52 protein-coding genes and 1 other RNA gene (1 of these 53 only partly in view) are annotated in these 57,145 nt (G+C 59.6%); 37 read left to right on the top strand and 16 right to left on the bottom strand.

What is annotated here, in order from left to right:
• From BTN45_RS09365 to BTN45_RS09350, 4 genes are all read right to left on the bottom strand, one after another.
• A protein-coding gene (locus BTN45_RS09365) for a DUF3419 family protein (RefSeq protein ID WP_142184881.1) crosses the window boundary here: on the bottom strand, window positions 1-960 show its 5' portion. 291 nt of this gene lie to the left of the window's left edge; only the first 960 of its 1,251 coding nucleotides appear in the window; it begins with the start codon at window positions 958-960; its stop codon lies beyond the left edge, outside the window.
• 333 nt (window positions 961-1,293) lie between these two features.
• Window positions 1,294-2,373: a lytic transglycosylase domain-containing protein gene (locus BTN45_RS09360; protein WP_207589713.1), complete on the bottom strand. Its 1,080-nt coding sequence runs from the start codon at window positions 2,371-2,373 to the stop codon at window positions 1,294-1,296.
• Between the two features lie 123 nt (window positions 2,374-2,496).
• Complete coding sequence (locus BTN45_RS09355) at window positions 2,497-3,132, bottom strand: LysE family translocator (protein ID WP_022556608.1); 636 nt, start codon at window positions 3,130-3,132, stop codon at window positions 2,497-2,499.
• Window positions 3,133-3,184: 52 nt separating this feature from the next.
• A complete protein-coding gene (locus BTN45_RS09350) occupies window positions 3,185-4,396 on the bottom strand; it encodes a pyrophosphate--fructose-6-phosphate 1-phosphotransferase (protein WP_004442813.1) in 1,212 nt (403 codons plus the stop codon).
• Between the two features lie 327 nt (window positions 4,397-4,723).
• Here BTN45_RS09350 and BTN45_RS09345 point away from each other — a divergent pair, with 327 nt between their 5' ends.
• From BTN45_RS09345 to BTN45_RS09255, 19 genes are all read left to right on the top strand, one after another.
• Window positions 4,724-5,464 (top strand): DnaJ family molecular chaperone, encoded by a 741-nt coding sequence (locus BTN45_RS09345; RefSeq protein WP_034498855.1) that lies wholly within the window; start codon window positions 4,724-4,726, stop codon window positions 5,462-5,464.
• Entirely contained in the window at window positions 5,461-6,240 is a 780-nt protein-coding gene (locus tag BTN45_RS09340) for an N-acetylmuramoyl-L-alanine amidase (protein ID WP_072494644.1), read from the top strand. Before BTN45_RS09345 ends, BTN45_RS09340 begins: the two co-directional genes overlap by 4 nt.
• A gap of 248 nt (window positions 6,241-6,488) precedes the next feature.
• On the top strand, window positions 6,489-7,028 hold the full coding sequence (locus tag BTN45_RS09335) for a transglycosylase SLT domain-containing protein (RefSeq protein WP_004442810.1): 540 nt from the start codon (window positions 6,489-6,491) through the stop codon (window positions 7,026-7,028).
• 88 nt (window positions 7,029-7,116) lie between these two features.
• Complete coding sequence (locus tag BTN45_RS09330) at window positions 7,117-8,304, top strand: FAD-dependent oxidoreductase (protein ID WP_207587389.1); 1,188 nt, start codon at window positions 7,117-7,119, stop codon at window positions 8,302-8,304.
• 60 nt (window positions 8,305-8,364) lie between these two features.
• Window positions 8,365-9,555, top strand: coding sequence for an FAD-binding oxidoreductase (locus BTN45_RS09325; protein ID WP_207587386.1), 1,191 nt, complete (start codon window positions 8,365-8,367; stop codon window positions 9,553-9,555).
• A 56-nt stretch (window positions 9,556-9,611) separates the two neighbouring features.
• Window positions 9,612-10,013, top strand: an RNA gene (gene rnpB / locus BTN45_RS09320) — RNase P RNA component class A.
• 401 nt (window positions 10,014-10,414) lie between these two features.
• A complete protein-coding gene (gene mraZ, locus BTN45_RS09315) occupies window positions 10,415-10,855 on the top strand; it encodes a division/cell wall cluster transcriptional repressor MraZ (RefSeq protein ID WP_035209666.1) in 441 nt (146 codons plus the stop codon).
• Window positions 10,856-10,869: 14 nt separating this feature from the next.
• Window positions 10,870-11,895, top strand: a complete 1,026-nt coding sequence (rsmH, locus tag BTN45_RS09310) for a 16S rRNA (cytosine(1402)-N(4))-methyltransferase RsmH (RefSeq protein ID WP_022556601.1) — start codon at window positions 10,870-10,872, stop codon at window positions 11,893-11,895.
• Between the two features lies 1 nt (window position 11,896).
• On the top strand, window positions 11,897-12,454 hold the full coding sequence (locus BTN45_RS09305; protein ID WP_004442805.1) for a hypothetical protein: 558 nt from the start codon (window positions 11,897-11,899) through the stop codon (window positions 12,452-12,454).
• Window positions 12,454-14,196, top strand: coding sequence for a penicillin-binding protein 2 (locus BTN45_RS09300; protein ID WP_112766570.1), 1,743 nt, complete (start codon window positions 12,454-12,456; stop codon window positions 14,194-14,196). Before BTN45_RS09305 ends, BTN45_RS09300 begins: the two co-directional genes overlap by 1 nt.
• A gap of 57 nt (window positions 14,197-14,253) precedes the next feature.
• Window positions 14,254-15,723, top strand: a complete 1,470-nt coding sequence (locus BTN45_RS09295) for a UDP-N-acetylmuramoyl-L-alanyl-D-glutamate--2,6-diaminopimelate ligase (RefSeq protein ID WP_108081445.1) — start codon at window positions 14,254-14,256, stop codon at window positions 15,721-15,723.
• The gene (locus tag BTN45_RS09290; RefSeq protein ID WP_004442800.1) at window positions 15,720-17,153 is read left to right on the top strand and encodes a UDP-N-acetylmuramoylalanyl-D-glutamyl-2,6-diaminopimelate--D-alanyl-D-alanine ligase; all 1,434 of its coding nucleotides are present in this window, start codon (window positions 15,720-15,722) and stop codon (window positions 17,151-17,153) included. Before BTN45_RS09295 ends, BTN45_RS09290 begins: the two co-directional genes overlap by 4 nt.
• A 23-nt stretch (window positions 17,154-17,176) precedes the next feature.
• Complete coding sequence (gene mraY / locus BTN45_RS09285; protein ID WP_003522196.1) at window positions 17,177-18,277, top strand: phospho-N-acetylmuramoyl-pentapeptide-transferase; 1,101 nt, start codon at window positions 17,177-17,179, stop codon at window positions 18,275-18,277.
• A gap of 3 nt (window positions 18,278-18,280) precedes the next feature.
• Window positions 18,281-19,690, top strand: coding sequence for a UDP-N-acetylmuramoyl-L-alanine--D-glutamate ligase (murD, locus tag BTN45_RS09280; RefSeq protein WP_207587384.1), 1,410 nt, complete (start codon window positions 18,281-18,283; stop codon window positions 19,688-19,690).
• 5 nt (window positions 19,691-19,695) lie between these two features.
• Window positions 19,696-20,850 (top strand): putative lipid II flippase FtsW, encoded by a 1,155-nt coding sequence (gene ftsW, locus BTN45_RS09275; RefSeq protein ID WP_004442795.1) that lies wholly within the window; start codon window positions 19,696-19,698, stop codon window positions 20,848-20,850.
• Between the two features lie 6 nt (window positions 20,851-20,856).
• A complete protein-coding gene (gene murG / locus BTN45_RS09270; RefSeq protein ID WP_207587376.1) occupies window positions 20,857-21,993 on the top strand; it encodes an undecaprenyldiphospho-muramoylpentapeptide beta-N-acetylglucosaminyltransferase in 1,137 nt (378 codons plus the stop codon).
• Window positions 21,990-23,405, top strand: coding sequence for a UDP-N-acetylmuramate--L-alanine ligase (murC, locus tag BTN45_RS09265; protein WP_004442790.1), 1,416 nt, complete (start codon window positions 21,990-21,992; stop codon window positions 23,403-23,405). The genes murG and murC overlap by 4 nt, the downstream gene beginning before the upstream one ends.
• The gene (murB, locus tag BTN45_RS09260) at window positions 23,402-24,367 is read left to right on the top strand and encodes a UDP-N-acetylmuramate dehydrogenase (protein ID WP_004442789.1); all 966 of its coding nucleotides are present in this window, start codon (window positions 23,402-23,404) and stop codon (window positions 24,365-24,367) included. The genes murC and murB overlap by 4 nt, the downstream gene beginning before the upstream one ends.
• 194 nt (window positions 24,368-24,561) lie before the next feature.
• Window positions 24,562-25,371 (top strand): GGDEF domain-containing protein, encoded by an 810-nt coding sequence (locus BTN45_RS09255; RefSeq protein WP_207587374.1) that lies wholly within the window; start codon window positions 24,562-24,564, stop codon window positions 25,369-25,371.
• A gap of 90 nt (window positions 25,372-25,461) precedes the next feature.
• Here the strand turns inward: BTN45_RS09255 and BTN45_RS09250 are convergent, their stop codons facing one another.
• The gene (locus tag BTN45_RS09250) at window positions 25,462-26,766 is read right to left on the bottom strand and encodes an MFS transporter (RefSeq protein WP_207587372.1); all 1,305 of its coding nucleotides are present in this window, start codon (window positions 26,764-26,766) and stop codon (window positions 25,462-25,464) included.
• A gap of 542 nt (window positions 26,767-27,308) precedes the next feature.
• Here BTN45_RS09250 and BTN45_RS09245 point away from each other — a divergent pair.
• From BTN45_RS09245 to BTN45_RS09205, 9 genes are all read left to right on the top strand, one after another.
• Window positions 27,309-28,235, top strand: coding sequence for a D-alanine--D-alanine ligase (locus BTN45_RS09245; RefSeq protein WP_207587370.1), 927 nt, complete (start codon window positions 27,309-27,311; stop codon window positions 28,233-28,235).
• The gene (locus BTN45_RS09240; RefSeq protein ID WP_246751688.1) at window positions 28,232-29,155 is read left to right on the top strand and encodes a cell division protein FtsQ/DivIB; all 924 of its coding nucleotides are present in this window, start codon (window positions 28,232-28,234) and stop codon (window positions 29,153-29,155) included. Before BTN45_RS09245 ends, BTN45_RS09240 begins: the two co-directional genes overlap by 4 nt.
• Window positions 29,152-30,483 (top strand): cell division protein FtsA, encoded by a 1,332-nt coding sequence (gene ftsA / locus BTN45_RS09235; protein ID WP_004442783.1) that lies wholly within the window; start codon window positions 29,152-29,154, stop codon window positions 30,481-30,483. The genes BTN45_RS09240 and ftsA overlap by 4 nt, the downstream gene beginning before the upstream one ends.
• A gap of 91 nt (window positions 30,484-30,574) precedes the next feature.
• Window positions 30,575-32,329, top strand: a complete 1,755-nt coding sequence (gene ftsZ, locus BTN45_RS09230) for a cell division protein FtsZ (RefSeq protein ID WP_004442782.1) — start codon at window positions 30,575-30,577, stop codon at window positions 32,327-32,329.
• A 271-nt stretch (window positions 32,330-32,600) separates the two neighbouring features.
• Window positions 32,601-33,560, top strand: coding sequence for a UDP-3-O-acyl-N-acetylglucosamine deacetylase (gene lpxC, locus BTN45_RS09225; protein ID WP_004442781.1), 960 nt, complete (start codon window positions 32,601-32,603; stop codon window positions 33,558-33,560).
• 233 nt (window positions 33,561-33,793) lie between these two features.
• Window positions 33,794-34,660 (top strand): outer membrane protein assembly factor BamD, encoded by an 867-nt coding sequence (locus tag BTN45_RS09220; RefSeq protein WP_207587360.1) that lies wholly within the window; start codon window positions 33,794-33,796, stop codon window positions 34,658-34,660.
• 15 nt (window positions 34,661-34,675) lie between these two features.
• On the top strand, window positions 34,676-36,349 hold the full coding sequence (gene recN, locus BTN45_RS09215) for a DNA repair protein RecN (protein ID WP_004442779.1): 1,674 nt from the start codon (window positions 34,676-34,678) through the stop codon (window positions 36,347-36,349).
• Window positions 36,350-36,465: 116 nt separating this feature from the next.
• Window positions 36,466-38,640: an NAD-dependent DNA ligase LigA gene (ligA, locus tag BTN45_RS09210; protein ID WP_207587358.1), complete on the top strand. Its 2,175-nt coding sequence runs from the start codon at window positions 36,466-36,468 to the stop codon at window positions 38,638-38,640.
• Between the two features lie 64 nt (window positions 38,641-38,704).
• Window positions 38,705-39,598 carry an aminoglycoside phosphotransferase family protein gene (locus BTN45_RS09205; protein WP_207587356.1) on the top strand — a complete coding sequence of 298 codons (894 nt, stop codon included), beginning with the start codon at window positions 38,705-38,707 and terminating at the stop codon, window positions 39,596-39,598.
• Between the two features lie 4 nt (window positions 39,599-39,602).
• Here the strand turns inward: BTN45_RS09205 and BTN45_RS09200 are convergent, their stop codons facing one another.
• Entirely contained in the window at window positions 39,603-40,136 is a 534-nt protein-coding gene (locus BTN45_RS09200; protein ID WP_035209694.1) for a GNAT family N-acetyltransferase, read from the bottom strand.
• A 179-nt stretch (window positions 40,137-40,315) separates the two neighbouring features.
• Complete coding sequence (locus BTN45_RS09195; RefSeq protein WP_045531911.1) at window positions 40,316-41,245, bottom strand: DMT family transporter; 930 nt, start codon at window positions 41,243-41,245, stop codon at window positions 40,316-40,318.
• Window positions 41,246-41,443: 198 nt separating this feature from the next.
• On the opposite strand from BTN45_RS09195, the gene gcvA reads away from it, so the two are divergent.
• From gcvA to BTN45_RS09180, 3 genes are read left to right on the top strand one after another with little or no spacing between them, the layout of a single operon-like run.
• Complete coding sequence (gene gcvA / locus BTN45_RS09190) at window positions 41,444-42,346, top strand: transcriptional regulator GcvA (RefSeq protein WP_107339247.1); 903 nt, start codon at window positions 41,444-41,446, stop codon at window positions 42,344-42,346.
• A 42-nt stretch (window positions 42,347-42,388) separates the two neighbouring features.
• Window positions 42,389-42,997, top strand: coding sequence for a 3'-5' exonuclease (locus BTN45_RS09185; RefSeq protein ID WP_107339248.1), 609 nt, complete (start codon window positions 42,389-42,391; stop codon window positions 42,995-42,997).
• A gap of 46 nt (window positions 42,998-43,043) precedes the next feature.
• Entirely contained in the window at window positions 43,044-43,535 is a 492-nt protein-coding gene (locus BTN45_RS09180; RefSeq protein WP_004442768.1) for a CreA family protein, read from the top strand.
• 36 nt (window positions 43,536-43,571) lie between these two features.
• Here BTN45_RS09180 and BTN45_RS09175 read toward each other — a convergent pair whose 3' ends face one another.
• The gene (locus tag BTN45_RS09175; RefSeq protein WP_003522339.1) at window positions 43,572-44,039 is read right to left on the bottom strand and encodes a chemotaxis protein CheW; all 468 of its coding nucleotides are present in this window, start codon (window positions 44,037-44,039) and stop codon (window positions 43,572-43,574) included.
• Between the two features lie 226 nt (window positions 44,040-44,265).
• On the opposite strand from BTN45_RS09175, the gene BTN45_RS09170 reads away from it, so the two are divergent.
• The 3 genes from BTN45_RS09170 to BTN45_RS09160 all read left to right on the top strand — a co-directional run bounded on the left by BTN45_RS09170 (window position 44,266) and on the right by BTN45_RS09160 (window position 46,133).
• Window positions 44,266-44,424, top strand: coding sequence for a hypothetical protein (locus BTN45_RS09170; protein ID WP_006697769.1), 159 nt, complete (start codon window positions 44,266-44,268; stop codon window positions 44,422-44,424).
• A gap of 141 nt (window positions 44,425-44,565) precedes the next feature.
• Window positions 44,566-45,174, top strand: coding sequence for a cytochrome oxidase assembly protein Sco (gene sco, locus BTN45_RS09165; RefSeq protein WP_153776174.1), 609 nt, complete (start codon window positions 44,566-44,568; stop codon window positions 45,172-45,174).
• Window positions 45,175-45,254: 80 nt separating this feature from the next.
• Entirely contained in the window at window positions 45,255-46,133 is an 879-nt protein-coding gene (locus BTN45_RS09160; protein WP_207587354.1) for a 50S ribosomal protein L11 methyltransferase, read from the top strand.
• Window positions 46,134-46,280: 147 nt separating this feature from the next.
• Here BTN45_RS09160 and BTN45_RS09155 read toward each other — a convergent pair whose 3' ends face one another.
• On the bottom strand, window positions 46,281-46,454 hold the full coding sequence (locus BTN45_RS09155; RefSeq protein WP_003522343.1) for a hypothetical protein: 174 nt from the start codon (window positions 46,452-46,454) through the stop codon (window positions 46,281-46,283).
• 293 nt (window positions 46,455-46,747) lie between these two features.
• On the opposite strand from BTN45_RS09155, the gene BTN45_RS09150 reads away from it, so the two are divergent.
• A complete protein-coding gene (locus tag BTN45_RS09150; RefSeq protein ID WP_207587352.1) occupies window positions 46,748-48,589 on the top strand; it encodes an aminopeptidase P family protein in 1,842 nt (613 codons plus the stop codon).
• On the opposite strand, the gene BTN45_RS09145 is transcribed toward BTN45_RS09150, so the two are convergent.
• The gene (locus BTN45_RS09145) at window positions 48,586-48,900 is read right to left on the bottom strand and encodes an AzlD family protein (RefSeq protein WP_006697773.1); all 315 of its coding nucleotides are present in this window, start codon (window positions 48,898-48,900) and stop codon (window positions 48,586-48,588) included. The genes BTN45_RS09150 and BTN45_RS09145 overlap by 4 nt on opposite strands.
• A complete protein-coding gene (locus BTN45_RS09140) occupies window positions 48,897-49,616 on the bottom strand; it encodes an AzlC family ABC transporter permease (protein ID WP_207587350.1) in 720 nt (239 codons plus the stop codon). The genes BTN45_RS09145 and BTN45_RS09140 overlap by 4 nt, the downstream gene beginning before the upstream one ends.
• A 167-nt stretch (window positions 49,617-49,783) precedes the next feature.
• Here BTN45_RS09140 and BTN45_RS09135 point away from each other — a divergent pair, with 167 nt between their 5' ends.
• Complete coding sequence (locus BTN45_RS09135; protein WP_006697775.1) at window positions 49,784-50,020, top strand: DUF2164 domain-containing protein; 237 nt, start codon at window positions 49,784-49,786, stop codon at window positions 50,018-50,020.
• 81 nt (window positions 50,021-50,101) lie between these two features.
• Here the strand turns inward: BTN45_RS09135 and pncA are convergent, their stop codons facing one another.
• Window positions 50,102-50,728 carry a bifunctional nicotinamidase/pyrazinamidase gene (gene pncA, locus BTN45_RS09130; RefSeq protein ID WP_022556586.1) on the bottom strand — a complete coding sequence of 209 codons (627 nt, stop codon included), beginning with the start codon at window positions 50,726-50,728 and terminating at the stop codon, window positions 50,102-50,104.
• 451 nt (window positions 50,729-51,179) lie between these two features.
• Here pncA and BTN45_RS09125 point away from each other — a divergent pair, with 451 nt between their 5' ends.
• Entirely contained in the window at window positions 51,180-52,466 is a 1,287-nt protein-coding gene (locus BTN45_RS09125; protein ID WP_035209702.1) for a DUF2778 domain-containing protein, read from the top strand.
• Between the two features lie 12 nt (window positions 52,467-52,478).
• Here BTN45_RS09125 and BTN45_RS09120 read toward each other — a convergent pair whose 3' ends face one another.
• The 4 genes from BTN45_RS09120 to BTN45_RS09105 form a co-directional block, all read right to left on the bottom strand.
• On the bottom strand, window positions 52,479-52,904 hold the full coding sequence (locus tag BTN45_RS09120; RefSeq protein WP_022556583.1) for a DMT family transporter: 426 nt from the start codon (window positions 52,902-52,904) through the stop codon (window positions 52,479-52,481).
• Window positions 52,901-53,383 carry a DMT family transporter gene (locus BTN45_RS09115; protein WP_004442751.1) on the bottom strand — a complete coding sequence of 161 codons (483 nt, stop codon included), beginning with the start codon at window positions 53,381-53,383 and terminating at the stop codon, window positions 52,901-52,903. The genes BTN45_RS09120 and BTN45_RS09115 overlap by 4 nt, the downstream gene beginning before the upstream one ends.
• Window positions 53,384-53,655: 272 nt before the next feature.
• A complete protein-coding gene (locus BTN45_RS09110) occupies window positions 53,656-54,468 on the bottom strand; it encodes a glycosyltransferase family 25 protein (protein ID WP_034498809.1) in 813 nt (270 codons plus the stop codon).
• Window positions 54,469-54,572: 104 nt separating this feature from the next.
• The gene (locus BTN45_RS09105) at window positions 54,573-57,047 is read right to left on the bottom strand and encodes a UvrD-helicase domain-containing protein (RefSeq protein WP_207587348.1); all 2,475 of its coding nucleotides are present in this window, start codon (window positions 57,045-57,047) and stop codon (window positions 54,573-54,575) included.
• Between the last annotated feature and the right edge of the window lie 98 nt (window positions 57,048-57,145).

The following is a 57,145-nucleotide window of genomic DNA, read 5'->3' as shown; positions in this document are numbered from 1 at the left end:
AAGCTCGGTGTAGGTGGCGTGATGCACGGCGACGCGTGCCGTATTGTTGCGGATTGTCTCGTAATATTCCGACTTGAGATAGGCGGGCAAAGAGCCTTCATGCGGCTCCGGATAACGGCGTGCAAAGGCCTGCCAGGCAAAATAATTGTCGCTCAGCGGAAAGTTGCAGGCGAGTTTCTCCAGCCGCTGCTTCAGAACCGAGGCAACCGTGCCGTCATCGGAAAGGCTTGCCAGTTCGTCATATTGGCGGGGCGGAATGCCGAGACCGAAGAGGGAGCTTTTGCGTTTCGTCAACCAGCGGACCACCTTCTTGTCGAAGAGCGGCGCGACCTTGCTGTCGAAAAACTGGCGCTGTTCTTCGAGCGTCCGGGTCCTGGCCATTTCGGTGAGCTTCACACCGTGCAGCCTGGCCATGAGATGGCCTGCGCCGATGAAGCGTCCGAGCAGGCCGGTGTGATAGATGTTCCTGTCAAACACCGAAATGCGACGACGGCCGGAAAGGGTGCGCTTCGACCAGTAAGCCTTGGTCGTGGCATCGAGATGTTCGGCGATGAAGCGATCATAACCGTGGCTATTGCTGCGCATATTGGCGCGGCCGAAGTGACGCACCACGTCCTGATGGGCGGGCAGATGGCGGAAGGCGGCGAGCTTCAGCTTGTTCAGCGCAATGTGATGCGGATTGAGGTCAACCACGTCGATGCTGGCCGGGTTGCGCGAGAGATAGGCCAGCATGTTGCAACCGCCGGAACCGATGGTGACGATACGGTGACCTTCGCCCAGCTCCATCGCCTCCATGTCGATCTCGGGATCTTCCCAGATTTGCGGATAGACGAGACCGGAGAAGAGAACGCCGAAGAACCGTTCGGAGAGGCCGCTTTTCGAGAGAGCCTTGTGCTGGAGCAATGCGGACTTCAGTTTCGTGTTCTTGCTGAAGCCGGTCTTGGGTGCCGCACTCGTCATTTGTTCACCTCTCAGTCGATTGAGAGGCGTCTACAGCCGTGACGCTACAGTTTGATGACAGGGGCTGTGGGCGAAGGTGGGGAATGATGGAGACGCTGGAAAACCAGACGGGGCCGGCACTGCGGGACACAAAGAACCGCCCCAGCGACGGATGGGGAGGCAACTGGCGCCGCTACGGATACGTCGCCTCGGGCTCGTCCCGAGGATCTGCACGTCCTGATATTTGCGAGGTTTTCAAATCCTTGGGACAAAACCAGGGATGGCGAATGGAAAATGCTCGACGCTCAAGGAAGGCAAACGGCTGCACCGCGCTCAGAGCGACGCCAAAGGCGATCACTTGCGCAGAACGTGCAGCATGCCCTTGCGTTTTGCATCGTAATAATAACCGCGCGCGTAAAGCCTGACGGCGTTGTCGCGGTCGTTGCCCGCTACCACCCATGCGCCGCGTAAATATTTTACGGCGTATTTGAGATTGGTTTCGGCGTCGAACAGGCCCGAGGCGGGGCCATCGAAGCCCATGGAGCGTGCCGTAGCGTGCCTGATCTGCATCAGGCCGAAGTTACCGCTGTTATATGCGCCGGGATTATACCGGCTTTCGCGCTGCACCACGCGATGAACCAGGTCTTCCGGTACATCATACATGCTGGCGTATTTGGAAATCAGCCCGCTCAATTTTTCGCGTCCGGCAGGTGGCGTATTAAGCGGCGCAGTCATCGCTTCATTCTGCCGGATGGCGGCAAGGGCGGCGTTGGTCGGCCCGGCGGCATAGGCGAGAACGGTGCTGTCCGGCTTGGGCAGCGGAATGACTTTGCGTTCGGCCGTCAGTTCGGTGCCGATGGAGGGTGAGCCGGGTGGCGGCGGTGCCGGCGGGAAGCTGCCCTTGACGGCAACCACCTGCGGCAGATCGGCCGCGGCATTATGGGAGGCAGGTTTGGCCGTCGCAGCCGCCGTTTCGATGGCTGCCGCCGCGGGAGCGGCGCTTGCCGGTGCGAGTGCTGCGGCCGCGGTGGGTGCAGATGCCGCCACGGCGGCTTGGGCGACCTCGGTCTGCTGCGGCTGCATCTGGGCAGTGATCGCAGCGGCGGCAGCTATTTCGGAAGCCGGCGGCAGCGCCACGCGTCCGCCCTTGACGGCGACGGCTGTGGGAAGTGCTGCTGCCTGAGAAGAGGCTGCGGTTTCGGCGGTCTGAACCGATGCGGCTGTCGGGGTTGCTGCTGCGGCCTCGGTCGCTGCCGGCTGCGCGGATGCCGACGCAGGAGTGGTCGCGGGGTTTATCGTTGCGATTTTAGGGCCGTTCGGCCCGTCCTTCGCGGTATATTCGACGCTGGTGCATGCGCTCAATGCCAGTGCCAGACCCACGGTGGAAGACAGAAGAAGTGTCCTTCTTCCGCGGAATTTGCCCGAATTTCGCATGTTGCCGCCTTCGTTATGCCTGTCTTTCGATACCCCCGCGTCGAGCGAAGCAGGCAGTGTCCCGTCGAGCTTCATTAACCTATTGTAAGGAAAGCGGCAAGCCGGGAGGCGACTTGCAGTGTTTCAGGCCGCGATGCGTCTGTATCCGGCGCTGACCGCGCGGCCGGAAATGAAGTGCGTGCGGTACTTCTGGCGGATTTTCTTGTCGCCAGACATGCGCCGCACCAGTGCCAGAGTCGATTCGGGAAACAGCCCCTGCACGATGAGAATGGCCAGAGCCAGTAGCAGGACTGCGGCCTGCGCCACGGCAAACGTCTCTACCGCATTGCCGGTGGTGGAGATGAATTGCGGCAACAGCGCCAGGAAGAAGGTGAAATAGCGCGGTCTCAGGGCGGCGGTTGCGTAACAATCGCGGAACGTTCCGCTCCCGGACTTGCCAGCCAGATTGTCATTATCGGCATTGGCCGCCTGGGCGGCGGGAGTGGCGAAAGTCCACAGGAAAAACAGCATCAGCCAACCGAGCCCGGCCCATTGCACGATTTCCACGAAAGACTGCGGCATATAGGCAAAGCCGGCCACAGGAATGGCTGAAATCGTCATGGCGGTGACGATACCGAGAGCGCCGCCGCTGACGGAAGCCAAAAGCGTCTTTTTGCCGCGGATGGCGGCATAAGAGGCGACAGAAAATACAAGGGGAGAGGGGAGTGCGAACACCACGGCACATGCTGCGCAAAAAATCAGCCAGGCCTGTCCAGACATTCTCTTCCTCCTTGCCCTCCCTGTCGCCGTCTTATTTTAGCCTACCGTAAAATCAGGCCGCTGTGAACGGCTGACCGACATGTTCCATCACTTCGGTAAACCATTTGGCAGAAAGGTCGAAATGCTTTCCGCCCTTGATACGCGGAAATTCGATGGTCCGCAATTTGCCATTCTGGTCTTCGTCGTGGCCGGTGACACCGGAGACCTTGTTGAGCGCGCTTTCCACGGCGAGATCGACCATGCCCTGGATGAGGCGCAGATCGTCGCCATTGGCGGGGGCAGAGCGGGCGAAATAGCCAGATTTCTGCACCATGGAGCGTTCCGCGCCGATGAGGCTGGCAAACTGCTTCTGGAACCAGCCGCCGACATTGATCGTGTCGATCTTCACATGGCCGAAGGCATCGCGCTTTACCGCTTCGCCAGAAGCCTCGCGTTCAGCGACGATCGAATCGAGGCCGGCACCTTCGGAGACGAACAGCGTGACGTAGCCGTGTCTGTCCATGATTTCCTTCAGGCGCTCGGCTTCCGCTTCGATGTCGAAGGCCATTTCCGGTAGGTAGATACCGTCGATGTTCTTCATCTGCGTGTTCATCATCAGGCCTTCGACATATTCGTTGCCGTTGGTCTTCTGGATATAGGCACGGGCGGTAGCCGCCGTCAGCCAGCCGCAATGGCGGCCCATGACTTCGTGGATAACGAAGGTTTTGGGGGCTGCGCTCTGCTCGTTGCTGACATTGTCGAAGAAGGACGCGCCGACTTCGGCGGCCGTCCAGGCGCCAAGCGACTGCTTGATCGGAACCACGTCATTGTCCACCGTCTTCGGCAGACCGACGACGGTGAGGTCGTAGCCGTTGGCGCCGAGATAGGCGGCGAGGTCCGCTGCGGTCGTATTGGTGTCGTCACCGCCGATGGTATGAAGAATGGTGACGCCGTCGGCCGCCAGCCGCTCGGCAGCGACACGAAGCGGATTATCGCCTTCCTTGACGAGGCCGCGCTTGGCGCAATCGGCGGCGTTGGTAAGCTTGACGCGGCTGTTGCCGATCGGCGAGCCGCCGTAACGATGCAGCAGATGCGCCTTTTCCCGCATGTCTTTGCTGATTTCGATGCGATCACCCAGAAGCACGCCCTGATAACCGGAGCGGTAAGCGATGATGTCGATCTCAGGCGCTATATCGCTGTATCGTTCGATCAGGCCGCCCACGGCCGAAGAGAGACAGGGCGCAAGGCCACCCGCGGTCAGCATTGCGACTTTCTGTTTGGCCATCATGGCTCTCCTTTTGCGTATACTCAAACACATGTCTGGACATGTCTGGCAAATGGATGCGACAGCCGCGTGTAGGTGTAAAGTGAATTATCAAGAAAAACGCCGATTTCTCGCGCTTTTTCAGCGGCTTGACCTGACCGGGCAAATATAATCGTTTCAATAGGCCCATTGCGGACACGGGCCCAGTGCCCTGTGGAAAACCCGGAGTTCCGTTCATCCCGTTATCTTGTTCCTGAAGCAAAACTGTCGCAAAGATGAATAAAAGTTAATGCCGCTTACTCGCTGTGGATATTGCATTCGCGGCAATATCCCGTCATGCTTGCGGTCATGATGTTCGATTTCGCCTGTTTGCAAATTTCATCCCTGTGGGAACGGCTGCTCGGCGCAATCGGCGACGCGGCAGGCAACGCGCTTGGTCGCGTGGTGGAAGCCATCCGCACCCTGTTCGAAGGTGATCCGGAAACGCGCCGCAAGGTTTCTTTTTCCGTGGCCATCATCGCGCTTTCCGCTAAGATGGCGAAGGCCGACGGCATCGTCAACGATGCCGAGGTGCGGGCCTTCAGGCAGATTTTCGATTTTCCGGAAGAAGAAGCCAAAAACGTTGCCCGTCTTTATAACCTCGCACGTCAGGACGTTGCGGGTTACGAAGCCTATGCGGAGCGGCTGGCCGGTCTTTGCGGTTCCGGTCACGATAATTGCGAGATGCTGGAAAGCGTCATCGACGGCCTGTTTCATATCGCCAAGGCGGATGGCCTGATCCACGAGCGTGAGCTCGCCTTCCTCGGCCGTATCGCGGAAATCTTCCATATCACCGAAGATCATTTCGAAACGATCATGGCGCGGCATGTGCATATGGATGGGCGCGATCCCTACCGCGTGCTCGGTGTTTCGCCGTCCGACGACTTCCTGGATATCCGCAAGCGTTACCGTTCGCTGGTGGCGGAGCATCATCCCGACAAGCTCATCGCCCGTGGCGTTCCCATGGAATTGCATGCGGCTGCGAATGAGCGTATGGCGGCTCTCAACGCCGCCTATGCGGCCATCGAGAAAGAACGCCGCGTCGCATGAGTGAATGTCTGCCGGATTTTACCCCGGATTTCGGGGGCGCAACTGTTGCGCCTTCGCCTAATCACGGCGAGAGGATCGGCGTGCCCGGTCCCGATATCATTCTTCTTCATTATACCGGCATGACGACAGCGGATGGCGCTCTGTCGTGGCTCTGCAATCCCGAAAGCCAGGTATCGAGCCACTACTTTGTTTTCGAAGACGGGCGCATCGTCCAGCTTGTGCCGGAGACCCGACGTGCATGGCACGCGGGAAAAAGCTCCTGGGCCGGGGACGAGGACATCAACTCCCGCTCCATCGGCATCGAAATCGCCAATCAGGGTCATCCCGGCGGGCTGCCGGAATTCCCCATGGAGCAGGTGGAAGCCGTCATCGAATTATGTCGCGATTGCGGCCAGCGGTGGCATATCGCCCCTGAAAGGGTGCTTGCCCACTCGGACGTGGCGCCGATCCGCAAGGTCGATCCGGGCGAAAAATTCCCGTGGGACATCCTGTCGCAGCACGGTGTCGGCCATTGGGTTGAACCCGCGCCAATCCGCGGCGGGCGTTTTTTCCAGCGCGGCGACCATGGCCAGCCCGTCGAAGCGCTGCAGTCGATGCTGTCCATCTATGGTTACGGCGTTGAAATAACGGGCAATTATTGTGAAAAAACCGAGGGCGCCGTGGCGGCGTTCCAGAGGCATTTCCGGCCCGCACTGGTGGATGGCATTGCGGATTTTTCCACCATTGACACCCTGCACCGGCTGATTGCCAACCTGCCGAAATTTTCGGTCGCCTGAACGCAGCTTCTGGAAAACGAATCCCGGTTTGCCGCGCTCCGCAAGTCGCTTTTCTTGGGTTGCCACAGTTAATCCGCATTGAGGAAGTTTAAGAACAGCACTGTATGCGGTGACGTTCTTCAGGGGAACCTGCCGTCAATATCAATCAAGGAGACCGGACAGCGGAGAGTCGCGATCGACTTTCCGGGCGTTGACTAATTGTGCCGATTCATTGTTCCGGTCCTCCGATCTGGAGACTTTTTCTACATATGAACAGGGTTGTTGTTGCTGTCGTAGTGGGTATTGCTGTACTCGCTTCGCAGGCGGGGATTGCTTTTGCCAAAGATGAAGACGTGAAGACCAAAACCGTGACGCTGGAGAATTTCTTCCGCAAGCCCGGTTATCCCATGCCAGAAAAGAGCCTGCCTTCTTCGCTCAGGAACGATTATTCCGATCTGATCGTCAAATATGCCAAGCGTTACGGCGTTCCCACCAATCTGGCGCATGCCGTGGTTTCGGTTGAAAGCAAGTTCAACCCCAAGGCTCGTGGCAGCGCCGGCGAAGTCGGGCTGATGCAGATCAAGCCGGCAACGGCGCGAATGATGGGTTATCGCGGCACGACCAAGGCGCTGTACGACCCCGAGACCAACATTCGCTGGGGCATGCAATATCTGGCGACGGCGCATCAGCTGGGCGGCGGTCAGGTTTGCAGCACGATCCTGCGGTACAATGCCGGCCATGGCGCTACCCGCATGAACCCGGTCTCCAAGCGTTATTGCGGCAAGGTGCAGGCGCTGCTGGCCGGCTGAGGCCTCCATCGTCTGAGAAATTGCGAAAAGCGATTCCGCTTCCACCCGGCATGCTGTAGTCAGAAGCAAAGCTGATACGGAGCATGACATGCCGGATTTCAAATATATCGTCGTCGGGGCCGGGATGATGGGAGCGGCTGCGGCGCGGCATCTCTCAGGGCTAACGGATGGCGTGGCGCTGATCGGCCCGGGTGAACCCGCCGATCGCAAGACCCATAAGGGCGTGTTCTCAAGCCATTACGACGAGGCGCGCATCACTCGCGGGTTTGACGGTGATCCCGTCTGGGCGGAACTGGCGCAACGTTCCATCCACCGTTATGCCGAGATCGAGGCTAAGAGCGGCATCCGCTTTTTCACCGAAGCGGGCTGCCTGTTCACCGGCAACGGCAAGGGTCTTGCCGGTGATTATGTCTCGCGCGCCCTTTCCTCGGCCGACCGTCTAGGCCTTGGCATAGAGACGCTGGGCCATGATGTGCTTGCCGACCGGTTTCCGATGTTCTCCCTGCCAGCCGATCACGGCGGTTATTTCGAGGCGCGGAATGCCGGTCACGTCAATCCACGCGCCCTGGTGAAAGCGCAGTGCGCCATTGCGGAAGCGCAGGGCGCACGGTTGCTGCGCGAGACGGTGACGCATATTCGCGATACCTCCCGTGGCGTTGAGGTTTCGACCTGCGAAGGGGCCGTCCACACCGCCGAAAAGGTCATCGTGGCCGCCGGCGGTTTTACCAACATGGCAGAACTTCTGCCATCGCCGGTCGATATGGCGGCGACTGGCCGCACCATCGTGTTTTTCGAGCTGGATGAGGCAAGGCAGTCTATATTCGGCACGATGCCATCGACGATCGTGCTCGCCGAAACGGAGGATGATATCGTCTATATCCTGCCGCCGGTGCGGTATCCCGATGGAAAAGTCTACCTGAAGATCGGCGGCGAAAGCGAGAAGGGCAGGCTCGAAACGTTGGCACAGGCCGTTGACTGGTTTCATTCTGACGGAACGCCTGCTGAAGTGGAATTTCTGACGAAGAAAGCCCTATCACTGATGCCGGAGCTTGCCGGCTGCCCCGTGACCTCCGGCTCCTGTGTCGCCTCCATCACCCGCAGCGGCTATCCCCACATCGGCTATACGCAATCTTCCAACATCGCGGTTCTGACCGGCGGCAATTTCGTTTCCGCCAAATCTTCGGACGAAATCGGACGGCTGGGAGCCGTGCTGCTTTTGAACGGTCAGCTGGCAGAGGATGAGTTCGCCGCCGAAATGGCCCCGGTTTTCGTCTGACATTTTCGGGCGAAGCGGCTAAAAGGTTTCGACGGAAGTGAGCGGGTAAAGAGGGGCGGCATGTCGGGACATTTCAAATATATCGTCGTGGGCCGCGGCATGATGGGTGCCGCCGCCGCCCGTCATCTGGCCGAAACAGTGGATGGCGTCGCGCTGATCGGTCCCGGTGAACCTGCCGACATCAAATCGCATCAGGGTGTGTTCGCCAGCCATTATGACGAGGCGCGGATTACCCGCACCATCGATGGCGATGCCGACTGGGCGTTGCTCGCTAACCGTTCCATTGCACGTTATGGCGATATTGCGACACGCAGCGGTGTCGAGTTTTACGCGCCGGTCGGCTGCCTGATGGTTGGACCTGAGCGGGGCGGCGCCAATCCCTTTGTCGATGATGTTCTGAAGGCGGCTGCTCGGCTCGGGGTTTCCACGGAACTCCTGGATGACCAGAGCCTGAAAAGCCGCTTTCCCTATTTCTCCTTCGAACAGAGCTGCGAAGGCGTCTTCGAGAGGGATAATGCCGGTTACGTCAATCCCCGCGCGCTGGTGAAAGCACAGACCATACTGGCGGAAAAGGCGGGTGTTACGCTGATCGACGATATCGTTGTTTCCACGCGGGAAGAAAGTGGCCGGGCATCGGTTCATACGGCATCAGGTGCGGTTTACACCGCAGACCGGGTGTTGGTGGCGGCTGGCGGCTTCTCGATTACCAAAGATCTGTTGCCCCAGCCGGTAGCGCTGGATGTCTATGCACGCACCGTTGCTTTCTTTGAGATAGATGAGGGTGATCTGGATCAATATGCCGGCATGCCGTCGCTGATCTACGAGCCGCGCGACACGACAAAACATATCTATCTTCTGCCGCCGGTCCGCTATCCCGATGGCAAATTCTACCTGAAGATTGGCGGCGATCCCGATGACAAGCGGCTCGGCAGTGATCCGGAAATCCGGGAATGGTTCCGCTCCGGCGGACGGGAAAGCGTGCGGGATCATCTCGCTGACATCGTCGGAACGCTGGTGCCTGCCATCGATCTCTCGCGTGTCTCGATGGCCGCCTGTGTCGTCTCCAAAACCGGCAGCGGTTATCCCGCCATTGGTTTCACAGTCTCGCCGCGCATCGCCGTTCTGACCGGTGGTAACGGCACGGCGGCCAAGAGCTCCGATGAGATCGGACGGCTTGGCGCGTTGCTGCTACGAGACGGCGAAATCGCCGACGGTGCTTTCTCGACGGATTTCAAACCCGCATTTCTTTAATCTTTGCCGTCGCTTTTCGGTGGCTTTCGCTGCGGAACATGGTTATGCAGCCCATGCCAGTTGGCCGGGCAGCCGCGCTTTACCAATGTCGAAAGACGGTAAGGTGAGGAAAGTCCGGGCTCCACGGAAATACGGTGCCGGATAACGTCCGGCGGGGGCGACCCCAGGGAAAGTGCCACAGAGAGCAAACCGCCATGCATCGCATGGTAAGGGTGAAAGGGTGGGGTAAGAGCCCACCGCGCTTCTGGTAACAGCGGCGGCAAGGTAAACCCCACCGGGAGCAAGACCGAATAGGGATGACACGGGGCGGGCGAAAGCCCGTTCACAGCCGGTTTCCGGGCCCGTCATCCGGGTGGGTTGCGCGAGGCGGCATGCAAATGCCGTCCCAGATGAATGGCTGCCACGTTCCGGGTCAAACCGGGGCCATACAGAACCCGGCTTACAGGCCAACTGGCGAATTTCCTCTTAGGCTTCGAGGGCGGAAATTTTGGCGGGATGAAGACATCCTGTTGTTTCATAAAAGAAAATAGATTTTTCCATGATGCATTTTTGCGTCGTGAAAGCGGGTTGCTGCGCGCAAAGTAAACCATTCGTTAAACTTAACGGCTTATGAATTTCCGATGCGAAGGCGGTATCGTGCCGGCTTCATCCCATTGACGCCCATAGTGTCCCATGGTATCCCAAATGCACACCACATTGGGTCGTGTTTTTGACCCGCAATCGCTGAAACGAGTGAGGAGCCTGCAAGGGGCTGCTGCAGGGCATGTCGCCCTGGCGCTTGGCGATGTGTCGTGCGTACCGGTGTCGGCTGCAGGGCGGATGAATCGCTTTGCGGCATGCGGTTTTGGCGAGTTGAGTAATGGACCGCTTTTTATCGAACGTGACGAACAGGATCGACGCCAAGGGGCGCGTTTCGGTTCCGTCTCCGTTTCGTTCGGTGCTGGCGAAGCGCGGCGTTCAGGAGCTTTATTGTCTCCAGGATTTTGCGTTTCCGGCAATCAGTGTCGGCGGTCCGGATCTGCTGGAGCGCTACGAGCGGCAGATTGCGTCCATGGATGCCTTCTCGCCGGAAGCGAACGCAATGTCGCTGCTGGTTCACGGCGGCGGTGTTTTCATGAAGCTCGACCAGGAAGGTCGATTGATGGTGACGGATTTTGTGCGGGAATTCACCGGCATCACTACCGAGGTCACCTTCGTCGGACGAGCGGATCATTTTCAGCTTTGGCAACCGGATGCGTTTTTGGCGGCGCAGGCGGAAGCAAGAGCGGGGCGCGGTTTTTCGGCTGCTCGCCCCGCCTAGGACGGGGACACTCAATGGCGGCGAATTCTGGCGGACGATCTTCTGATGCCGATGGCGGACCTCAGCGCCATATCCCCGTGCTGCTTCGTGAAGTCATCAGCGCGCTTGAACCCGCCCCCGGCAAAATTATTCTGGATGGCACTTTCGGCGCCGGCGGCTATACCCAGGCCATTCTCGATCGCGGCGCAAATGTCATCGCACTAGACCGCGATCCAACGGCGATCTCCGGCGGTCAGGCAATGGTCGCAGCCAATGGCGGCCGGCTTTCACTCATCCAGTCGCAATTTTCCGATCTCGCGAAACATGCGCCCGAGGGCGGCCTTGATGGCGTCGTTCTCGATATCGGCGTATCCTCCATGCAGATCGACGAGGCCGAGCGCGGTTTTTCCTTCCAGAAGAACGGCCCGCTCGACATGCGCATGTCCGCTTCCGGCGTTTCGGCAGCCGATGTCGTCAACCGCGCCAAGGTTGGTGATCTCATCCGCATCTTCGGTTTTCTCGGGGAAGAAAAGCAGCCGGGTCGCATTGCCCGCGCTATCGAGAAGAGGAGAGCGGAAGAGCCTTTCCGCACCACCCGCGATCTGGCGGGCCTGATCGAGATCGTCACGCCACGGAAAGCCAAGGACAAGATTCATCCGGCAACGCGGGTGTTCCAGGCGCTGCGTGTTTTCGTCAATGATGAGCTGGGTGAGCTGGCGCAGGCATTGTTTGCCGCCGAGCAGGTTCTGAAGCCCGGCGGTCGGCTGGTCGTCGTCACCTTCCATTCGCTGGAAGACCGTATCGTCAAGAAATTCTTCTCCGACCGTTCGGGCAAGGCAGCCGGTTCCCGGCATCTGCCGATGGTGGAGGACAAGCCCTCCATTTTCGAGAATATCGGGAAGCCGATGATTGCTGCCAGCGACGAGGAGGCGGAGCTTAATCCGCGGGCCCGTTCGGCCAAGCTCCGCGCTGGCCTGCGCACCACGGCACCGGCGCGCGCTGCGGATTTCTCGATATTCGAGCTTCCCGATCTCGCCAGCCTTGAAAAGATGGGAGGCTGATATGCTGCGCACTTTCGATGTCATCTTGATGGGGGTCATGGTCGCTGCGGCGGTCGTGACCTATTCGATCAAGCACAAGGCCGATCTCAAGCTTGAGGAGGTCCGCAAGCTGGAGGCGGAAATCAAGCTTGAGAAGGATACAATCGATCTCCTGCGCGCTGACTGGGCGCTGCTGACGCAGCCGAACCGTCTGCACCGTCTCGTCAATGCCTATCAAACGGAACTCGGTCTTTCGCCGACACTGCCGACGCAACTGGCGCAGCCGCGCGAGCTGCCGATGCTGCGTTCGCAATTGCCGCAGCCTCCCGAGCCTGAAGGCATGAGCGTCGAGGATGTCATCGCCGCTGCCGTCAATGGCTCCAAACCCGGCGCGACGCTGGGTGGCGCTTCCAAGCCAAAATCACCGCCGGCAGGCCAGATTGCCGTCAACGGCGTGCCGGTGCCTACGCCGCGTGCCCGTGTTTCTCGCCCGGCACCGGCACCCGTGCCCGTTGCCTCCGCCACCGCCGGTGATGAAACCGACATGGACGACACGATAACAGGATCGGTGAACCGCTGATGTCTTTTCTCTCCCGCGCCATGGTTTTGAAGAGCAAGGCTCACTTTTCCGCCAGCACGACCGGCATCCACACCGATCATGCGGCGTTTGAAGGCGCGCGCAAGAAGCGCGCGGCGCAGGCGAAAAGCCGCGTCGGCCTTCTCATTTTTGGTTTTGTCGCCTTTTACGCCGTCGTCGGCGGCCGTCTGGTGCAATATGGCATGGCAGAGCAGGAGACGGTGTCGAGTATCGCGCCAGCCGACAGGCTGATGGCGTCGCGCCCTGATCTTCTCGACCGTAACGGCGAGGTGCTGGCCACCGATATCCGCACCGTCTCGCTGTTTGCCGAGCCCCATCGTATCGTCGATATTGACGAGGCCATCGAAAAGCTGCGCACCGTCCTGCCGGATCTCGACCAGCGCACGACCTATCAGAAGCTCTCCTCCAATTCGCGGTTCCAGTGGCTGCGCCGCCAGTTGACGCCGAAGCAGCAGAGCCAGATTCTCGCGCTCGGCATTCCCGGCATCGGCTTCCGTCCGGAAAAACGCCGCTTCTATCCCGGCGGGCCGACCGCAGCGCATGTCGTCGGTCACGTTAATATCGACAACCGCGGTGTTGCCGGCATGGAGCGTTACGTCGACAGCCAGGGTCTTGCCGATCTCACGGCGCTCGGCATGACGAGCGATCAGCCGCTCGAGCCTGTGAAGCTTTCCATCGACCTGCGCGTGCAGTCCATCGTGCGCGAAGTCGTGACTTCGGCCATCACCAAGTTCCAGGCGATCGGCGCCGGTGCCGTGGTTCTGGATGTGCATACCGGCGAAGTGCTGGCCATGGCCTCGGTGCCGGATTACGATCCGAACAACCCGGCCGAAGGCGCGAAAGAAGGCTGGCTCAACCGCATGTCGAACGGCACGTTCGAAATGGGCTCCACCTTCAAATCCTTCACCATTGCCATGGGTCTTGATTCGGGCCGCGTCCGCCTCGGTGATATGTTCGACGCGCGTTACCCGATCCGCATCGGCGGCTTCACCATCAAAGACTTCCACGGCAAGGGCCGCATGCTCTCAGTGCCGGAAATCTTCCAGTTTTCGTCCAATATCGGTACGGCCAAGATTGCCGATACCGTTGGCACCGAAGGGCACAAGGAATTCCTGACGCGGCTTGGTCTTCTCACCCGCATGCAGACCGAACTGCCTGAAGTGGCGCTGCCTTCGCAGCCGCGTGAGTGGAAGAAGATCAACTCCATCACCATCTCCTTCGGCCACGGCGTTTCAACCACACCGCTGCAGACGGCGGTTGCCGGTGCGGCACTCGTCAATGGCGGCAAACTCATCGAGCCGACCTTCCTGCCGCGCACCCGTGAACAGGCGGATCAGGTGGCAAAGCAGGTGCTGAAACCCAGCGCCAGCAAGGATATGCGCTTCCTCTTCGAATGGAACGGCGTCAACGGTTCAGGCCGAAATGCGCGCGTCGATGGGTTCAACGTCGGCGGCAAGACCGGCACGGCCGATAAGGTCGTCAACGGCCGTTATGTGCACGACAAGAACTTCAACGCCTTCCTGTCGGCTTTCCCGATGGATGATCCGCAATATGTGGTGCTGTCCTTCATCGATGAACCGAAGACCGACAAGGGCAATGGCGCGGCACTCGCCGGCACGTCCGCAGCACCCATGGTGCACGATATCATCAGCCGCACGGCGGCGGTGCTGGGTGTGAAGCCGAAGTTCGGCAAGGATGGCTCGGCCTTGCTCGTGTCTTATTGATTGTTAGCTTATGATGTTCCGGCGATTCGTGCCGGGGGGACAAGACGGAAACAGTCGATGAATTTGCGAGATATATCCGGAAATGCGTTTCCGGAATTGAAAGAATTGCTCCTGTCTGAGATCGGGGCGATCGAAATCGGGGGGATCACCGCAGACAGCCGCAAGGCTGCGCCGGGCAGCCTGTTCGTTGCGGTTTCTGGCACCAAGGCTGATGGTGCGACCTATGTAAAGGATGCGGTTGCCAAGGGTGCCGTTGCCGTTGTTTCCGGGCACGCGGTGGAAGCCGAAGTGCCGGTTCTGGTCGTGACCGACCCACGCCTTTATCTCTCCCTTGCCGCCTCCCGCTTTTACGGAAAACAACCGGAAACCATGGTCGCCGTCACTGGCACCGCGGGAAAGACCTCGGTTGCCTCCTTCGTGCGGCAGATCTGGGCTTTCGCCGGCCATGCCGCAGCCCAGATCGGCACAACCGGTGTCATCGCTCCCGGCCGGGAGGATTATGGCGCGCTGACGACGCCCGATCCGGTGACGCTGCATGCGCTTCTGGCCGAGCTAGCGAGCGAGGGCGTCACCCACGCGGCGATGGAAGCTTCCAGCCACGGTCTTGACCAGCGCCGCCTCGATGGCGTGCACCTTTCTGCCGCCGGCTTTACCAATCTTGGCCGCGACCATATGGATTATCATCCGACCGTCGAGGATTACATGGCCGCGAAGATGCGGCTTTTCGATACGCTGATGGAAAAAGGCGCTCCCGCCGTGATCTTCGCCGACGATCCTTGGTCGGACAAGGCGGTTCATGCGGCGCGCGAAGCGGGTCTCGATGTCCGCACCGTCGGACGGAACGGGCAATATCTCGCTTTGAAGCGCGTTGAGCATTTCCGCCACAAGCAGATGATCGAAGTGCATCATGACGGCGTCATCCACGAAGTCGATATCCCGCTCGCGGGTGATTTCCAGGTGGCCAATGCGCTTGTTGCCGCCGGTCTTGCCATGTCGACGGGTGTTCCCGCCGCAACGGCGCTCAAGGCGCTCGAAAAGCTTGTCGGCGCTGCCGGCCGTCTCGAATTAGTGGGACAAACGAAAAACGGCGCGCTTGCCTATGTGGATTACGCCCATAAGCCCGATGCGCTGGAAAACGTGCTGACCTCGGTCCGGCCCTTCACCTCCGGCCGCATCATCACCGTTTTCGGCTGCGGCGGCGACCGCGACAAGGGCAAACGCCCGATCATGGGCGAGGTCGCGACCCGTCTTTCCGACATCGTCATCGTCACGGACGACAATCCGCGCTCCGAAGACGCGGCGACGATCCGCTCCGAGGTGATGGCGGCGGCGCCCGGCGCTCTGGAAATTGGCGACAGGTCCGAGGCGATCCGCCATGCGGTATCGATGCTGTCGCATGGCGATACGCTGATCGTCGCGGGCAAAGGGCATGAAGAAGGGCAGATCGTTGGCTCCGTGACACTGCCTTTTTCCGATCATGAACAGGTGCGCACTGCACTGGCAGCGCTGGAAGGATCGAAAATTTGAGCTGGTTATGGACAGTCGCCGATATGATCGCCATCACCGCAGGACGCCCGGTGGGCAATCTGCCGACAGGAATCACCGGCATTTCCATCGATAGCCGGACGGTGAAGCCGGGCGAAGCTTTCTTCGCCATCAAGGGTGATCGTGTCGACGGTCACGACTATACGAGTTTCGCGGTTGCCAACGGGGCAGGACTTCTGGTCGTTGCTGAAGCCAAGCTACCAGCGCTCGGCCGCCTGACGGTGCCGATGATCGTGGTCGAAGATGTTCTTGCAGCCCTTGGCAAGCTTGCCATCGCGGCGCGTCAAAGAACATCGGCGCGCATCATCGCGGTGACGGGCTCGGTCGGCAAGACGACGACGAAGGAAATGCTACGGCAGGCGCTCGCGCCATCGGGCCGGGTGCATGCGGCGGTGGCTTCCTTCAACAACCATTGGGGTGTGCCGCTGACGCTGGCCCGCATGCCCGCCGATACTGAATTCGGCGTGTTCGAAATAGGCATGAACCATTCCGGCGAAATCCGGCCTTTGGTGAAGATGGTCCGCCCGCATGTGGCGATCATTACCACCATCGCGCCCGCCCATCTCGGCAACTTCAACAACATCGAAGAGATCGCCGCCGCCAAGGCGGAGATTTTCGAGGGCGTGGAGCAGGGCGGTTCCGTCATCCTCAATCGTGACAATGCCCAGTTCGAGCAGCTTGAAGAGGCGGCGCAGGAGCAGGGCATCGAACACATCCTGACCTTCGGTCAGCATGCCAAGGCGGATTTCCGCCTCGCGGATTTCGAGAGCACGACGACTGGCTCGACGATCTGGGCGATCCTGAACGGCGAAACCAGCGAGCTGCATCTCAACATTCCGGGCCGGCACATTGCGGACAATGCGATGGCGGTGCTCGGCGCCGTGGCGATCACGGGCGCCAATCTCGACCGCGCTTTCGAAGCGCTGGGATCGCTTGAGGCGGTGAAGGGGCGTGGCCAGCGCCACCATCTGCAGATCAACGGCGGCTCCTTCCTTCTGATCGATGAAAGCTACAACGCCAATCCTGCCTCCATGCGGGCGTCGATCGCGGTGCTGGCGGAAACGCCGACGCAGGGCCATGGCCGTCGCGTTGCCGTCCTCGGCGACATGCTGGAGATGGGCGAATTTTCGGCACAACTGCATGAGGAATTGGCCGGGCCATTGCTTGCGGCGGGTATCGAACATGTGTGGCTGGCAGGCGAGGCGATGGCCGCTTTGCGGGACGCGCTGCCTGACAGCGTCACCGTCATCTGGTTCCCGACGACGGCGGAACTCACCGATTTCGCCCTGCAATGGGTGCAACCGGGAGACGCGCTGATGGTAAAATCGTCACTTGGGCTTGGTTTCGGCAAGATTGTCGCCGCCCTGCTTGACAAGTATCCGGCATTCCCCGAGACGGAACGCCAAGTCTGAAATAGCCTTTTGAAAGGGCAATTATGCTGATCTGGCTCGTCGAACTGTCGGATAAAATTCAAATCTTCAACCTGTTCCGGTACATCACCTTCCGGGCGGGGGCGGCGATGTTCACCTCTGCGTTGATCGTCTTCCTGTTTGGACCGGCCATCATCAATTCGCTGCGCGTGCGCCAGGGCAAAGGCCAGCCGATTCGCGCCGATGGGCCGCAGACGCATTTCAAGAAAGCCGGCACCCCGACCATGGGCGGCTTGATGATCCTCGCCGGCATTCTCGGCGGTTCGCTTCTGTGGGGCGACCTGTCGAACGTCTATGTCGTCGCCGTTCTAATGGTGACGCTTGGTTTCGGAGCCATCGGCTTCTATGACGATTATCTGAAAGTGACGAAACAGAGCGACAAGGGTTTTTCCGGCAAGGCTCGTCTCGGCATCGAATTCCTGATCGCGGCGATTGCCGTGTTCTTCATGATGAAGATGGCGCTCGCTTCCGCGCCGCATGGCGGCACGCTCGGCAGCTCCATCGCTTTTCCCTTTTTCAAGGAATTCGTGATCAATCTCGGTTATTTCTTCGTGCTCTTCGGTGCTTTCGTCATCGTCGGCGCGGGTAATGCGGTGAACCTGACCGACGGTCTTGATGGTCTCGCCATCGTGCCGGTCATGATCGCGGCCGCCACCTTCGGTGTGATCGCCTATCTCGCCGGTAACGCCGTTTTTGCCAATTACCTGCAGATCAATTTCGTGCCCGGCACGGGTGAACTCGCCGTTATTGTCGGCGCCGTCATCGGTGCCGGCCTCGGTTTTCTGTGGTTCAATGCGCCGCCCGCCGCCATCTTCATGGGCGATACGGGTTCGCTCGCGCTGGGTGGCCTGATCGGCTCCATCGCAGTCGCCACCAAGCACGAGATCGTCATGGTCATCGTCGGCGGTCTCTTCGTCATGGAAACCCTGTCGGTCATCATCCAGGTCTTCTGGTTCAAGCGCACCGGCAGGCGCGTCTTCCTGATGGCGCCGATCCATCACCATTTCGAGAAAAAGGGCTGGACGGAAAGCCAGGTGGTCATCCGTTTCTGGATCATTTCCGTTGGCCTCGCGCTGCTTGGCCTCGCCACCCTGAAGCTGAGGTAAGCGATGATCCCGGTCACGTCGTTCAAGGGTAAGAAAGTCGCTCTTTTCGGGCTCGGCGGTTCGGGTCTTGTCACGGCCCGGGCGCTGGTCGCCGGCGGTGCCGACGTCGTGGCTTTCGATGATAATCCTGACAGCGTTGCAAAGGCCGAGGCCGAGGGCATCAAGACGGCGGATCTCCACACGATTGACTGGTCGAGTTTCTCCTCCTTCGTGCTGGCACCGGGCGTGCCGCTGACGCATCCGAAGCCGCACTGGTCCGTCGATCTGGCGAAAGCCTCCGGCGTCGAGATCATCGGCGATATCGAGCTCTTTGTCCGTGAACGTCGTGCGCACGCGCCGGATTGCCCCTTCATTGCGATTACCGGGACCAACGGCAAGTCGACCACCACGGCGCTGATCGCACATATTCTGAAATCGGCTGGTCGCGATACGCAGCTTGGCGGCAATATCGGTACGGCGGTACTGAGCCTCGATCCGCCGAAGGCGGGACGCTTCTACGTTGTTGAGTGCTCATCCTACCAGATTGACCTGGCGCCCACGATCAATCCAACAGCCGGCATTCTTCTCAATCTCACCCCCGATCATCTCGACCGGCACGGTACGATGCAGCACTATGCCGACGTCAAGGAACGGCTTGTTGCCGGCAGCGGCACGGCGATTGTCGGTGTCGATGACAGCTACTCGACGCTGATTGCCGATCGCGTTGAGGGTGCCGGCGTCAGGGTCGAGCGCATTTCCAAGCGCAATGTTGTTTCCGAAGGTCTTTATGCCGAGGGCAGCCGCATCCTGCGGGCGCATGGGGGAACTTCGTCGTTACTGGTCGATCTCGACGGTATCCAGACGCTTCGCGGCAGCCACAATGCGCAAAATGCGGCGGCGGCAATTGCGGCCTGCCTTGCAGTCGGTGTTTCCGAGGATGAAGTTCGTGCAGGTCTCAAATCCTTCCCCGGCCTCAAGCATCGCATGCAGCCGGTTGGCCGACGCGGCAATGTCACCTTCGTCAATGACAGCAAGGCCACCAATGCCGATGCGGCGGCACCTGCGCTTTCGAGCTTTGACCGCATTTACTGGATCGCCGGCGGTCTGCCGAAGGCCGGCGGGATTGCCAGCCTTTCACCGCTTTTCCCGCGCATCGCAAAAGCTTATCTGATCGGCGAGGCGGCGGCGGAATTTGCAGCGACGCTCGGTGAAGCGGTGCCCTACGAAATATCCGGCACCCTGGACAAGGCCGTGCAGCATGCGGCGGCGGATGCGGAAAAAGACGCGACGCCCGGCAATATCGTGATGTTGTCCCCGGCTTGCGCAAGTTTCGATCAATATAAGAACTTTGAAGTGAGAGGTGATTCGTTTGTCGCGCAGGTCGCGGCGCTCGATGGCATGACGATGCTCGTTCACTCTGGAAAAGGGGGCTGAAGGCCATGGTAAGCCGAGTTGATCGCGGTCCGGTCGCGGAATGGTTCTGGACCATCGACCGTTTCTTTCTGGCGGCATTCATCGCGCTGATGGGCATCGGCCTGATGCTGTCCTTCGCGGCGTCGCCGGCCGTTGCCGAGCGTATCGGCCTCAACAGCTTCTTTTTTGTTGAGCGTCAGGCCATGTTCATGGTGCCATCGCTGGCGATCATGGTCGGCTTGTCCTTTCTGTCGCCGCGCCAGGTGCGCCGCGTGGCGGTCATCATGCTGATCGCCTCGCTGCTGATGATGATCTTTGCACTGTTCTTCGGCATCGAGGTGAAGGGCGCGCGGCGGTGGATTTCCATCGGCACTTTCTCGATTCAGCCGTCGGAATTCATGAAGCCGGCTTTCGTCATCGTCTGCGCATGGCTTTTTGCAGAGCGGGCGCGCCATCCGGAAATTCCGGGCAATCTCTTTGCGATCATCACCTTCGGAATCGTGGCCGCACTTCTCATCGCCCAGCCTGACTTCGGCCAGACGATCCTGACTTCCGTTGTCTGGGGCGGCATGTTCTTCATGGCGGGTGTGCCGTGGTTCTGGATCATCATGCTCGGTGGTCTCGGCGTCGGCGGCATCATCTCCGCCTACCTCATGCTGCCGCACGTGGCCGGCCGTATCGACCGTTTCTGGACGGGTGAGGGCGATACGTTCCAGGTGGACACGGCGCGTGAAGCGATCATTCGCGGCGACTGGTTCGGTCGCGGACCGGGTGAGGGTATCGTCAAGCGCATCATTCCCGATAGCCATACCGACTTCATCTTCTCGGTTGCAGCGGAAGAATTCGGCATCGTTTTCTGCATGTTCCTCGTCGCAATCTTCGCCTTCATCGTGCTGCGCGGCCTGTCGCACGCCTTCAAGGAAAAGGACGATTTCTGCCGCTTCGCCGTGGCTGGCCTTGTGCTGCAGATCGGCATGCAGTCGATGATCAATATCGGCGTCAATCTGGAACTGATGCCTGCCAAGGGCATGACCTTGCCGCTGATTTCCTATGGTGGTTCGTCAATGATGGCGATATGCGTGACCGCCGGTTTCCTTCTGGCATTGACACGCCACAGACCTGAAAAGCGGGCGCAGGAGCGGAGTTTCTTCCGCGTTGGTTCCGGCGTTCCCGCGGAGTAAACGATCATGAGCAAGGGTATTGTTCTTCTTGCCGCCGGTGGAACCGGCGGCCATGTGTTTCCGGCAGAAGCGCTGGCGCATACGCTGAAGGCACGCGGTTATCAGGTGCATCTCGTCACCGACAGTCGCGCCGAGCGTTATGCGGGCAAGTTTCCGGCAGATGAAATTCATGTGGTTCCGTCTGCCACCATCGGCTCCAAAAACCCAATTTCCGTGGCGGGTTCGCTCTGGAAGCTCTGGGTTGGCCTGCGCGCGGCGCGTCGGCTGGTCGCAAAACTGAAGCCGGTCGCGGTTGTCGGTTTCGGCGGCTATCCCACCGTGCCTCCGCTGCTGGCCTCCACCGGGCTTGGAGTGCCGTCGATCATTCACGAACAGAACGCCGTGATGGGCCGCGCCAACAAGGCACTTGCCGGACGGGTAAAGGCAATTGCCGGCGGCTTCCTGCCGCCCGCCAATGGTCAATATTCCGACAAGACCGTCGCGACCGGCAATCCGGTGCGCCCAGCGGTGCTGGCCGCCTCTGAAATACCCTACACCGCCTCGCAGACAGGCGAGCCTTTCCAGCTCGTTGTCTTTGGCGGCAGCCAGGGCGCACAGTTTTTCTCGAGCGCGGTACCCGCCGCAATCTGCCTCCTGAAAGACGAGCAGCGCAAGCGCATCGTCGTCACCCAGCAGGCGCGGCCGGAAGACAAGGACAGCGTCATCGCCTCCTACCAGAAGCTCGGCGTGAAGGCGGATGTTTCGCCCTTCTTCGGCGATATGGCGTCGCGTATCGGCGAGGCCGATCTGGTCATCAGCCGCTCGGGCGCTTCGACGGTATCGGAGCTTTCGGTGATCGGCCGTCCGTCGATCCTCGTGCCTTATCCGCATGCGCTGGATCATGATCAGGCGGCGAACGCGGCTGCGCTTTCGGCGGCGGGTGGGGCAAGCGTCATCAAGCAGGCGGAGCTCTCGCCGCAGAAGCTCTCCGGCCTGCTGTCCTCGGCGCTTGCCGAACCCGAGCGGCTTTCCTCAACGGCGGCGGCGGCGAAGGCAACCGGCAAACCGCACGCGGCGGATGTGCTGGCCGATCTGGTGGAGGCGATTGCCTCTGGCCGGTCCGTACAGGAATTCAAGAAGAATATTGAAGGAGTTGGGGCATGAAGATGCCGAAAGCCATAGGCCTTGTGCATTTCATCGGCATAGGCGGGATCGGCATGAGCGGCATTGCCGAAGTGCTTCACAATCTCGGCCACCGGGTGCAGGGATCGGACCAGGCCGACAGCGCCAATGTGCAGCGTCTGCGTGACAAGGGCATCGAGGTTTTTGTGGGCCACACGGCTGACAATATCGGCGATGCAGAGGTCGTCGTCGTTTCGACCGCTATCAAGAAGAACAATCCTGAGCTCGTCGCCGCGCGGGAAAAGCACCTGCCGATCGTGCGCCGCGCGGAAATGCTGGCCGAGCTGATGCGCTTCCGTAACGCCATTGCCATCGGCGGCACGCACGGCAAAACGACGACGACCTCCATGGTCGCCACGCTCCTGGAAGCCGGCAATCTCGACCCGACCGTCATCAATGGCGGCATCATCAATGCCTATGGCACCAATGCCCGGATGGGTGAGGGTGAGTGGATGGTGGTGGAGGCCGACGAGTCCGACGGCACTTTCCTGAAGCTGCCGGCCGACGTCGCCGTCATCACCAATATCGATCCGGAACATCTCGACCATTACGGCAATTTCGACGCCGTACGCGCCGCATTCCGTCAGTTCGTCGAGAACGTGCCTTTCTATGGTTTCGGCGTCATGTGCCTCGATCATCCCGAAGTACAGGCATTGGTTGGCCGGATCGAGGACCGCAAGGTCATCACATATGGCGAGAACCCGCAGGCCGACGTGCGGTTTTCGAATGTGCGCATCGATGGTACGCGCTCGGTCTTCGACGTGGAAATCCGCCGTCGCCGCACCGGCAAGATTTTCTCTTTCAAGGACCTCGTCCTGCCGATGCCCGGCCGCCATAACGTTTCGAATGCGACAGCGGCAATCGCGGTTGCCAATCGTCTCGGTATTTCGGAAGCCGACATCAAGAAGGGGCTTGCCTCCTTCGGCGGCGTCAAGCGGCGCTTCACGCTGACGGGCGAAGCCAACGGGGTGCAGGTCTTCGACGATTACGGTCACCACCCGGTCGAGATCAAGGCCGTGCTGAAGGCGGCGCGGGAAGCCTGCAAGGGCCGCATCATCGCCGTGCACCAGCCCCACCGTTACAGCCGTCTTTCGAGCCTGTTTGATGATTTCGCGCATTGTTTCAACGATGCCGATACGATTCTTCTTGCTCCGGTTTATGCAGCGGGCGAAGATCCCATCGAAGGCGCAAGCTCCGAAGCGCTGGTTTCGGCCATCAAGGCCGCTGGCCACCGTGACGCGCGTTTCCTCGAAAAGCGGGAGGACCTTGCGTCACAGGTCGCAGCCATTGCGAATCCGGGTGATTTCGTGGTTCTCTTGGGGGCTGGGAATATCACGCAATGGGCAGCGTCGCTGCCTTCGGAATTGAAGAGCATATCAGGAAAGTCTGAATGAGACAGGTCGATGGGGTTAAATTGCTGGGGAGGCTCGGCGACGGGGTAAAGGAATTGCGGGGACGTCTGACACCGGATGCGCCTATGGACCGCGTGACGTGGTTCAGAGCCGGCGGTCTTGCGGAGGTGATGTTCCAGCCGCACGATACGGATGATCTGATTGCCTTCCTGAAAATTCTGCCGGAAGATGTGCCGCTGACCGTGGTTGGCGTCGGCTCGAACCTTCTGGTGCGTGACGGCGGTATTCCGGGCGTGGTCGTGCGCCTGTCCGCCAAGGGCTTCGGCCAGGTGGAGCTTGCCGGTGAAAACCGCATCAAGGCGGGCGCGATCTGCCCGGACAAGCATATAGCAGCCATGGCCATGGATAATGGCATTGGCGGCTTCCATTTCTATTACGGCATTCCGGGCTCCATCGGCGGAGCGCTGCGCATGAATGCGGGCGCAAACGGCGGCGAGACGCGTGAACGTGTTGTGGAAGTCTACGCGGTCGACCGTCAGGGCAACCAGCATGTGCTTTCCAATGCCGATATGGGCTACAGCTATCGCCATTCCGGCGCCGACGCAGGCCTGATCTTCACCGGTGCGCTCTTCGAGGGCTATCCCGAGGACAAGGCGAAAATCCGCGCCGATATGGATGCGGTGCGTCATCACCGCGAAACCGTGCAGCCAATCCGCGAACAGACCGGCGGCTCGACCTTCAAGAACCCCGAAGGTCATTCCGCATGGGAGCTTATCGATGAGGCGGGCGGTCGTGGTCTTGTGATCGGCGGCGCGCAGATGTCATCACTGCATTGCAATTTCATGATCAATACCGGCCATGCGACCGGTTACGATCTGGAATATCTAGGCGAGACCATCCGCAAGCGCGTGTTTGACAAATCGGGCATCCGGCTGGAATGGGAAATCAAGCGCCTGGGGTTGTTCATGCCGGGCCGCGAAGTTGAGCCTTTCCTCGGGGCCTGATACCAAACCCTCGCTCTATCTAGAAAGATACTAATATTGATCGGCCGTTTCGCTTATCGTAACGGTCGATCAATATTTTTTGCTATAATGTTAGGAAGGAAAACTTCGGCGGGCGGGACTAAATATCGACCCGCGATATTAAATACTTTTTATTTGGGAATATTAGCGCATCGGCGACTTAGGCACTTTTGAATATGATGTTGGGTCTTTGGAAAAAACAGATCAAAATGATTAGTTTTTCGGTAGCGGCGCCGCAAGGCCGCCGGCGCCTTGAGCCACTGGAATTCTCCATTCGTATCGCATGCCTTGTGACGATCATTGTGGTCCTGATGTGCGCGGGGGGCCTGTCTCTCTTAGCAAAACTCGGGTTCGTGACGGATCTCGCCAACGGTCTATTTTTAAGCCTAACGCTAGGCAGCGCTGTCGCCTTTACGGTGACCTTCCTCGTCAGTTGGCTGAATGCAAAGGAAGTTCAGCTTCTTGCACAGTCGCACGAACGCTTTCTGCATCTGAGCCATACCGACGCATTGACCGGCTTGAGCAACCGGCTTGGCCTTTATGCAGCCTGCGCCGAACTTGGCAGCGACTATTGCGTTGCCTTTCTGGACATTGATCACTTCAAATCCGTGAACGACACTTACAGCCATCTCGTCGGCGATCTTGTCATTTCAAGGGTCGCCCGCACGATAAGGGAGCATTTCGATGCTGACGCGCATGTCGCCCGCCTGGGCGGCGAGGAGTTCGTGGTCGTGCAGGAAATTGGCAGGCTGGCATTTACGCAGATGTGCGAGAAGGTTCGCGCGGCGATCGCTACCACGCCCGTGGAATACCAGGATCTACAGATCCCGGTCACGATTTCCATCGGGGTGGCTTTCCGCGGTGATGCCGAAATCTTCGACAAGGTCATGCACGATGCCGATCTCGCGCTTTATCGGGCAAAGGGAGGCGGGCGCAACCGCGTCTGCTTGACCGGACATGTCGAGCGGCGTCAGGCTGTTGCGTGAAGGTTGAAGAAGTCAGATAAAGATCAAGGCGGATAAGAAAAAGCCCGCGAAACTAAGGTTTCGCGGGCTTCTTTGATCGCTGGTCCGGGTTCAGACTTCGTCCTTGCGGGACAGAAGAATGCAGGCCAGCGTGATGATGGCAGAGACGCAGAGGTAATAACCGACATAGCCCATGCCGTAGTTCACCTGCAGCCATGTGGCGATGTAAGGCGCCAGCGACGCGCCGAAGATGCCTGCCATGTTGAAGGTGATGGAAGAGCCGGTATAGCGGACGCGGGTCGGGAAGGGGGCGGCGAGCGCCGTTCCGATCAGGCCGTAGGTCATGCCCATCAGCATCATCGCCAGAGCTGCGAAGACGAAGATCGAGCCTTCGCTGCCGGTCATCAGGCCGGGCAGCAGGAAGGAGAACAGGCCGATCAGCACTGTCGTCAGGATCAGAATTTCGCGGCGACCGAATTTTTCCGCAAGCTTGCCGGCAATCGGAATGAAGATACCGAAAACGACGGAGCCAAGGATCTGCACTTCCAGCGCGTCGAGGAACGGAATTTTCAGGACCTTGACGTTGTAGGAGAGCAGATAGGCCGTGCCGATGTAGAAGAGCACGAAGGTGGCGAGCGCCACAAAGGTGCCGAGCAAGAGGCTGCGCTTGTGGTTGCGGAACAGTTCCGCAACCGGCACGGCCACACGTTCTTCCTTTTCGATGGCCTTCTGGAAGTCGGGCGTTTCGGTGATCGACAGGCGAACCCACATGCCGACCGCGATCAGGATGATCGAGGCGACGAAGGGAATGCGCCAGCCCCAGCTGAGCAGGGCTTCCTGCGACATGAAGTGAAGCAGAATCCAGAACACGCCTGACGAGAGGAACAGGCCGACGGGTGCGCCAAGCTGCGGGAACATGCCGTACCAGCTGCGCTTGCCGGGAGGGGCGTTTTCCGTGGCGAGCAGGACGGCACCGCCCCATTCGCCACCGAGACCGAAGCCCTGGCCGAAGCGGCAAAGCGCGAGCAGCAGCGGCGCCAGAACGCCTGCCGTCTCATAGGACGGCAGCAGGCCGATCACGACCGTCGAGACACCCATGGTCAGCAGTGCCGCCACAAGCGTCGTCTTGCGACCGACGCGGTCGCCATAGTGGCCGAAGACCACGGCGCCGAGGGGGCGGGCGAAAAAGGCGATGGAAAAAGTTGCGAAAGACGCCAGAAGCGCCGTCATCGGATCATTGTTCGGGAAAAACAAGGTCGGGAACACGAGCACTGCGGCCGTGGCATAAACGTAGAAATCGAAAAACTCGATGGTCGTACCGACCAGACTGGCAGTGAGAACTCGTGCAGGCGAATTTGTCTTTACAGCGTTCGAATTGTCAGCGGTCGGCGATACCGGAGATATCGCGTCGGTCATGGTATTGGTTCCATTTTGGATGATTGCAATGTCATGCCTTGGGAGGCAACATCTGCGTTAACGCAATTTTTGTTCCTATGGAATGCTAAAAAAGAAATAATGCAGATAATGTGATCCGTCAGGGCGACACGTCTGGTCACGGCTTCGGAGAATGTTTCGTCGATTGAGAGACTGATTCAGGCCGCGGTTTTAAAACCCTGAAACGGCAGATAATTTGCCTGGGGAATAATCCTGTCTGTTAACGTTTCGTCCTTGCCTTTGTCGCGCGGCAGTAGACGCGCCGGCGTCGTTTTATTTCAGATCATTGAAAACCTGCATGTTGCAATCCGCGCAACTCTCTGATTCCAAGGAGGGAATCCGGATCAGTGCTGATTCTTTAACGAAACTCAGCACGTTGGACGCGGCGGTTAACGAAAGTAAACGATTCATTAACCTTAATGGCGTTTAACTGATCTCAAGGGTCATGTACCAGAATCACCGTTTTTGAAATCCGGTCGGTTCGGAGCTTGGTCCGTAACGGAGAGTTGGTGTCAGAGGGTTCTATGAGCGGCAAGCACGTAGCTGTTCTTATGGGTGGATTTTCGTCGGAGCGGCCGGTCAGCCTGTCGTCAGGCAACGCTTGCGCGCAGGCTCTGGAAGACAAGGGCTACAAGGTCACCCGTGTCGACGTCGGCCGCGATGTCGCCGCCGTGCTTGATGCGCTGCGCCCGGACGTCGCTTTCAACGCGCTGCATGGGCCCTTCGGCGAAGACGGCACCATTCAGGGCATCCTCGAATATCTCGCCATTCCCTACACACATTCCGGTGTGCTTGCTTCCGCGCTTGCCATGGACAAGGCACAGGCCAAGAAGGTTGCTGCTGCCGCCGGCATTCCTGTCGCCGCCGAGCGAGTCATGAACCGCTTCGATTTCACCAGCGAGCATCCGCTGACGCCGCCTTATGTGGTGAAGCCGGTACGCGAAGGTTCGAGCTTTGGCGTCGTTATCGTCAAGGAAGACCAGTCGCATCCGCCGCAAATCCTCACCTCTTCGGAATGGCGCTACGGTGATCACGTGATGGTGGAGCGCTACATCCATGGCCGCGAACTGACCTGCGGGGTGCTCGACGGCGAGGCGCTGGGCGTCACCGAAGTGGTGCCGCTCGGTCACAATTTCTATGATTACGATGCGAAATATGCTGCTGGTGGCTCGAAACATGTCATTCCCGCAGAAATTTCACCGAAAATTTACCAAAAAATTCAAACACTGGCGGTTATGGCGCATCGGGCGATCGGGTGCCGTGGCGTAAGCCGTTCAGACTTTCGTTACGACGACCGTTTCTCAGAAGATGGCGAAGTTATCTGGCTTGAAGTGAATACACAGCCGGGCATGACGCCGACCTCCCTGGTGCCTGAAATGGCGGCCCATGCTGGCCGCTCCTTTGGTAACCTTGTCAGCTGGATGGTGGAGGACGCTTCGTGTTTGCGGTGATCGGCAAAAAGTCGACGGCAAAAAAGCGCGAGCAATTCGCGGCGGCGCCCAGCGCTGACGACCGCATGGTATTGCCGCGTCCGCTGCGTCGCGTCGTGCGCTTCGGCGTCAGCCTTGCGACCGGACGCATCCACATTCCCGCCCATACCGGTACGATTGCGGCCGTCGCCTTTTATGCGGCGACCGGGCTTTATGGCATGTCACTCGGCGGCCATACGAATATCGTCACGCAGGCAACGACCTCCGCGGCCGGTTTCGCCGTTGAGGACGTGAAGGTCTCCGGCAACCTGCAGACCTCCGAAATCGATGTTTTCCAGCTTCTTGGTCTCGATGGCAGCACGTCCCTGATCGCGCTCGACATCGACGCCGCGCGCCGCAAGCTGGTGCAGCTTCCCTGGGTTGAGGATGTCGATATCCGCAAGATCTATCCGAAGACGGTCGAGGTTCGTCTGAAGGAGCGTGAGGCTTTCGGCATCTGGCAGCACGGCTCGGAACTGTCCCTGATCGAAAAGAGCGGCAGTGTCATCGCGCCGCTGCGTGACAACAAGTTTGCCTCGCTGCCGCTTTTCGTCGGCCGCGATGCGGAAACCGGTGCTGCCGGTTTCGTCGAGCAGCTGGCTGACTGGCCGGAAATCCGCAGCCGCGTCCGAGCCTACGTGCGTATCGCCGGCCGCCGTTGGGACCTGCATCTCGACAACGGCATCGTCGTCAAGCTGCCAGAAGAAAACCTGCCGCAGGCGCTGCAGTTGCTCGCGCGGCTCGATCTGGAAGAGAAAGTTCTGTCGCGCGATGTCGCTGCCGTGGACCTGCGCCTGTCCGACCGTACGACGATCCAACTGACCGAAGGTGCCGCCGAACGCCGCCAGGCTGCCGTCGATGCGCGCACCAAGGCTCTCAAGAAAGCGGAGAAGAACACATGAGCTTTTTCGGTTCTTCCCATTTCGGTCTGCCTCGTCTGAAGCCGCTTTCTTCCAAGCGCAGCCACATCGTTTCGGTGCTCGACATCGGCTCGACCAAGGTCGTGTGCATGATCGGCCGGCTGACGCCCCGTCAGGAAAGCGAAATCCTGCCTGGCCGCACCCACAAGGTCGAAATCATCGGCATCGGCCACCAGCGTTCGCGCGGCGTGAAGTCAGGCGTGATTGCCGACCTCGACGCGCTGGAAGGCGTCATCCGTCTTTCAGTCGATGCGGCTGAGCGCATGGCGGGTCTGACCGTCGACAGCCTGATCGTCAATGTTTCCGCCGGCCGCCTGGCGAGCGATATCTACACCGCGAGCATCGATCTCGGCGGCCAGGAAGTGGAAGCCAGCGATCTGCGCAAGGTTCTGGTGGCGGCAAGTCAGCAGTCCATGCGTCAGGACCGGGCGATCCTGCATTCGCTGCCGACGGGCTATTCGCTGGATGGCGAGCGCGGTATCCGCGATCCGCTGTCGATGTACGGCGATCTTCTCGGCGTTGACATGCATGTGGTGACCGTCGAACGCACGGCGCTGAAGAACCTCGAACTTTGCGTCAACCGCGCGCATCTGTCCGTCGAGGGGATGGTGGCGACGCCCTATGCCAGCGGACTTGCCGCACTGGTGGACGATGAAGTCGAACTCGGCTGCGCCGCCATCGACATGGGCGGCGGCACGACGACGATCTCGGTTTTTGCCGAGGGCCGGCTCATCCATACGGACGCGATCGGCCTTGGCGGCCATCACGTCACGACAGATCTTGCACGAGGCCTCTCGACACGAATCGAAGATGCGGAGAGACTGAAGGTGGTGCATGGTTCGGCTTTGCTGAATGGCGCGGATGAGCGCGACATGATTTCGATCCCGCCGATTGGCGAAGATGATCGCGATCAACCATCGCAAGTTTCAAGAGCATTGGTTACCCGCATCGTGCGGGCACGTATCGAAGAGACGCTGGAATTGATCCGTGATCGCATCCAGAAGTCCGGCTTCAGCCCCATCGTCGGCAAGCGCGTCGTCCTGACCGGCGGCGCGAGCCAGCTGACGGGGCTGCCGGAAACGGCGCGGCGCATTCTTGCCCGCAACGTTCGCATCGGCCGCCCCATGGGCGTGGCTGGTCTTCCGGTCGCGGCAAAGGGCCCGGCATTTTCAACCGCCTGCGGACTGATGATCTATCCGCAGGTGGCGGACATCGAAATTCATGCGGCGCAAGGCGGAATGTTCTCGCCGTTTGGTAACGGTAGCGGCCGGATAGCCCGGGTGGGGCAATGGCTGAAAGAGAGTTTTTGAGTAGCCTCGGGGCGCAAGCCGGAGGTTTCAGAGTTGAGTTTCAAGAATCGGCCAGCGGGGCGATGCGGCCAGAGAAAGAAGGAATGTTAAAATGACGATACAGCTGCAGAAGCCTGATATCACAGAGCTGAAGCCACGCATCACCGTCTTCGGTGTCGGTGGCGGTGGTGGTAACGCTGTCAACAACATGATCACGGCTGGCCTCCAGGGCGTCGACTTCGTTGTCGCCAACACGGATGCCCAGGCGTTGACCATGACGAAGGCAGATCGGGTCATTCAGCTCGGCGTCAACGTCACTGAAGGTCTCGGCGCCGGTTCCCAGCCGGAAGTCGGGCGCGCTGCCGCTGAAGAATGCATCGACGAGATCATCGATCACCTTAACGGCACGCATATGTGCTTCGTCACCGCCGGCATGGGCGGCGGCACCGGCACCGGTGCTGCTCCCGTCGTCGCGCAGGCCGCGCGCAACAAGGGCATCCTGACGGTCGGCGTCGTCACCAAGCCTTTCCACTTCGAAGGCGGCCGCCGCATGCGTCTTGCCGAACAGGGCATCGAGGAACTGCAGAAGTCCGTCGATACGCTGATCGTCATTCCGAACCAGAACCTCTTCCGTATTGCCAATGACAAGACGACCTTTGCGGACGCCTTCGCCATGGCTGACCAGGTTCTCTATTCCGGCGTTGCCTGCATTACCGACCTGATGGTGAAGGAAGGTCTCATCAACCTCGACTTCGCCGACGTCCGTTCGGTCATGCGCGAAATGGGCCGCGCGATGATGGGCACCGGCGAGGCTTCCGGTCCGGGCCGCGCAATGCAGGCTGCGGAAGCGGCGATCGCCAACCCGCTGCTCGACGAAACCTCGATGAAGGGTGCGCAGGGCCTCTTGATCTCCATCACCGGCGGTCGCGACCTCACCCTCTTCGAAGTCGACGAAGCTGCGACCCGTATTCGCGAAGAAGTTGATCCGGATGCGAACATCATCCTCGGCGCAACCTTCGACGAAGCGCTTGAAGGCCTCATCCGCGTCTCCGTCGTTGCAACCGGCATTGACCGCGTTGCAGGCGTCGGCGAACAGAACGTTGCCGAAATGCGCGCCGCAGCCGCCGCTGCAAAGCCGCTTATCCGTCCTTCCGCGGCCGTTGCTCCCGCTCCGGCCGCAGTACAGCCTGCCGCAGTTTCGCAGGCACCGAAGGCCGTAGACCCCATCGCCCAGACCATCCGTTCGGCTGAGGCCGAAATGGAACGTGAACTCGGTTTTGCCGCACATCAGCAGCCGGCCCAGGACTTCCGTCCGCAGAGCAAGCTGTTCGCATCCTCTCCGGCTGAAGCACCGGCGGCACTTCGTCCGGCCCAGCCGGTTCAGCAGGCCGCTCCGGCTCCGGTTGCTCCGGCACCGGTCTATCACGCTCCGGAACAGCATGCTGCTCCGGCACCGCGCATGCAGCAGCCGCAGGCTCCCGTCTATCAGGAACCTGCACCGGTTGCCCGCCAGCCTGAGCCGGTTCGCATGCCGAAGGTCGAAGACTTCCCGCCGGTCGTGAAGGCCGAGCTGGACCACCGCACCCATGCCGCTCCTGCTGCCCAGGAAGAGCGTGGCCCGATGGGTCTTCTGAAGCGCATCACCAACTCGCTTGGTCGCCGCGAAGAAGAAGAAGTTCCTTCCGACATGATGGATGCGCCGAGCATGGCGCCGCAGCGCCGCGCACCGCTTTCGCCGGAAGCAAGCCTCTACGCACCGCGTCGCGGCCAGCTCGACGATCACGGCCGTGCAACGCCTGCATCGTCCAGCCACCACGATGATGACCAGCTGGAAATCCCGGCCTTCCTGCGCCGCCAGTCCAACTGAGGGCGATTCCATTAGCCTCTCGAAACGCCCGGATCCGACGATCCGGGCGTTTTGTTTATTTTACGTTATTAACACTAAATTAATTAGCGTTGTCAGCTACTTACGCATGTAACAATCCGAAACGAACAGTGATTTGTCGTGGCACGTACATGTGCGTATGTATGAGGCTGGGTAAAGGAACAGACTGACTTCGCCGGTCGTTAAAACCCGGCTTGAAAACTTGAACGGCGCTGGCCCCAAGCGGCGCGGTTTGCAAAAAAGGCATACACTAATGACTATCGGACTGCTCGGATTTCAGACAACTATCGCACATGCCGTTCAGCTTAAAGGCATTGGCGTGCATTCCGGCAATCCGGTCTCGATGACGTTCCAGCCCGCAGAAGCTGGAACGGGCATCGTCTTCCATCGCCTCCATGACAATGGCAGCGTCACCGAGCTGAAGGCAGTGTCTGCCAATGTCGGGAATACCGATCTGTGCACCGTGCTTGGCCGTTCACTTTCCCAGTCAGTAGCGACGATCGAGCATGTCATGGCCGCCATCTACGCCATGGGCCTCGACAACCTTGTCGTCGAGGTAGACGGTCCGGAAGCGCCGATCATGGATGGCAGCTCTGCTCCCTTCATTGAAGCGATCGAATCGGTCGGCATCAAGAACCTTGGCGTGAAGCGCCGCTATATCAGGGTCACCAAGCCGGTGCGTATCGATTCGGGTGCGTCCTGGGCGGAGTTCCGTCCTTATGACGGTACGCGCTTCGAGGTCGACATCGATTTCGACACGCCGCTGATCGGCAAGCAGTCCTGGAAGGGTGACCTGACGGCAGAGACGTTCAAGAACGAACTGTCGCGTGCCCGTACTTTCGGCTTCATGCGTGATGTCGAGCGCCTTTGGGCCGCCGGTTATGCACTGGGCTCCTCACTTGAGAATTCGGTTGTCATTTCCGACGACAACAGCGTCATCAACATGGAAGGCCTGCGTTACGCCAAGGACGAGTTCGTCCGCCACAAGACGCTTGACGCGGTGGGCGACCTGGCACTTGCGGGCGCTCAGTTCATCGGTTGCTACCGTTCTTATCGCGGTGGTCACAAGGTCAATGCCAATGCGCTGAAGGCCCTGCTGAGCGACCGTACGGCTTACGAGATCGTAGAGGCTCCGGCCGCACGCAACCAGATGGTGCGCGCCCGCGAATTTGTGGCCGTCAATATGCCCGAATTCGCGCCCTGGTCCGCATAAGGTCTTTTGAAGGCTATCAATTGACAGAAAAAGCCGCTCCTTCGGGGCGGCTTTTTCGTGAGACGGAGCAGGAAGTTGCAAATTATCGCCGGATAATCGTGCGATTGCATGGGGTGATGCCATAAAAATGCGTTAATGCGTCATCATTGCGTTGCCCTGCGGATGCTTTTATGGCTAGAACGCCAATACAAAGCCGATGCTTATGTATTTGCGCGGGAAGTGGGAACTGTCGAATGAAGCATGTAGGGTCTGGTGCAATGAAGGGTACGATGCGGGGGATCGCCGTTTCGTTGATGTTGGTCGGCGCGAGCGTCGTCGTCACTGCCTGCCAGTCCGATCCGGATATCGACATCACCAAGCTTGGCGTGGAGACCGATCCGCCTGACGTTCTGTACAAGCAAGCGCTGGCGAACATGAACAAAGGCAATATGACGGAAGCCTCACGCAAGTTCGAGGCGATCGACAAGCAGTACCCCTTCACCGAATGGGGCCAGAAGGCGCTTGTCATGCAGACCTTCATTGCCACGCGCACCAACAAGAACGATGTGGCAATCACCACCGGTAGCCGTTTCCTGCGGCAATATCCCCGTTCCAAGGATGCCGCTTACGTTCAGTACATGATCGGTCTTGCCTATTCGAAGCAGATTTCCGACGTCACGCAGGACCAGCGCGCCGCGCAGCGCACAGTTGAGGCGATGAACAAGGTCGTCAACGATTATCCCGATTCGGAATATGTCGCGGATGCGCAGGCCAAGATCCGTTTCGCCCGCGATCAGCTTGCCGGCCGCGAAATGCAGGTCGGTCGTTATTACCTTGAGCGCAAGGAATATCTCGCCGCCGTTTCGCGTTTCCGCATCGTCGTCGAGCAGTACCAGAACACCAACCAGATCGAGGAAGCGCTGGCGCGTCTGACGGAAGCCTATTACGCGATGGGCCTGATAGACGAAGCGCAGACTGCGGCTGCCGTTCTCGGCAACAACTATCCCGACAGCCAATGGTATGCGGATTCCTACAAGCTGCTGAAGGGCCAGGGCCTGGAGCCGCGTGAGAATAAGGGGTCCTGGATTTCGCGCGCCGGCAAGAAGCTCATCGGCGCCTGAGACGGGGCATAGGCCATGCTGGTCCAGCTCTCAATTCGCGATATCGTTCTCATCGAAAGGCTCGACCTCGGTTTCGAGGCGGGCCTTTCCGTGTTGACGGGCGAGACGGGTGCGGGCAAATCCATTCTTCTCGATAGTCTCTCGCTGGCGCTTGGCGGCCGCGGCGATGGCGGCCTTGTGCGCCACGGGGAGGAAAAGGGGCAGGTCACCGCGACTTTCGAGGTGCCGAACAATCATCCGACACGGCTTCTCCTGCGCGAAAACGGTCTCGATGACGATGGCGACCTGATTTTCCGCCGCGTGCAATCTTCCGACGGGCGCACCAAGGCCTATATCAACGATCAGGCCATCAGCGTGCAGATGATGCGCCAGCTTGGTCAGATGCTGGTCGAGATTCACGGCCAGCATGATGATCGTGCGCTTGTCGATACGGATGCGCACCGCACGCTGCTGGATGCCTTTGCCGGGCTGAGCGAAGAGGCTCGCGCTGTTCAGGCATTCTATCGCACCTGGAAAGATGCTGACCGGGCCTTAAAGACGCATCGCGCAAAAGTTGAGGCTGCGGCGCGAGAGGCGGATTACCTGCGCTCTTCCGTCGAGGAATTGGAAACGCTTTCGCCGCGCGATGGCGAGGAGGATGAACTGGCCGAACGCCGGGCGGTGATGCAAAAATCCGAACGCATCGCTGGCGATATTGCTGAAGCCAGCGAGTTCCTGAACGGCAATGCTTCGCCCGTGCCTGTCATAGCATCCATGATGCGGCGTCTGGAGCGCAAGAGCCACGAGGCTCCCGGCCTGCTGGAAGACACCGTACAATTGCTGGATGCCGCGCTGGACAATCTTTCCAATGCGCAGATGGAAGTAGAAGCGGCGCTGCGCCGCACAGAATTCGATCCGCGCGAGCTGGAGCGGGTGGAGGAGCGGCTGTTCGCGTTGCGCGCCGCCGGACGCAAATATAATGTCGCCGTGCCAGACCTCCCCGCTCTCGCCGAAAAAATGGTGGCCGATCTCGCCGATCTCGATGCCGGCGAAGAAAAGCTTGGCAAGCTCGAGGCCAATCTCGGCGTCGTGAAGGCTGATTTTGACCGTGCCGCGCAGTCGCTTTCCGACAAACGCCGTAATGCAGCGGAAGCGCTTTCCAACGCTGTCATGGCCGAGCTTCCGGCGTTGAAGCTGGAGCGGGCGCGGTTTACCGTCGAGGTCACCTCCGATCCCGAGCAGGCGACGGCCGACGGCATCGATACGGTGGAATTCCACGTGCAGACCAACCCGGGCACGCGCCCAGGGCCGATCATGAAGGTCGCATCAGGCGGCGAATTGTCCCGCTTCCTGCTGGCGCTGAAAGTGGCGCTGGCGGATCGCGGTTCGGCACCGACCCTGGTGTTCGACGAAATCGACACGGGTGTCGGTGGCGCGGTGGCGGATGCCATCGGCCAGCGGCTGCGCCGCCTGTCCAAAACCGTGCAGGTCCTTTCCGTCACCCATGCGCCGCAGGTGGCGGCACGGGCGGCGACCCATCTTCTCATTTCAAAGGGTCCGTCCGGCGATGGAAGCGAGCGTATCGCCACGCGCGTCGCCACGATGGAGCCGCAGCACCGCACCGAAGAGATCGCCCGTATGCTTGCTGGCGCGTCCGTGACGGACGAGGCAAGGGCTGCTGCCGCTCGTCTTCTAGCAGCCAAGGACTGACCCTTCGCGGCAATGCCAGTGCAGTGCCTTTCGGCATTGTGAGTCCAGCGGCAAAACTGTTTTTAATGTTTGTTATTTCGGCTAAAAGCGTTCGGTAATTCCGAAAAGAGGCCGTCATGTCGAAAGACCAGAAACCCGTTGAAAACCTCACCGAGCTTGAAGCCTCTTCGGAGCTTGCATTTCTGGCGGCCGAGCTTGCCCGCCATGACGCGCTTTACCACGGCAAGGATGCGCCGGAGATTTCCGATGCGGAGTATGACGCGCTGAAGCGGCGCAACGACGCCATCGAAGCGAATTTCCCGGCGCTGGTGCGGGCCGACAGCCCATCGAAAAAAGTAGGCTTCGCGCCGCTTCCGACCTTTGCGCCCATCGTGCATGCGCGACCGATGCTGTCGCTCGACAATACGTTCTCGGAAGAAGATCTGCGCGACTTCGTCAGTTCGGTTTATCGTTTCCTCGGGCATCTGCCTGATGACTCCATTGCTTTCACTGCGGAACCGAAGATCGACGGGCTTTCCATGTCCATCCGCTACGAAAACCGCAGGCTGAAGACAGCGGCGACGCGCGGTGACGGCACGACCGGCGAAAATGTCACTCCCAATATCAGGACCATCAAGGAAATTCCGAACGAGCTGCCCGCCGACGCGCCCGATGTGGTGGAAGTGCGCGGCGAGGTCTATATGGCCAAAAGCGACTTTCTGGCGCTCAACGCCCAGATGGAAGCGGAAGGCAAGCAGACCTACGTGAACCCGCGTAATACTGCCTCCGGCTCCCTGCGTCAGCTGGACGCCAATGTGACGGCGAAACGCAAGCTGCGGTTTTTCGCCTACGCCCTCGGCGAGGTTTCGAATGGCGGTCAGCCGACGCGGATTGCTGATACCCAATATGGCATCGTCGAGAAGTTCAGGGAATGGGGTTTCCCGGTTAATCCGCTGATGAAGCGATTCACGTCCGCCCAGCAATTGCTTGAGCATTATAATGAAATCGGTGTTGCGCGGCCCGATCTCGATTACGATATCGACGGTGTGGTCTACAAGGTCGACCGGCTTGATCTGCAGGAACGGCTTGGCTTCCGCTCGCGCAGCCCGCGCTGGGCGACCGCACATAAATTTCCAGCAGAGCAAGCCTTCACGACGGTTGAAAATATCGAAATTCAGGTTGGCCGCACCGGCGCGCTGACACCTGTCGCGCGTCTTACCCCCATCACTGTCGGCGGTGTCGTCGTTACCAATGCCACGCTGCATAATGCCGATTATATCGAGGGCATCGGGAATAGCGGTGAGCGCATCCGCCCGGAAGATCACGATATCCGCATCGGCGACACTGTTATCGTGCAGCGGGCCGGCGATGTCATTCCGCAGGTGCTGGACGTGCTTCTGGAAAAGCGACCGGCCGGCGCGGCAAAATATGCCTTCCCGGAAAAATGTCCGGTCTGCGGCAGCCATGCGGTGCGGGAGCGTAATGAAAAGACCGGCAAGCTCGATTCTGTCACGCGCTGCACCGGCGGTTTCGTCTGCCGGGCCCAGGCAGTGGAGCACCTGAAACATTTCGTCTCGCGCAATGCCTTCGATATCGAAGGGCTGGGCACCAAGCAGATCGATTTCTTCTTCGAAAGTGACGATCCTGCGCTCTCGATCAAGACCGCACCCGACATCTTCACGCTGAAGGCGCGTCAGGATGCTTCCCATCTGACCAAGCTCGAAAATATCGACGGTTTCGGCAAGGTCAGCGTCAGGAAGCTGTTCGACGCCATCGATGCCCGCCGCGAGATCGATCTGCACAGGCTCATCTTCGCGCTCGGCATCCGCCATGTGGGTGAGACTACGGCGAAGCTTCTGGCGCGATCCTATGGCACTTACGACCATTTCGAAGAAAGCATGAAGGCGGCGGCGGATCCCGCAAGCGATGCGTGGGCCGAGCTTAATGCCATCGACGGCATCGGCGAGGTGGTGGCCCGCGCCATTATCGAGTTCTACAAGGAGCCACGCAATCTCGACGTCATCGATCGGCTGATAAGGGAACTTCGTCCGAAAGAGGCGGAAAAGCCTTCTACGGAAGGCAGCCCGGTGGCAGGCAAGACGGTGGTGTTTACCGGTTCGCTGGAGAAGTTTACCCGCGACGAGGCGAAGGCCAGGGCGGAAAGTCTGGGCGCCAAGGTTGCCGGTTCCGTTTCGAAAAAGACCGATATTCTGGTGGCGGGGCCGGGAGCGGGCTCCAAGCTTGCCAGGGCGGCGGAACTGGGCGTGCAGACCATGGATGAGGACGAGTGGCTGGCGCTGATCGGCGGCTGAGGGGCCGTCATGGAAATAATGTCCTCTGCCGCTAGAGCTTTGTGCCTGAGACGGAGGGTAAGGCATGGATGACCGCATCGCCGTCAGCGCAGAGCAGGTCCGGGCGCTGGTTGACAGCCAGTTTCCTCAATGGGCGGCGTTAGATGTTCGGCCGGTGGAGCTGAGCGGCTGGGACAATCGCAGTTTTCGCCTTGGCGATGAAATGCTCATCCGCATGCCGAGCGCCACCCGTTACGTGGCGCAGGTCGAGAAGGAGCATCGATGGCTGCCAACGCTTGCGCCTTTCCTGCCTTTTCCGATCCCTGCTCCAGTAGCGCTCGGGCAGCCGGGGCAGGGTTATCCGTTCCGTTGGTCGGTCTATCGCTGGCTCGAAGGGGAACCGCTTGCTCAGCATCTGGAGAAGGTCGATCTGTCGGTCATTGCCATTGATGTCGCCAGGTTCTTGAAATCATTGCACGAGGCGGATGCTGTGGATGGCCCGGTCGCAGGGGCGCATAACTTTCATCGCGGGGGCTCACTTGCAGTCTATGACGGGGAAGCGAAGGCCTCGGCGGCGCGGCTTGCCGGTGAGGTGGATCAGGCGCTGGCTATGGAGATATGGCAGCTTGCGCTTTCGAGCCATTGGCAAAAGCAGCGGGTGTGGGTGCATGGCGACATTGCCGAGGGCAATCTGCTGGTGAAGGATGGCAGGCTTTCGGCCGTTATCGACTTCGGCAGTTCCGGCGTGGGCGATCCGTCTTCTGATCTCATTCTAGCGTGGAATGTGCTTGATGCTGAAAGCCGGGCTGTTTTTCGCAGAGCGCTCGATCTGGATGAGGCCACATGGCAGCGCGGGCGCGGGTGGGCCTTATGGAAGGCGCTGATCGTTCTGGATGCCGAGCGCGGCCGTAACGAAAAAATGGCCGAATGGTCGCGCCGGACCATTCGGGAAGTGTTTACCGACCACTTGCGCAGCTAACCGACTATCGAAGTCGTGCCATCACGTGGGCATCAACGTATTTGCCATCACGATAGGCGTCGTTGCGCAGGGTGCCTTCAAGTTCAAAACCGAATTTCTCGTAAAGCCGGATCGCGGGGAGATTGTCGGTGAAGACGTTGAGTTCGATGCGGCGGATATCGTGCCAATTATCGGCGGTGTCGATCAAAGCCGCCAGAATATATGTTCCGACACCTCTGCCGGCAAAATCGTCGTGGACACTGATTACCAGATCGGCAATGTGGGACTGTCTTCCTGCCCTGCGGAAAAGTCCTGCATTGGCAACGATCTTTCCCCGCCATTCGCCAACGATGGCGATATCGTTGGGGCCGCGGTTCTCCATCGATTTTCGTGTTTTTTCAACCGACTGAAATGGTTGTCGAAGCGTGCCGTGACGGACGCCGGGCAGGTTGAACATTTCTGTCAGGGCTTCAGCGTCGTCCAGACGCGCGGCGCGCAGGACGACTTCATTCAAGCTGAATTGCGAATCTTCATTATCGGCAAATTTCACAGTCTGCATGCCTGTCTCCTCGGGCGTATGGGAGCAGGAGTGCGAACCCTGCTCGACTGGCAGGGTGGAAATGGATCGCTTAACGCGACGACATACCTTCTCCTGCCGGGTGGCCGGTGATGGTGTGACGACGGGTGGTGTTCTGCTTCGCGATCATGGGCGCACAATGCTTTTGCCGTGTAATTCTGTCAAGCAGGTGCGTTGCGCAGCAGGCTTCTGAGTTTTGACGGCAGCCTGCCGTCGATCGCCGCGAGACCCGCAGCAATCATCGCCATGCCGGCGAAGTGCTTCATTTCCAGTTGCTCCCCTAGAAGCAGGGAACCGAGCAGGATGGCGCTGACGGGGATGAGGAAGGTGACGAGGGCAAGGTTGGTGGCGCCGGCGCTGGCAAGAATGCGGAAGAAAATGAGATAGGCGAGCGCCGTCGAGAGCAGTGCGATGCCGACAAGCGCGCCCCACGTGCCGAGGCTCGGCATGGCGAGTGTCCATGGTTTGTCGATGAGAAGGGCGGCCGGGATCAGCATCAGTGCCGAAGAGGAAATCTGGCCGGTGGCGGTCATCAGCGGCGGCACGCCCATGGCCTTGAAGCGGCGGCCGAATATGCCCGCGAAGGCATAAGAGATGGCCGCGCCGAGCACGGCGATCTGGCCCCAGAGGCCGGATGAGCCGGTAAAGGCGGCGGGGCCGATCATGGTCGCCACGCCGGCAAAGCCGACCAATACGCCGGTCAGCTTATTGCCGGTCATCTTTTCATCAGTGGTGAGAAAATGCGCGACGATAACCGTGAAGAGCGGCGTTGTAGCATTGAGGATCGAAGCCAGTCCGCTGGCGATATGGGTCTGGCCCCAGACGATCAGGCAGAATGGAATGATGTTATTCAGAAGGCCCATGCCGAAAAAGGCGCGCCACACCGCCCATTGCCTCGGCAGGCGAAGGCCCATGATGCGGCAGACGATCTGAAGCGCGATTGCCGCAAGGGTAACACGCAGTGCGACGATGGTGACGGGAGGCAGTTCCTTGACCGCAACACCGATGAAAAAGAACGAACCGCCCCACAGGAGCGAAAGCGCGACAAGCATCGCCCATTCGCGGGCATCCATCTGTTTCTGTATCGCCATCATCATCTCCAAAACGCATGAGCATCGGCATGATCGCAGACCGAATCCCCGCCATCCACCCGATATTGGTTGAGTTAATCTCAAGCTCGGAGGTGATGGTTTTCACGTCGCGTTGTGTCTTGTTGCGTCCATTTACTCTCTGTTTTATGGTGTTTTCAAACGATTGTTTCTCGTTCGATAATTGAGTTGAGCTAAATCATGTCCACCGAACTCCCGTCTCTGAAAGGGCTGCAGGCCTTCGAGGCCGCAGCGCGCTATCGCAGCGTCACGCTTGCCTCCAACGAGTTGAATGTCACGCCCGGCGCCGTCAGTCTGCAAATCCGGGAGCTGGAGGCGCGGCTTGGTGTGCAATTGTTTTTTCGCAAGCCGCGTAGCATCCAGCTGACGCGCGAGGGGGAGCGTTATTACGGCGCGCTCCGCACCGCTTTCCGGATGATGCGCGAGGCGACGGCGGAGCTGACAGCGCGGTCTGAGATCACCGTTTTGACGCTGAGCTGCACACCGACCTTCGCCGTGCAATGGCTGATGCCGCGATTGCCCGCCTTCCAGCAGCAGCACCCGCAGGTGGATGTGCGCATCAGCGTCACGAACCGATTGGTGGATTTTTCGAGGGACGACGTCGATCTGGCCGTCCGGCACGGTTTCGGACGGTACGAAGGGCTTGAGAGCATCCGCTTCATTGATGACAGCACGTTGCCGGTCTGCTCGCCCCAGCTTCTTGAAAAATACGGCCCGCTACGGGAAGCGGGCGATCTGAAATCGGTCCCGCTGCTGCATGATGAAAACCGCAATGAATGGCGGCGCTGGCTGGAAGCGGCAGGTGCAGCGGAAGTCGACGCGTCCGGCGGCACCGTTTTCATCGACAGCAACGGCGCGCTGGATGCCGCCAAGGCCGGGCATGGCATTGCACTGACCCGGCGTTCGCTCGTTTCCCGCGAGCTTGCCGAAGGCGCATTGATTGCGCCATTCGGTAAAGACATGACCAGCACGCTCGCCTATTTCCTCGTTTATCCCAGGCGTATGCTCGATAATCCCGATCTCGCGACGCTCATCGACTGGATGCTTTCGGAAGCGCATTCCAGCGAAGCCGGTTCTCTTTGAGGCCGATCCGGTTTATGCCGGAAGAAACAACGGGAATCACTCTTGAAAACCATCGCCATCGACTTCGAAACCGCCAATGAAGAGCGGGGCAGCGCCTGCTCCGTCGGCCTTGCCTGGATAGAAGACGGGACGATCGTTCGTGTCGAGGAACGGCTGATCCGGCCGAAGGACATGCGGTTTTCGCCCTTCAACATCGCCGTGCACGGCATCCGCCCTGCCGATGTCGAGGATGCGCCGGAATTTCCCGAGGTGATGGAGGAGTTCATCGACGACTTCCATGGTGCGACGATGATAGCCCACAATGCCGCCTTTGATTTCAGCGTCATGCGCGCGTCCTTCGACAAATATCGACAGTCCTATCCCGATCTTTCCTATCTGTGCAGCGTCAAGATCGCCCGGCATGTCTGGCCCAATCTGGTGTCGCACAAGCTGAATGTGATCGCTCATCACCTTCAGCTGCGTTTCGTGCACCATAATGCCGCGGAAGATGCCGTTGTCTGCGCGGCCGCGTCGATTGCGGCGGCCAAAGCATTGAGTGTTGCCCATATCCACGATCTGCCGGAGAAAATCGGCATGGTGGCCGGTCGACTTACCGCCACGGGCTACCAGCCGTGCAGCATGAAAAAACGGCCTGCCGCCCGGGTTGCGTAACGGTGGCTTCCACCTATGTTTGAAGCAGCGTAACGGAGAAGATGCGATGACAAAGAAAACTCTGTCGGGCTTGTTTGCGGGCTTTCTGGTGTTGCTTCCGGTGACTGCGGCGAATTCGCAGGTGGTTGGCGAGGTCGGCGTCGACTGGATCGGCAATGATATCATGATAGAGGCGATCGCTGATCCGAAGATCAAAGGCGTGACGTGCCATGTGACCTATTTCGAGCGTGGCGTCATCGACCGGCTGAAAAACGGCAACTGGTTCGAAGACCCCTCCAACAACGCCATTTCCTGCAGCCAGACCGGGCCGGTGGAGATTGGTGACATCAATCTTTCGAAGGGCGGCGAAGAGGTGTTTCGGCAGGGGATGTCGCTGGTCTGGAAGAAACTCGTCGTCAGCCGCGTCTACGACAAGGCCAATGATACACTGATTTATCTGGTGCACGCGCGGGAACTGACCGATGGTTCCGCCAAGATGGCGATATCGACGGTGCCGCTCTATAACCAGCAGGTGACATGGGAAAAGGGCAAGCCGTAAGGCTCGCCCCCACAATTGCCATGTCGATGCCGTGGATTACGCGGCTTCGCGCGCCAGTTCGTCGGCGATAACCGTATCGAGGTTGAGGAAGCAGACCATGCTCTTTTCCAACGCGACGATGCCGCGGCAGAAGCTGCGCTGTTCTTCCGGAATGATATCGGGCGCGGGCTGCAGGTCTTCGGAGCGGATGGTCATCATGTCGGAGACCTGTTCCACCAGAAGGCCGACCAGCTTGCCGCCGATATCGGTAACGATGATGGCGGAGCGCTCGGAGGGCTCGGTCATTTTCATGCCGAGGCGGCCGGCCATGTCGATGACGGGAATGACGGCGCCGCGCAGGTTGATGAGGCCGAGAACATAAGGCGGGGTGTGCGGCATCGGGGTCACCGGCGCCCAGCCGCGGATTTCGCGGATCGCCATGATATCGATGCAGAATTCCTGATCGCCCAGATGAAAGGAAACGATTTCGAGATATGCGCCGGATTGCTTGATGGCGTTGGACATGACGGCAGGTTTCCTCTGATGGCTCTCTAACAGGCCCACGCAGGATTGAGCTTTATGCGGCGGCCGGAGAATGGACCGGGAGACATCATGTCGAGGCTTGAAAAGCCGCTGGGGTCATAATGCATGGCGAGATTTTAAACTTTCCCTAACAATTCTCCATCTCGCCACGGCAAACTCCAGTATTTTACCGGTTTTCGACTGCGCGCGGACGGGCTATGATAGGAACATGAACGCGCTCGTTTCCCATCCTCTGAAGTTTATTCTGGCTGGACTTTCCGTGGTGGCTTCGCTTGCCATCGTGCTTCTTGCGTTTGACGGCTGGGTGCGGCACGGCACCGATATTTTCCTTTCCGCCGTGCAGAGCGGTATCGCCTGGTGCCTGTGACGCCGCGCCGTCGTCGGGCTTTGTGACAAATCAGCGCGGTCGGCTCAAATACGTCCAGTTGATTTGCCGTCGCCGCCGTCCTTCGCTATCTGTCTGTCGGACGCCCGGACACGGCGCCGGCTTTCGGGGTAGGATTGGACAATGAGAAATATTCGCATCGTATTGTGGGCGGTCGTGCTCGTTCTAGCCGGCGTCGTCAGCTGGCTGACGATCGAAATGACAAAGACCCGCGAGCAGATGGTGGAGACCGCCTATGGCGTGCCGTTCGAACTGACGGCTCAAACGGGTCAGCCGATTACCGAAAAAGCCTTTCAGGGCAAGCCGACAGCGCTGTTCTTCGGTTTCACCCATTGCCCGGAAGTCTGCCCGACGACCCTGTTCGAGCTGAATGGCTGGATGGAGAAGGTGGATCCGGCCGGCGACAAGCTGCAGGCCTATTTTGTTTCCGTCGATCCCGAGCGTGATACGCCTGAAATCATGCAGCAGTATGTGTCCAACGTGTCGAAGCGGATCACCGGCATTACCGGACCGGCCGACAAGATTGCCGAGACGCTGAAAGGCTATCGCATCTATGCCAAAAAAGTGCCGGTGGATGAGAAGGACCCGAATGGCGATTACACCATGGATCACACGGCATCCGTTATCCTTCTCGATTCGAATGGCCGTTTTGCGGGAACGATCGCCTATGGTGAAAATCCCGATGTTGCCGAGCAGAAGCTTCAGAACCTGCTAAAGGGCGCGAAGGTTTAATTGCGTTCGGCTTATTGGACTGAGTGCTGTTTTGTGGCAAAGGCAGATTGAACAGCCGAAGCCAGAGGAAACAGCCTGCCGTGAGCGAAATCCGACTTTACGTCACCACGACCGAAATCAAAGCCGGTAAAATTCTCGATTTGATGTCGGACTATTTCGGCGAGGAGGATGTTGCGATCGCCACGACCGAGGTGGACGAGAAGCGTGACATCTGGGAAGCCTCTGTCTATTTGATGGCGGAGCAGGAAGAGGAATTTCGCGAGCGCATCAGTACGCTGCTTGCGCCGGCCTTTCCGGGCCTTGTCATCGAGAAGGAGATTGTTCCTGATGTCGACTGGATCGCCAAATCGCTTGAAGGTTTGAAGCCTGTCCGGGCAGGGCGTTTCATTGTTCACGGCGCTCATGATCGCGACAAGGTGCGGCCGAACGATCTGGCCATCGAAATCGAGGCGGGACAGGCTTTCGGCACCGGCCATCATGGCACGACGGCGGGGTGCCTCGAAATGATCGAAGAGGTTCTGCGGGCGCGGCCCGTGCGCAACGCGCTCGATCTCGGCACTGGCAGCGGCGTTCTGGCCATCGCCGTGCGCAAGATGCGTCCTATTCCCGTGCTTGCGACGGACATCGATCCCGTCGCTGTGAGGGTGGCGAAGGAAAATGTCCGGCTTAACGGCATTGTTTCGGGCATGGTGCTGGAGACGGCGCCGGGTTTTCACTCGGACGCCTTCCGCAAGCATGGCCCGTTCGATCTCATCATCGCCAATATTCTCGCGCGGCCACTCATCAAGATGGCGCCGCAGCTCGTCACGCATCTGGCACCCGGCGGCACTGTCATCCTGTCGGGCATTCTGGCGTCACAGCGCTGGAAAGTGCTTTCCGCCTATAATGGCGCAAGGCTTTCCCATGTCCGCACCATCTGGCGCAATGGCTGGGTGACGCTGCATCTTCGCAAGGACTGAAGCTCTCGCAACATTTATTGCGGACAAAAGAAAAGGCGGCGCTTTCGCGCCGCCTGAAAACCCGCGAGCCTGGGAGGAGCTTGCTCAAGCGGGTAGACGTATTCCTGTCCGGACGCGGGGTAGGGAGGAATGCCGCGCCGGATAAAATCAGAATACGTAGCTGGACTTTGCCTTGCGACGCAGATCGGCGCGGTTCATGCCGAGCGCTTCGAGCGACTTGTCGTCGAGGTTCAGAAGGGCGGCGTTGACATGACGGCTGACCTGACGCTCGCGTGCTTCAACGACGCGATCGAAGGCGGTGCGGAGGAAAGATTTTGCCATTGCTTCAAATCCTTATTTGCCAGGAGAGTGTCTCTCTCGCTGTGTTGATCCTGATATAAGCGATGTGTTTTTGTTTGGTTAGAGGGTATATCTCAGGGTAGGAATGCATTTTTTGCATATCACCAACCCTTCAGTATTACTTATTTCGCGAAATATGCCCAATTTATCACCGCAGTCCCGGGCATCACTTATGTCTTGAAACCGGCTTTATCCGCGTGGCATTGTCGTTGCGCGCCAACGATTTGATGGTGCCGACAAACAGCTTTCTCCATGTCCGTTACCGAAAGATGCTCATGTTCCAGACCTTCGAAAACAAATCCGCGCCGCAATTCGGCAAGGCTCGCGTCGAGGCGCTGCGCGCCGGTTTCGATGCCCTCGGTATCGATGGGTTTCTGGTGCCGCGCGCCGATGAATATCAGGGAGAATATGTGCCTGAGTGCGCCGAGCGCCTCTCATGGTTGACCGGATTTACCGGTTCCGCCGGCATTGCACTGGTAACGCGGACGGAAGCGGTGGTATTCGTCGATGGCCGCTATACGACGCAGCTAAGCTCGCAGGTTGATCAGACAGTGTTCACTGGTGGTGATCTGGTCGGTGCGCCACCTTCCGTCTGGCTGGCCGAACATGCTCCAAAGGGTTTCCGGCTTGGTATCGATCCGTGGCTGCACACCGGCGCCGAATTGAAGCGGCTGGAAAAGGCGATCGCCGGCAAGGGCGGTTCAATCGTTCTTCTGGAAAAGAACCCGCTCGATGCGCTGTGGCAGGATCGTCCCTCCGAACCGCTGGAGCCCGTCGTCATCCAGCCAGAGGCATTTACCGGCAAGCTGGCGAAGGAGAAGATTGCCTCACTGGCGGAAACCGTTTCCGCAAAGGGGGCGGATGCACTGCTGGTGACCGATCCTTCGTCCATCGCCTGGATTTTCAATGTTCGCGGCAACGACGTGCCGCATACACCGCACCCGCTCGCCCGCGCGATCATTTACGCAGATGGCAGGGCCGATATTTTTCTCGACAAGCGCAAGACCGGCATCGAGGCCGAGGCCTATCTGGCGCAGCTCGCGACACAATTGCCGCCGTCGAAGATCGCGGATCGCCTGCACGCCATTGCCAGCGCCAAGGGCCGGGTGATGGTGGACGCCGATCTGACGCCAGTGGCGCTGACCGGCGCAATTACCGCAGCGGGCGGCTCCCTCATCGAGGAAGCCGATCCAGTCCGTCTGCCGCGCGCGCGCAAGAACAGAGCTGAGCTTGCCGGTTCCGCCGCCGCCCATGTGCAGGATGGGGCGGCCATGGTCGAATATCTCTGCTGGCTGGATCGCCAGCAGCCCGGCACGGTGACGGAAATCGACGCCGTCAAGGCGCTGGAGGCGGCTCGCGTCAAGGTGGGGCAGGGGCTGCAAAACCCGCTCAAGGATGTCTCTTTCGACACGATTTCCGGGGCCGGCGCACATGCCGCCATCATCCATTACCGCGTCACGACAGATACGGATCGCACACTTGCCGATGGTGAGATGTTCCTCGTCGATTCCGGTGCGCAATATGTCAACGGCACCACGGACATCACCCGCACCGTTGCCGTCGGCAGCGTTCCGGAGGAGCAGAAGCGCTTCTTCACGCTGGTCCTGAAGGGCATGATCGGCATAAGCACCGCACGGTTTCCAAAGGGAACGCGCGGTTGCGATCTCGATCCGCTGGCGCGCATCGCTCTCTGGAAAGCTGGCGCGGATTATGCCCACGGCACCGGCCACGGTGTCGGTTCCTATCTTTCGGTGCATGAGGGGCCGCAGCGCATTTCGCGGCTGTCGACACAGGAGCTTTTGCCCGGCATGATCCTGTCGAACGAGCCGGGTTATTATCGTCCCGGTGCCTTCGGCATCCGTATCGAAAACCTCATCTATGTGCGCGACGCGGAAGAGGTGGCCGGAGGCGACCAGCCAATGTTCTCTTTCGAGACGCTGACATGGTGCCCCATTGACCGAAGGCTGGTGGTCACAGCACTTTTAACTGACGAGGAGCTCAACTGGCTAAATGCCTACCACGCAGGCGTGCTGGAGAAGCTTTCTCCCCTGATAACCGACGAAGAAGTCAAGGCGTGGCTCGTTGCGGCGACCAAGCCATTGGAGCGGGTTGCCTAAAGCAGCCCGAAATGCCGGATGGCGATGACGATGGCCCAGCCGACGGCGAGCATCGTCAGGCCGGGAAAGCGCAGGCAGACCAGAAGGGCGCCCACCATGCCGATCTTCACCTCGTATCCGCCTTCAAAAAAGGCGGGTGCGACGAGTGTGGTGAGAACCGCCACGGGAACGGCGTTCAGGCCCGCCTCCATCCGCGGCGGGATGGATTTCATCCGCGTCATCAACACATAACCGCCGATGCGGGTGAGATAGGTGGCGATGGCGGCGAGTGCGATCAGGAAAATCGTATCTGCATGCAGAACGTTACTCATGGCGTTTCCACCCCATTCTCAGAATTCGTCGCGCCATTCGGTTTCGGCGGATAGAGGACCGCGACGAGAATTCCGGCGACGGCGCCGAGACTGACATGCCACGGCGAACCGACGATGTGATAGGCAACCGTTGCGCCGACTGCACTTGCCAGCATGACAGGGTAGAAATTTTCTCGCTGACGGAAGCTCAGCACCATGCCCATGAAATAGATCGGGAGCAGGACATCGAGACCGATGGCTTTCGGGTCGCCGATCATATTGCCGAGCGATGCGCCGAGAATGGTCATTGCCAGCCACAGCACATAAACGGGTGCCGCAAAGCCCATGTACCAGGAAAAGCCCACCGTGCCGGAATTTTCGTATTTCCTCACCGATTCGGCGAATTGCGGATCCACCAGCACGAAGAAACCCGCGGCCTTCTGCAGGAATGACCAGTTCGAGATCATTCGGGCGATGGCGGCGGAATAGAGGATATGGCGGAAATTGACGGCGAACACGGAAAGAACGATCAGCCAGGGGGCAACCTTCTGGCCGAACAGTTCGATACCGACGAGCTGGCTTGCGCCGGCGTAGACGGTGCCGCTCATGATCGTGGCTTCGGCGACGCTCAGCCCGTTATCGACCGCGACCGCGCCGAACAGCGCACCGAAAGGGGCGGCGGAGAGGGCGATCGGGAAACCGCCCTTCAATCCCTCGCGAAAATCTTTATTGAACATCTCTGGAACTCCTTGCCGCCGCTCTATCGCCCTCCCGTCTGACTGGCAAACGAATTGCATGAATGGATCGATTGATTAACTTGAAGCTTCCGTTACGGTATGGTGCCGGGCGGGCGGTCTCATCGCCCTCTTCCGGCGCCGCTAAATAATCTGACCATGGAAGATCGATGCTGGAGAAGCAGGAGAAGGCCGCGTTGGCCGCACGTGTTCGGGACTATCTTGCCCGGGAAGCCGAAGCTGAAATCGGCCTTCTGCAGGCGGAAATCTTCGTGGATTTTCTGGCGGAGGAATTGGGATATGTGTTCTACAATCAGGGGCTTCGCGATGCGCAGGCGGCGATCCTGAGACGTCTTGAGGACGCGGCGGGGGATATAGACGTGCTGGAAAAACCGAAGCCGCGCTGATGGCACCCGCCGCGCAGAGGCCCATCAAAAGGGCTCCTGTGGCGAGCACAGCAATCGGTAACGTGGTAGGCGCAGCTCCCTTTAATCGCGCAATATGTCGCGGCTTTTAAGAATGATCGCGCCTTTTTCACGCATCATCGCAATCGCGGCTTTTATACCCTGCGGGTCGATGCCGCGGCTGGCATCTTCGATGAAGCGGACCTTGACGCCGGGCAGCATGTCCAGCGCATCGAGCACCGAAAAACTGACGCAATAATCGGTGGCGAGGCCACAGACATCGAGTTGCGTCACGCCCTGTCGGGTCAGATAATCGGAAAGCCCCGTCGTCGCGCCCTGGTCATTGTCGCGAAAGGCGGAATAGCTGTCGACAGCGGGGTTTTCGCCTTTCTGCTGAATGTAGTCGAAAGCTTCCGTCTTCAGATCCGGGTGGAATTCCGCATCCGCCGTGCCCTGCACGCAATGGTCGGGCCACATCATCTGCGGTTTGCCGGAGAGTTCGCCCATGTCGAAGGGTTTCTTGCCGGGATGCTGCGAGGCGAAACTGCCGTGGTTTTCCGGGTGCCAGTCCTGCGAGGCGACGATGAGGTCGTAGCCGCCATTGTCGATCAGGGCATTGGCAGTGGGCACAACCTTGTCTCCATCGGCAACGGCCAGATTGCCGCCCGGGCAGAAACCGTTCTGAATATCGATGAGCAGCAACGCCTTCATGATGGCCTCCCTTTTCCGGGCAGGATGCCAAGCTGCTCCTGGGGGATCAAGCCTTTTTCCGCCTGCCCGGCGTGTGCTGTGGTGGGGAGCAGCGACCTTTCATGTCGCACTCCTGCCGCATTTCCAGCAAATTTCCGGCAAAGTCGGAAATTACCTGACAATACGGCGGAAATTTTTCAAGGCCAATGACGCCATTAGGGCGCTTCCCCGGGACCACGCGGTGCACAGGCACCCGGTATCCGCGTAAGTCATTGTTTTGCCTTAGCCCCACAATGCGCAGACCTTAACGAAATATTTTTGCAGGGACTCGTAAACACTTTGGTTACCATAATTCGTCATGCTTCGAACCAGTCAGTTCCGAAAGCGGCCCGGTGTTCGCCCGTTCTTCGGATGTCCCAAAATCCCTCCGGCGTCGGCCGGGTATGCGTGAACGGTTCGAGTAACGAGTATCATGGCGTTTTCTGCTGCGGCCTATAACGGCGCCGGTCTTGCCGGTTCGCATTCCCTCAAGAGAGGCAAATCCTTTTCGTTCGGGCGAATGTCGGCGCTTCTTGGTGGCGGTGCCTTTGCCGGCATTTTTGCCTTTGCCGCTTTCGCTTCGCTACACGGCATGGCCGCCGCCTCGCATGGCGTCGGACAATTTGAAAAGACGCTTGTGGCAAGGCTGGATACCGCCGAGGCGGCGATTGCCCGCACGGCGGCGCGTGATATTCACGTCCGCAAGTTTTCCCGCCTGAGCGACCACAGTCACGGCCAGCAGAAGGCCGTCCGCCTTGCCGGCATCATGCCGGAGATCGGCGCGAAAGAATTCGGCGAACGATTCGGCGCGGCGGCGAACGCCAAAGGACAGGCGACCGTCAAGGAACTTGCCGCGCTTCAGCCTTCCGCGATCGTCGATTCGGCGCTTGGACGCACCTCCGAGGTTGCCTATCAGAGCGCCGTTCCACAGCATCCGGCATTCGAAGTGGCGCTGGCCCGACCGCAGGTCGAGGAAGAGGCAAGCAGTCTGCTTCCCGACGACGTGCCGCTGCCAAGCTTCAGACCTGATGTCGCGACAGCTCAAACGGTCGAGCCGTCACCGCGTCCTGCGGCAACTGCCAAGGCGGATGAGCGCGTTCCCGCTGTCGCCTCTGCGCCTGCTTTCGATGCGCCGGTTCCGCTGCGGGCGCCGCAGGCGCCGAAACAGAGCACCGGCGCCATGCTGGCCTTCGCGAAACCGGATAATCCGATGCGTGAGCCAAGCAAGATGGATGCGGTTCCGTGGCCTGACCGTGGCAATGGCACGGCGATCTACGATATTTCTTCCGGTGTGGTGCACATGCCGAATGGCGAGAAACTGGAAGCGCATTCCGGTATCGGCAAGATGCGCGACAATCCCGATTATGTTCACGTCAAGATGCGCGGGTCCACACCGCCTTCAAGCTACAAGCTGACAATGCGCGAGGCGCGCTTCCACGGCGTTGAAGCCATTCGCCTGACGCCGGAAAATGGTGTCAATCCGCACGGCCGCGACGGGCTTCTTGCCCATACATACATGCTGGCGAAACGCGGCGAGTCCAATGGCTGCGTTGTGTTCCGCGACTATTCCCGCTTCCTCGCGGCCTTCAAGCGCGGTGAGGTCAAGCGCATGGTGGTCGTGCCGAAGCTGAACGGCAACCGCCCGACGCTCGCGAGCAGCGGTGGTAAAAGCGGCGGTAAGACGCTGCTCGGCATGTTCTCGCGCGGCAGCGACTCGTGACTGCGCGAATATTTAACGGCTGCGCCGCTGCGTCAGCACCATGCCGGCCAGAATGAGCAGGATGCCGAGAGCGCTGGCCCAGATTTTCGGCGGATGATCGCTGAAAAGATCGAGCATCACACCTGAGACCATCTGGCCGCTTATGACCAGAAGCGCGGTGTTGACCGCGCCGATGCGGGGGATGAGCCAGCTTCCCGAAGCGATGAAGACGACGCCGATGGGGCCGCCGATAAAGGCAAGCCAAGGTGCATCGGCCGCACCCGGTGGAATGAGGCCGCCGACAACGAGTCCGATCACGGTCAGTACGGCAAAGCCGACGATGTGGTTCCAGAAAGACGCGATGAGCGGCGAGTTTGACAGGCTGAGCCGGCCGTTGATCTGGCGGCTCAGCGCCACGAAGACGCCGCCGGTAAAGGCCATGGCGATCCAGACGATCATGCCGTTCTCCCGACAAGGATGATGAGTGCGCTGCCGCATAGAATGAGCGCCACTGCCGCCATGTCCCGAAGGTCCGGCTTTCTTCTGGGCAGTCCGAACAGACCGAAAATATCAGCCAGAAGGCTGAAGATGACCTGTCCACCAAGTCCGAGCGCAATGGTTCCCGAAAGCGCCAGCGGTGAATTGACGGCGGTGGAGGTGAGGATGACGATCGCGGCACCCACAACGCCGCCGCAATAGGCCCAGAGCGGCGCTTTCGGTTTTGCCGGGGCCGAAAGGTCTTTCTTCGAACGCATGATAGCCAGATAGACCAGCGCCGCCACCGTGCCGGTGCCGTGCGCCGTCCAGGAAGAAAACAGCGCGTTGCCGTAATGGGCCAGCTGTCCGTTGAAATGCACCATCAGCGTCAAGAGACAACCGCTGGCGAAGGCGGCGGCGAGATGCAGCGGATTCAGGCGTGGATGCGTCGTGTCTGTCATGTCGGATCGGAAAAGCTGAAGATGGACACGAGCTTTAGCCCATCTGCGCCTGAATCGGAATCGAATTGCGAGAGTTGGCGGATTTGGACGAGATTATCCTGTGCGTTGCGGAACAAGCGATGTGGCCACGCATTATTGCAGCATGAATAAAACGACACGCAAACCGTTGAACCGGATGACGATTTTCGTCGTCTCGATTTTTATTGTCGGAGCCGTTGTGGCGGCAATTTATCTCATCGGCTTCACGCCCGGCGAAGTGTAAGACGGAGCGATCAATGACCGGCTGGGGCGGCGTTGCCCTTGCCGCGTTCCATTGCAACGCGCGCCCTGGCGACCGCGAAGCGAATACCGCGCAGCAGGAACCGGCTGGTTTCCAGATAGGCCCGATAGGGCAGGACAGTGAAATACCGCCAGCGCGGCAGGCGGTAAATGCGCAGATTGTTCTGGATCTGGCTTTCACCATCCGCATCCTGTGTGGCGCAGAGCGGATAGATGAAGGCGGCCTTCAAGCCGGAGAGATATTCAAGATCGAAGGCGATATCGTAGGCGAGCCGCATCGGGATGAGCTTCGATATCCATTGCCCGGCGCGACGGTTGACGAGATAGGCGCCTGAGCCTTTTTCGCGTGTCAGCGCAATGGCGAGCGAGCGACCGTTCGAGAGCGGACGGAACGGAAATTTCCGGCCATTGCTGACCGTCGTGAGGCGCAGCAAGTCCCAGTCTGAGCCATTCAGCGCCGCCTCATCGATCGCATTTAGAAAATCATCATCGAAGATCACGTCATCCTCGAGGATGAGCGAGATATCGGCATCGCCTTCCATGAATTTTCGGGCGCAGGCGACATGGCTGAGATAGCAGCCGATTTCCGGAGGTGACGTGCGGCGGCCATGCATCAGCATATAGGAAATTTCGCTGAATTCCGGGATTGGATAATTCAGCTCCCTGCCATTCACGCCTGGGATGCGCTCCGCCTTGAGACCCATGGCATCAAGGCGCGCGGTCATATCCGCGAGGCGCTTGGTGGCGCCGTCCATGTTGATCAGGAAAACCGCAAGCTTGCGCTGGCTTTTCGGCAATATATGCAAAGCAGTCCTCACCCGGTTCTCACAATCCCATTGCAACTCCTTTATTGCAATGGCGTGACGTGGGCTATGGGAAAAGCGGCCTTCAGGCACTCATAGTTGTTGAATCAAACCTTTTCCACAAATCCATCCAGCACGCGCTTCTGGCCGGCGCGGTCGAAGTCGATGGTGAGCTTGTTCCCCTCGATGGCAGCGATATTGCCGTTGCCGAACTTGATGTGGAAGACGCGGTCGCCGACGAAGAATCTTGACGGCGTGTCGGCGACAGATTTGGCCACCAGTTCCCCATCGATGGTGCGGGTGCGCGGGCCGCTTTCGCCATAGCCAATACGTTCCACCGCATGGCCGGAGCGCGTGCCCCAGTTGTCGCGGGTGGCATCGCTACGGTTCTGCTGCGCACGCTTCCAGCCCGGGGTGGAATAGGTGTTGGCGAAGGGATCTGCCTTGTCGAAACGCGACTGACCATAGCCGCCACGCCCGCCATAACCGCCGTAATTGCTGTCGGATGCTGCGACATCGACATGGGCGGGCGGCAGTTCATCCAGGAAGCGCGAGGGCAGGGTGGATTGCCACAGCCCGTGAATGCGCCGGTTCGAGACGAACCAGATATGGCAGAGTTTCTTGGCACGCGTAATGCCGACATAGGCAAGACGACGTTCTTCCTCCAGACCGGAGCGGCCGCCTTCATCCAGCGCCCGCTGGTGCGGAAACAGGCCTTCTTCCCAGCCGGGCAGGAAGACGGTGTCGAATTCCAGACCCTTGGCGGAATGCAGCGTCATGATGGAGACGGCATCGAGATTTTCGTTCTGCTCGGCATCCATGACGAGGGCGACATGCTCGAGGAAACCGCGCATGCTTTCAAAGGCTTCCATCGAGCGGATGAGTTCCTTCAGGTTCTCAAGGCGTCCGGGCGCTTCGGCCGTCTTGTCGGCCTGCCACATGGCGGTGTAGCCGCTTTCGTCGAGAATCTGCTCGGCAAGCGTGGTGTGCTCGGTGTTTTCGAGTAGACCCTGCCAGCGGCGGAAATCCTGCACCACATCGAACAGCGCCTTGCGGGCCTTCGGCTTCAGCTCGTCGGTTTCGATGATGTCGGCCGCTGCCGCCAGCATCGGAATGTCGCGGGCACGCGCATAGTCGTGCAGGTTGCGGATCGTCGTATCGCCAAGGCCGCGCTTCGGCGTATTGACGATCCGCTCGAAGGCGAGATCGTCGGCCGGCTGGCAGACGAGGCGAAAATAGGCCATGGCATCGCGGATTTCGAGGCGCTCATAAAAGCGCGGGCCGCCGATGACGCGGTAATTGAGGCCGAGCGTGACAAAACGGTCTTCGAATTCGCGCATCTGGAAGGAGGCGCGGACGAGGATCGCCATGTCGTTCAGCATATTACCTTTGCGCTGAAGCTGCTCGATCTCTTCGCCGACTGCGCGGGCTTCCTCCTCCGAATCCCAGGCAGCATGCACCACGACCTTTTCGTCGTCAGGGCTGCTACGTTCGGTAAACAGCGTCTTGCCGAGGCGTCCCTCATTATGCGCGATGAGGTGGCCGGCCGCGCCGAGAATATGCTCGGTGGAGCGGTAATTGCGTTCGAGCTTGATGACCTTGGCGCCGGGAAAATCCTTGTCGAAGCGCAGGATATTGTCCACTTCCGCGCCGCGCCAGCCATAGATCGACTGGTCGTCGTCACCCACACAGCAGACGTTTTGCGGCTCGCCCTTGGCGCGCTGCGCAAGCAGCCGCAGCCACATATATTGCGCCGTGTTGGTGTCCTGATATTCGTCCACCAGAATGTAACGGAACTTCTGATGATACTCCTTCAGAATATCGGCGTGGCGGCGGAAGATGCTGATCGGGTGCAGCAGCAGATCGCCGAAATCGCAGGCGTTCAGCGTTTTCAGCCGGTTCTGATAGGCGGTATAGAGCTCGCGGCCCTTGCCATTGGCGAAGGCGCGGCTGTCACCCTCCGGAATATCCGGCGGCGTCAGGCCCTTGTTCTTCCAGCCGTCGATCATGCCGGCGAACTGTTTGGCCGGCCAGCGCTTGTCATCGAGACCTTCGGCCTGGATGAGCTGCTTGATCAGCCGCACCACGTCATCCGTATCGAGAATGGTGAAATCCGACTTCAGGCCGACGAGTTCGGCGTGACGACGCAACAGCTTGACGCCGATGGAGTGGAACGTGCCAAGCCAGGGCATGCCCTCCACAGCGCCCCCGACGAGAACGCCGATACGTTCCTTCATCTCGCGTGCGGCCTTGTTGGTGAAGGTCACGGCGAGGATCTGGCTGGGATAGGCCCGGCCCGTTGCGAGAATATGGGCAATGCGGGTTGTCAGAACACGGGTCTTGCCGGTGCCGGCGCCGGCGAGGACGAGAACCGGCCCGTCCAGCGTTTCCACGGCATCGCGCTGTTCCGGGTTGAGGCCGGAAAGATAATCGGGTGCGGCACGCGTTTGATCGCGCGCAGCCATGGCGCGGGCGGCAATGCCAAGCCCGCCGCCGTTTTCCGAAGGGGCATTGTTCGTCGCCCTGCGCGGCGCCACGGGTTCCTCATCGAAGAACGGCATATCGTCAAAACTGTTGCTCATGCGGCCCAATGTAGTGATTCGGGATATAAAGGCCAGAACCGTGTTCTGCTTTTATTCCGGTATCGCTGCTCAAAATGCCTATTCCAAGGCATTATTTC

Source organism: Rhizobium sp. ZX09, assembly GCF_017357485.1.
Lineage (GTDB): Bacteria > Pseudomonadota > Alphaproteobacteria > Rhizobiales > Rhizobiaceae > Agrobacterium > Agrobacterium pusense.
This window is presented reverse-complemented; position numbering and strand designations above follow the sequence as displayed.

Bases quoted from the DNA above. Each gene is read 5' to 3' on its own strand.
- BTN45_RS09360 (WP_207589713.1), bottom strand. From the start codon at position 2,373: ATGCGAAATTCGGGCAAATTCCGCGGAAGAAGGACACTTCTTCTGTCT.
- BTN45_RS09355 (WP_022556608.1), bottom strand. From the start codon at position 3,132: ATGTCTGGACAGGCCTGGCTGATTTTTTGCGCAGCATGTGCCGTGGTG.
- BTN45_RS09350 (WP_004442813.1), bottom strand. From the start codon at position 4,396: ATGGCCAAACAGAAAGTCGCAATGCTGACCGCGGGTGGCCTTGCGCCC.
- BTN45_RS09345 (WP_034498855.1), top strand. From the start codon at position 4,724: ATGATGTTCGATTTCGCCTGTTTGCAAATTTCATCCCTGTGGGAACGG.
- BTN45_RS09340 (WP_072494644.1), top strand. From the start codon at position 5,461: ATGAGTGAATGTCTGCCGGATTTTACCCCGGATTTCGGGGGCGCAACT.
- BTN45_RS09335 (WP_004442810.1), top strand. From the start codon at position 6,489: ATGAACAGGGTTGTTGTTGCTGTCGTAGTGGGTATTGCTGTACTCGCT.
- BTN45_RS09330 (WP_207587389.1), top strand. From the start codon at position 7,117: ATGCCGGATTTCAAATATATCGTCGTCGGGGCCGGGATGATGGGAGCG.
- BTN45_RS09325 (WP_207587386.1), top strand. From the start codon at position 8,365: ATGTCGGGACATTTCAAATATATCGTCGTGGGCCGCGGCATGATGGGT.
- mraZ (WP_035209666.1), top strand. From the start codon at position 10,415: ATGGACCGCTTTTTATCGAACGTGACGAACAGGATCGACGCCAAGGGG.
- rsmH (WP_022556601.1), top strand. From the start codon at position 10,870: ATGGCGGCGAATTCTGGCGGACGATCTTCTGATGCCGATGGCGGACCT.
- BTN45_RS09305 (WP_004442805.1), top strand. From the start codon at position 11,897: ATGCTGCGCACTTTCGATGTCATCTTGATGGGGGTCATGGTCGCTGCG.
- BTN45_RS09300 (WP_112766570.1), top strand. From the start codon at position 12,454: ATGTCTTTTCTCTCCCGCGCCATGGTTTTGAAGAGCAAGGCTCACTTT.
- BTN45_RS09295 (WP_108081445.1), top strand. From the start codon at position 14,254: ATGAATTTGCGAGATATATCCGGAAATGCGTTTCCGGAATTGAAAGAA.
- mraY (WP_003522196.1), top strand. From the start codon at position 17,177: ATGCTGATCTGGCTCGTCGAACTGTCGGATAAAATTCAAATCTTCAAC.
- murD (WP_207587384.1), top strand. From the start codon at position 18,281: ATGATCCCGGTCACGTCGTTCAAGGGTAAGAAAGTCGCTCTTTTCGGG.
- ftsW (WP_004442795.1), top strand. From the start codon at position 19,696: ATGGTAAGCCGAGTTGATCGCGGTCCGGTCGCGGAATGGTTCTGGACC.
- murG (WP_207587376.1), top strand. From the start codon at position 20,857: ATGAGCAAGGGTATTGTTCTTCTTGCCGCCGGTGGAACCGGCGGCCAT.
- murC (WP_004442790.1), top strand. From the start codon at position 21,990: ATGAAGATGCCGAAAGCCATAGGCCTTGTGCATTTCATCGGCATAGGC.
- murB (WP_004442789.1), top strand. From the start codon at position 23,402: ATGAGACAGGTCGATGGGGTTAAATTGCTGGGGAGGCTCGGCGACGGG.
- BTN45_RS09255 (WP_207587374.1), top strand. From the start codon at position 24,562: ATGATGTTGGGTCTTTGGAAAAAACAGATCAAAATGATTAGTTTTTCG.
- BTN45_RS09250 (WP_207587372.1), bottom strand. From the start codon at position 26,766: ATGACCGACGCGATATCTCCGGTATCGCCGACCGCTGACAATTCGAAC.
- BTN45_RS09245 (WP_207587370.1), top strand. From the start codon at position 27,309: ATGAGCGGCAAGCACGTAGCTGTTCTTATGGGTGGATTTTCGTCGGAG.
- ftsA (WP_004442783.1), top strand. From the start codon at position 29,152: ATGAGCTTTTTCGGTTCTTCCCATTTCGGTCTGCCTCGTCTGAAGCCG.
- ftsZ (WP_004442782.1), top strand. From the start codon at position 30,575: ATGACGATACAGCTGCAGAAGCCTGATATCACAGAGCTGAAGCCACGC.
- lpxC (WP_004442781.1), top strand. From the start codon at position 32,601: ATGACTATCGGACTGCTCGGATTTCAGACAACTATCGCACATGCCGTT.
- BTN45_RS09220 (WP_207587360.1), top strand. From the start codon at position 33,794: ATGAAGCATGTAGGGTCTGGTGCAATGAAGGGTACGATGCGGGGGATC.
- recN (WP_004442779.1), top strand. From the start codon at position 34,676: ATGCTGGTCCAGCTCTCAATTCGCGATATCGTTCTCATCGAAAGGCTC.
- ligA (WP_207587358.1), top strand. From the start codon at position 36,466: ATGTCGAAAGACCAGAAACCCGTTGAAAACCTCACCGAGCTTGAAGCC.
- BTN45_RS09205 (WP_207587356.1), top strand. From the start codon at position 38,705: ATGGATGACCGCATCGCCGTCAGCGCAGAGCAGGTCCGGGCGCTGGTT.
- BTN45_RS09200 (WP_035209694.1), bottom strand. From the start codon at position 40,136: ATGCAGACTGTGAAATTTGCCGATAATGAAGATTCGCAATTCAGCTTG.
- BTN45_RS09195 (WP_045531911.1), bottom strand. From the start codon at position 41,245: ATGGCGATACAGAAACAGATGGATGCCCGCGAATGGGCGATGCTTGTC.
- gcvA (WP_107339247.1), top strand. From the start codon at position 41,444: ATGTCCACCGAACTCCCGTCTCTGAAAGGGCTGCAGGCCTTCGAGGCC.
- BTN45_RS09180 (WP_004442768.1), top strand. From the start codon at position 43,044: ATGACAAAGAAAACTCTGTCGGGCTTGTTTGCGGGCTTTCTGGTGTTG.
- BTN45_RS09175 (WP_003522339.1), bottom strand. From the start codon at position 44,039: ATGTCCAACGCCATCAAGCAATCCGGCGCATATCTCGAAATCGTTTCC.
- BTN45_RS09170 (WP_006697769.1), top strand. From the start codon at position 44,266: ATGAACGCGCTCGTTTCCCATCCTCTGAAGTTTATTCTGGCTGGACTT.
- sco (WP_153776174.1), top strand. From the start codon at position 44,566: ATGAGAAATATTCGCATCGTATTGTGGGCGGTCGTGCTCGTTCTAGCC.
- BTN45_RS09155 (WP_003522343.1), bottom strand. From the start codon at position 46,454: ATGGCAAAATCTTTCCTCCGCACCGCCTTCGATCGCGTCGTTGAAGCA.
- BTN45_RS09150 (WP_207587352.1), top strand. From the start codon at position 46,748: ATGTTCCAGACCTTCGAAAACAAATCCGCGCCGCAATTCGGCAAGGCT.
- BTN45_RS09145 (WP_006697773.1), bottom strand. From the start codon at position 48,900: ATGAGTAACGTTCTGCATGCAGATACGATTTTCCTGATCGCACTCGCC.
- BTN45_RS09140 (WP_207587350.1), bottom strand. From the start codon at position 49,616: ATGTTCAATAAAGATTTTCGCGAGGGATTGAAGGGCGGTTTCCCGATC.
- BTN45_RS09135 (WP_006697775.1), top strand. From the start codon at position 49,784: ATGCTGGAGAAGCAGGAGAAGGCCGCGTTGGCCGCACGTGTTCGGGAC.
- pncA (WP_022556586.1), bottom strand. From the start codon at position 50,728: ATGAAGGCGTTGCTGCTCATCGATATTCAGAACGGTTTCTGCCCGGGC.
- BTN45_RS09125 (WP_035209702.1), top strand. From the start codon at position 51,180: ATGGCGTTTTCTGCTGCGGCCTATAACGGCGCCGGTCTTGCCGGTTCG.
- BTN45_RS09120 (WP_022556583.1), bottom strand. From the start codon at position 52,904: ATGATCGTCTGGATCGCCATGGCCTTTACCGGCGGCGTCTTCGTGGCG.
- BTN45_RS09115 (WP_004442751.1), bottom strand. From the start codon at position 53,383: ATGACAGACACGACGCATCCACGCCTGAATCCGCTGCATCTCGCCGCC.
- BTN45_RS09105 (WP_207587348.1), bottom strand. From the start codon at position 57,047: ATGAGCAACAGTTTTGACGATATGCCGTTCTTCGATGAGGAACCCGTG.